The organism is Enterobacter cloacae complex sp. P42RS, from assembly GCF_014930595.1.
GTDB lineage: Bacteria > Pseudomonadota > Gammaproteobacteria > Enterobacterales > Enterobacteriaceae > Enterobacter > Enterobacter bugandensis.
The window spans coordinates 1-40998 of sequence record NZ_JADBRK010000025.1 but is presented as its reverse complement, the minus strand read 5'-3'; the positions used below and the strand labels follow the sequence as shown (position 1 = coordinate 40998).

39 protein-coding genes are annotated in these 40998 nt (G+C 54.1%); 14 read left to right on the top strand and 25 right to left on the bottom strand.

What is annotated here, in order from left to right; translation table 11 throughout:
• Window positions 1-202: 202 nt before the first annotated feature.
• Window positions 203-769, bottom strand: a complete 567-nt coding sequence (gene gmhB, locus IM314_RS20625) for a D-glycero-beta-D-manno-heptose 1,7-bisphosphate 7-phosphatase (RefSeq protein ID WP_028015601.1) — start codon at window positions 767-769, stop codon at window positions 203-205.
• A 188-nt stretch (window positions 770-957) separates the two neighbouring features.
• Here gmhB and metN point away from each other — a divergent pair, with 188 nt between their 5' ends.
• The 6 genes from metN to proS all read left to right on the top strand — a co-directional run bounded on the left by metN (window position 958) and on the right by proS (window position 6537).
• Window positions 958-1989, top strand: coding sequence for a methionine ABC transporter ATP-binding protein MetN (metN, locus tag IM314_RS20620; RefSeq protein ID WP_028015600.1), 1032 nt, complete (start codon window positions 958-960; stop codon window positions 1987-1989).
• Window positions 1982-2635 (top strand): methionine ABC transporter permease MetI, encoded by a 654-nt coding sequence (locus tag IM314_RS20615; protein ID WP_003856130.1) that lies wholly within the window; start codon window positions 1982-1984, stop codon window positions 2633-2635. Before metN ends, IM314_RS20615 begins: the two co-directional genes overlap by 8 nt.
• 40 nt (window positions 2636-2675) lie before the next feature.
• Window positions 2676-3491, top strand: coding sequence for a methionine ABC transporter substrate-binding lipoprotein MetQ (gene metQ, locus IM314_RS20610; protein ID WP_014168729.1), 816 nt, complete (start codon window positions 2676-2678; stop codon window positions 3489-3491).
• Between the two features lie 106 nt (window positions 3492-3597).
• Complete coding sequence (gene rcsF / locus IM314_RS20605) at window positions 3598-4002, top strand: Rcs stress response system protein RcsF (RefSeq protein WP_008501883.1); 405 nt, start codon at window positions 3598-3600, stop codon at window positions 4000-4002.
• Entirely contained in the window at window positions 3999-4706 is a 708-nt protein-coding gene (gene tsaA / locus IM314_RS20600; protein WP_041911179.1) for a tRNA (N6-threonylcarbamoyladenosine(37)-N6)-methyltransferase TrmO, read from the top strand. The genes rcsF and tsaA overlap by 4 nt, the downstream gene beginning before the upstream one ends.
• Before the next feature lie 112 nt (window positions 4707-4818).
• Entirely contained in the window at window positions 4819-6537 is a 1719-nt protein-coding gene (proS, locus tag IM314_RS20595; RefSeq protein WP_041911180.1) for a proline--tRNA ligase, read from the top strand.
• Between the two features lie 47 nt (window positions 6538-6584).
• On the opposite strand, the gene nlpE is transcribed toward proS, so the two are convergent.
• From nlpE to IM314_RS20580, 3 genes are read right to left on the bottom strand one after another with little or no spacing between them, the layout of a single operon-like run.
• A complete protein-coding gene (nlpE, locus tag IM314_RS20590) occupies window positions 6585-7283 on the bottom strand; it encodes an envelope stress response activation lipoprotein NlpE (protein WP_041911181.1) in 699 nt (232 codons plus the stop codon).
• Window positions 7284-7317: 34 nt separating this feature from the next.
• Complete coding sequence (gene arfB / locus IM314_RS20585) at window positions 7318-7740, bottom strand: alternative ribosome rescue aminoacyl-tRNA hydrolase ArfB (protein ID WP_028015595.1); 423 nt, start codon at window positions 7738-7740, stop codon at window positions 7318-7320.
• The gene (locus IM314_RS20580) at window positions 7737-8282 is read right to left on the bottom strand and encodes a YaeQ family protein (protein WP_045631177.1); all 546 of its coding nucleotides are present in this window, start codon (window positions 8280-8282) and stop codon (window positions 7737-7739) included. Before IM314_RS20580 ends, arfB begins: the two co-directional genes overlap by 4 nt.
• Before the next feature lie 196 nt (window positions 8283-8478).
• Here IM314_RS20580 and IM314_RS20575 point away from each other — a divergent pair, with 196 nt between their 5' ends.
• Window positions 8479-8679, top strand: a complete 201-nt coding sequence (locus IM314_RS20575) for a YaeP family protein (protein ID WP_008501889.1) — start codon at window positions 8479-8481, stop codon at window positions 8677-8679.
• A complete protein-coding gene (rof, locus tag IM314_RS20570) occupies window positions 8666-8926 on the top strand; it encodes a Rho-binding antiterminator (protein WP_028015593.1) in 261 nt (86 codons plus the stop codon). The genes IM314_RS20575 and rof overlap by 14 nt, the downstream gene beginning before the upstream one ends.
• A 28-nt stretch (window positions 8927-8954) precedes the next feature.
• Here the strand turns inward: rof and tilS are convergent, their stop codons facing one another.
• The 20 genes from tilS to rpsB all read right to left on the bottom strand — a co-directional run bounded on the left by tilS (window position 8955) and on the right by rpsB (window position 32438).
• The gene (gene tilS / locus IM314_RS20565) at window positions 8955-10244 is read right to left on the bottom strand and encodes a tRNA lysidine(34) synthetase TilS (protein WP_193359310.1); all 1290 of its coding nucleotides are present in this window, start codon (window positions 10242-10244) and stop codon (window positions 8955-8957) included.
• A 58-nt stretch (window positions 10245-10302) separates the two neighbouring features.
• Window positions 10303-10692, bottom strand: coding sequence for a VOC family protein (locus IM314_RS20560; RefSeq protein ID WP_028015591.1), 390 nt, complete (start codon window positions 10690-10692; stop codon window positions 10303-10305).
• Window positions 10693-10757: 65 nt separating this feature from the next.
• Window positions 10758-12890 carry a lysine decarboxylase LdcC gene (locus IM314_RS20555; RefSeq protein ID WP_047363657.1) on the bottom strand — a complete coding sequence of 711 codons (2133 nt, stop codon included), beginning with the start codon at window positions 12888-12890 and terminating at the stop codon, window positions 10758-10760.
• Between the two features lie 100 nt (window positions 12891-12990).
• Complete coding sequence (gene accA / locus IM314_RS20550) at window positions 12991-13950, bottom strand: acetyl-CoA carboxylase carboxyl transferase subunit alpha (protein WP_013095666.1); 960 nt, start codon at window positions 13948-13950, stop codon at window positions 12991-12993.
• 12 nt (window positions 13951-13962) lie between these two features.
• Window positions 13963-17445, bottom strand: coding sequence for a DNA polymerase III subunit alpha (gene dnaE / locus IM314_RS20545; protein ID WP_041911187.1), 3483 nt, complete (start codon window positions 17443-17445; stop codon window positions 13963-13965).
• Between the two features lie 38 nt (window positions 17446-17483).
• The gene (gene rnhB / locus IM314_RS20540; protein ID WP_193358084.1) at window positions 17484-18080 is read right to left on the bottom strand and encodes a ribonuclease HII; all 597 of its coding nucleotides are present in this window, start codon (window positions 18078-18080) and stop codon (window positions 17484-17486) included.
• Window positions 18077-19225 (bottom strand): lipid-A-disaccharide synthase, encoded by a 1149-nt coding sequence (gene lpxB / locus IM314_RS20535; RefSeq protein WP_193359311.1) that lies wholly within the window; start codon window positions 19223-19225, stop codon window positions 18077-18079. The genes rnhB and lpxB overlap by 4 nt, the downstream gene beginning before the upstream one ends.
• Window positions 19225-20013, bottom strand: a complete 789-nt coding sequence (gene lpxA, locus IM314_RS20530) for an acyl-ACP--UDP-N-acetylglucosamine O-acyltransferase (RefSeq protein WP_023310462.1) — start codon at window positions 20011-20013, stop codon at window positions 19225-19227. Before lpxA ends, lpxB begins: the two co-directional genes overlap by 1 nt.
• A gap of 3 nt (window positions 20014-20016) precedes the next feature.
• On the bottom strand, window positions 20017-20472 hold the full coding sequence (gene fabZ / locus IM314_RS20525) for a 3-hydroxyacyl-ACP dehydratase FabZ (RefSeq protein WP_010426706.1): 456 nt from the start codon (window positions 20470-20472) through the stop codon (window positions 20017-20019).
• A gap of 102 nt (window positions 20473-20574) precedes the next feature.
• Entirely contained in the window at window positions 20575-21600 is a 1026-nt protein-coding gene (gene lpxD / locus IM314_RS20520; RefSeq protein ID WP_045631179.1) for a UDP-3-O-(3-hydroxymyristoyl)glucosamine N-acyltransferase, read from the bottom strand.
• A 3-nt stretch (window positions 21601-21603) separates the two neighbouring features.
• Entirely contained in the window at window positions 21604-22098 is a 495-nt protein-coding gene (gene skp, locus IM314_RS20515; protein WP_014882635.1) for a molecular chaperone Skp, read from the bottom strand.
• 122 nt (window positions 22099-22220) lie between these two features.
• Window positions 22221-24638, bottom strand: a complete 2418-nt coding sequence (gene bamA, locus IM314_RS20510) for an outer membrane protein assembly factor BamA (protein WP_028015584.1) — start codon at window positions 24636-24638, stop codon at window positions 22221-22223.
• Window positions 24639-24669: 31 nt separating this feature from the next.
• Complete coding sequence (gene rseP, locus IM314_RS20505; RefSeq protein ID WP_041911192.1) at window positions 24670-26022, bottom strand: sigma E protease regulator RseP; 1353 nt, start codon at window positions 26020-26022, stop codon at window positions 24670-24672.
• An 11-nt stretch (window positions 26023-26033) separates the two neighbouring features.
• Window positions 26034-26891 (bottom strand): phosphatidate cytidylyltransferase, encoded by an 858-nt coding sequence (gene cdsA, locus IM314_RS20500; protein ID WP_045631181.1) that lies wholly within the window; start codon window positions 26889-26891, stop codon window positions 26034-26036.
• Window positions 26892-26903: 12 nt separating this feature from the next.
• Window positions 26904-27662 (bottom strand): (2E,6E)-farnesyl-diphosphate-specific ditrans,polycis-undecaprenyl-diphosphate synthase, encoded by a 759-nt coding sequence (ispU, locus tag IM314_RS20495; protein ID WP_028015581.1) that lies wholly within the window; start codon window positions 27660-27662, stop codon window positions 26904-26906.
• A gap of 185 nt (window positions 27663-27847) precedes the next feature.
• The gene (gene ispC, locus IM314_RS20490; protein ID WP_193359312.1) at window positions 27848-29047 is read right to left on the bottom strand and encodes a 1-deoxy-D-xylulose-5-phosphate reductoisomerase; all 1200 of its coding nucleotides are present in this window, start codon (window positions 29045-29047) and stop codon (window positions 27848-27850) included.
• Window positions 29048-29142: 95 nt separating this feature from the next.
• On the bottom strand, window positions 29143-29700 hold the full coding sequence (gene frr, locus IM314_RS20485) for a ribosome recycling factor (protein WP_003856180.1): 558 nt from the start codon (window positions 29698-29700) through the stop codon (window positions 29143-29145).
• A 167-nt stretch (window positions 29701-29867) separates the two neighbouring features.
• Window positions 29868-30593, bottom strand: coding sequence for a UMP kinase (gene pyrH, locus IM314_RS20480; RefSeq protein ID WP_008501910.1), 726 nt, complete (start codon window positions 30591-30593; stop codon window positions 29868-29870).
• A 150-nt stretch (window positions 30594-30743) separates the two neighbouring features.
• Entirely contained in the window at window positions 30744-31595 is an 852-nt protein-coding gene (gene tsf / locus IM314_RS20475; RefSeq protein WP_028015579.1) for a translation elongation factor Ts, read from the bottom strand.
• A 117-nt stretch (window positions 31596-31712) separates the two neighbouring features.
• Complete coding sequence (rpsB, locus tag IM314_RS20470) at window positions 31713-32438, bottom strand: 30S ribosomal protein S2 (protein WP_003856207.1); 726 nt, start codon at window positions 32436-32438, stop codon at window positions 31713-31715.
• A gap of 322 nt (window positions 32439-32760) precedes the next feature.
• Here rpsB and map point away from each other — a divergent pair, with 322 nt between their 5' ends.
• From map to dapD, 3 genes are all read left to right on the top strand, one after another.
• Complete coding sequence (map, locus tag IM314_RS20465; protein ID WP_028015578.1) at window positions 32761-33555, top strand: type I methionyl aminopeptidase; 795 nt, start codon at window positions 32761-32763, stop codon at window positions 33553-33555.
• 62 nt (window positions 33556-33617) lie between these two features.
• Entirely contained in the window at window positions 33618-36293 is a 2676-nt protein-coding gene (glnD, locus tag IM314_RS20460; RefSeq protein WP_008501914.1) for a bifunctional uridylyltransferase/uridylyl-removing protein GlnD, read from the top strand.
• Window positions 36294-36325: 32 nt separating this feature from the next.
• On the top strand, window positions 36326-37150 hold the full coding sequence (dapD, locus tag IM314_RS20455) for a 2,3,4,5-tetrahydropyridine-2,6-dicarboxylate N-succinyltransferase (RefSeq protein ID WP_008501915.1): 825 nt from the start codon (window positions 36326-36328) through the stop codon (window positions 37148-37150).
• Here the strand turns inward: dapD and IM314_RS20450 are convergent.
• Entirely contained in the window at window positions 37147-37779 is a 633-nt protein-coding gene (locus tag IM314_RS20450; protein ID WP_041911197.1) for a DNA-binding protein, read from the bottom strand. The two genes, dapD and IM314_RS20450, sit on opposite strands and share 4 nt — an antisense overlap.
• A 251-nt stretch (window positions 37780-38030) precedes the next feature.
• Between IM314_RS20450 and IM314_RS20445 the strand changes: the two genes are divergently transcribed.
• The 3 genes from IM314_RS20445 to IM314_RS20435 all read left to right on the top strand — a co-directional run bounded on the left by IM314_RS20445 (window position 38031) and on the right by IM314_RS20435 (window position 40859).
• Window positions 38031-38567 (top strand): hypothetical protein, encoded by a 537-nt coding sequence (locus tag IM314_RS20445; RefSeq protein WP_047363662.1) that lies wholly within the window; start codon window positions 38031-38033, stop codon window positions 38565-38567.
• Between the two features lie 9 nt (window positions 38568-38576).
• Window positions 38577-40259: a hypothetical protein gene (locus IM314_RS20440; protein WP_193359313.1), complete on the top strand. Its 1683-nt coding sequence runs from the start codon at window positions 38577-38579 to the stop codon at window positions 40257-40259.
• A 213-nt stretch (window positions 40260-40472) separates the two neighbouring features.
• Window positions 40473-40859, top strand: a complete 387-nt coding sequence (locus tag IM314_RS20435) for a DUF3461 family protein (protein ID WP_014168696.1) — start codon at window positions 40473-40475, stop codon at window positions 40857-40859.
• Window positions 40860-40998 lie beyond the last annotated feature (139 nt).

Genomic DNA, 40998 nt, shown 5'->3' with positions numbered 1-40998 from the left:
CGTTGCGAGGTGGCGTATATTACGCTTTCCTCTTTCAGAGTCAACCCGTTATTTCAGGATTTTTTCTCTTCAACCAACCGGGTTAACTGTGAAGTGATTCACATCCGCCGTGTCGATGGAGGCGCATTATAGGGAGCTGCCGAGGAATGACAAGCGGAAATATGCATTTTTATTTCGACCGCTCACCTTTTCGCCAAAAAGTCTATTTCTGATGCTTTTTTATCTCTTTTGGCAGCTCTGCCAGACTATTAATCACCCAATCCGCTGCACTTTCTGCTTCTGGTGTTACGGGCTTACCGGTACGCACTAATATTTTGGTACCCACTCCCGCCGCTGCGGCCGCCTGCATATCTTCCAGCTTATCGCCCACCATATAAGAAGCAGCCATATCAATGTGCAAGAACTCCTGCGCAGAGTTAAACATGCCCGGATGCGGTTTACGGCAGTCGCAGGTCTGACGATACTCTTCTACCGTTCCCTGCGGGTGGTGCGGGCAGTAGTAAATGCCATCAAGATCGACCCCGCGATCGGCCAGCGACCAGTCCATCCACTCCGTCAGCGTCTCAAACTGCGCTTCGGTGAACTTACCGCGCGCGATGCCGGACTGGTTCGTTACGACCACCAGCGCATAGCCCATCTCTTTTAGCTGGCGCATTGCCTCTATAACGCCGTCGATAAATTCGAATTCATCGATCTCATGCACATAACCGTGATCCACATTAATAGTGCCATCACGGTCGAGAAAAATTGCGGGTACTGATTTTGCCACCGGTTTGCTCCTGAAAAAGGCCTGTTGAGCTAGTATCTCATGAATCGCAGCGCAATAAAGTGCTCATCGTACAGAGTTGGATTGATTTAGACGTCTGGATGCCTTAACATCCGTTTTGTTTACGGTCATCACCCGTATCTGGCAGAAGAAAATGCCACGGCTAACTTACATACGATAAAAATAATCTAATGATTAAACTTTCCAATATCACCAAAGTGTTCCAGCAGGGGAACCGAACCATTCAGGCGCTGAACAACGTCAGCCTGCATGTTCCTGCTGGTCAAATTTATGGCGTCATTGGCGCATCGGGTGCGGGTAAAAGCACGCTGATCCGTTGTGTTAACCTGCTTGAGCGCCCAACCCAGGGCAGCGTAGAAGTTGGCGGTCAGGAACTTACCGCCCTTTCAGAAAAAGAACTCACCAAAGCGCGCCGTCAAATTGGCATGATCTTCCAGCACTTTAACCTGCTGGCTTCCCGCACGGTGTTCGGCAACGTCGCCTTACCGCTGGAGCTGGATAACACGCCGAAAGAAGAAGTGAAGCGTCGCGTTACCGAACTGCTCGACCTCGTGGGTCTGGGTGATAAGCATGATAGCTACCCGGCAAATCTGTCCGGTGGGCAGAAGCAGCGTGTTGCTATTGCCCGCGCGCTGGCCAGCAACCCAAAAGTACTGCTGTGCGACGAAGCTACCAGCGCACTGGATCCGGCCACCACACGTTCTATTCTGGAACTGCTGAAGGACATTAACCGTCGCCTGGGCCTGACGATCCTCCTTATTACGCACGAGATGGACGTGGTGAAACGCATCTGCGACTGCGTGGCGGTCATTAGCAACGGTGAACTGATCGAGCAGGACACGGTAAGCGAAGTATTTTCCCATCCGAAAACGCCGCTGGCGCAGCAGTTTATTCAGTCCACGCTGCATCTGGATATTCCAGAAGATTATCTGGAGCGTTTGAAAACCGAGGCAACGGCGGACAGCGTCCCGATGTTGCGTATGGAATTCACCGGTCAGTCCGTTGATGCCCCTCTGCTTTCCGAAACCGCGCGTCGCTTTAACGTGAACAACAACATTATTAGCGCGCAGATGGATTACGCCGGTGGCGTGAAGTTCGGCATCATGCTGACGGAAATGCACGGCACTCAAGAAGAAACCCAGGCCGCAATCGCCTGGCTGCAAGAACATCATGTAAAAGTAGAGGTACTGGGTTATGTCTGAGCCGATGATGTGGCTACTGGTTCGCGGCGTTTGGGAAACGCTGGCAATGACCTTTGTATCGGGTTTCTTTGGTTTTGTGATTGGCCTGCCGGTAGGCGTACTGCTGTACGTGACGCGTCCGGGTCAAATCATTGAGAACGCGAAGCTCTACCGCACGCTCTCCGCGCTGGTGAATATCTTCCGTTCCATCCCGTTTATTATTCTGCTGGTGTGGATGATTCCTTTTACCCGCGTGATCGTCGGCACATCGATTGGTCTGCAGGCGGCTATCGTTCCGCTGACCGTAGGCGCTGCGCCGTTTATCGCCCGTATGGTGGAGAACGCCCTGCTGGAGATCCCAACCGGTTTGATTGAAGCTTCTCGTGCAATGGGGGCAACACCTATGCAGATCGTCCGCAAGGTTCTGCTGCCTGAAGCACTGCCGGGCCTGGTGAACGCGGCAACGATTACGCTTATTACTCTGGTAGGGTATTCCGCGATGGGCGGTGCAGTTGGCGCTGGCGGTTTAGGACAGATTGGTTATCAGTACGGCTATATTGGATATAACGCTACCGTGATGAATACCGTTCTGGTATTGCTGGTTGTTCTGGTTTACTTAATCCAGTTCTCTGGCGATCGCATCGTCCGGGCTGTTACGCACAAATAACGTTACACACAACACAAACTCGATGAGTTAAGGATAAAACATGGCGTTTAAATTAAAGACCTTTGCAGCAGTAGGCGCGCTGATTGGATCTCTGGCACTGGTGGGTTGCGGTCAGGACGAAAAAGATCCAAACCATATTAAAGTGGGCGTTATCGTAGGTGCAGAACAGCAGGTTGCTGAAGTTGCTCAGAAAGTGGCGAAAGAAAAATACGGGCTGGACGTTGAGCTCGTAACCTTCAACGATTACGTTCTGCCGAACGAAGCGCTGAGCAAAGGCGATATCGACGCCAACGCCTTCCAGCATAAGCCATACCTGGATCAGCAGATCAAAGATCGCGGCTATAAGCTGGTTGGCGTGGGTAACACCTTCGTCTACCCGATTGCAGGCTACTCCAAGAAAATTAAATCGCTGGACGAACTGCAGCCGGGCTCTCAGGTAGCCGTGCCTAACGATCCAACCAACCTCGGACGCTCCCTGCTGCTGCTGCAGAAAGTGGGCCTGATCAAACTGAAAGACGGCGTTGGCCTGCTGCCAACCGTTCTGGATGTCACCGAGAACCCGAAAAATCTGAAAATTGTTGAACTGGAAGCACCGCAGCTGCCGCGTTCTCTGGACGATGCGCAGATTGCCCTGGCCGTTATCAACACCACTTACGCCAGCCAGATTGGCCTGACGCCAGCGAAAGACGGTATCTTCGTTGAAGATAAAGACTCTCCGTACGTTAACCTGATCGTGACTCGCGAAGATAACAAAGACGCGGAAAACGTGAAGAAGTTCGTTCAGGCCTATCAGTCAGACGAAGTTTACCAGGAAGCCAACAAAGTGTTTAACGGCGGCGCTGTTAAAGGCTGGTAATCTCACCTCAGTGTAATATCATCAGGACGGGCTTATGCCCGTCTTGTCATTTGTGCAGTCACCTGATTCAATATCTGACGTTTTGATTATCCATTGAGGAATTATTATGCGTGCTTTACCGATCTGTCTTTTAGCACTCATGCTGAGCGGCTGTTCTATGCTAAGCAGATCTCCTGTTGAACCCGTTCAAAGCACGGCAACCCCGCCAAAAACAGAGCCTGCAAAACCGAAAGTGGTTCGCCCTGCGCCGGTTCGAATTATCACCAAGGCTGACGAACTGGTCGGCAAACCGTTCCGTGAACTGGGTGAAGTGAGCGGTGAATCCTGTCAGGCAACCAATCAGGACTCTCCACCGAATATCCCGACTGCGCGTAAACGCATGCAGATTAACGCCGCAAAAATGAAAGCTAACGCGGTGCTGCTGCACAGCTGCGAAGTCACCAGCGGCACGCCGGGCTGCTACCGTCAGGCGGTTTGCATCGGTTCTGCGCTGAACATTACGGCGAAATGAGTGCATTTCAGTTTGAGCAAATAGGCGTTATCCACTCTCCGTATAAAGAGAAGTTCGCCGTGCCCCGCCAGCCCGGTCTGGTCACCAGCGGCAGCGGCGAGCTTCATCTTCAGGCACCTTATAACCAGGCCGATGCGGTACGCGGGCTCGAGTCTTTCAGTCACTTATGGGTGGTATTTGTTTTTCACCAGACAATGGAAGGCGGCTGGCGTCCCACCGTGCGTCCCCCGCGCCTGGGCGGAAATGCGAGAATGGGCGTGTTTGCGACTCGTTCGACCTTCCGCCCCAATCCGATCGGGATGTCGCTGGTTGAACTGAAAGGCATACGTTGCCAGAAGGATCAGGTCATCCTTGAGCTGGGCAGCCTGGACCTGGTTGACGGCACGCCGGTTATCGACATTAAACCCTATTTGCCTTTCGCCGAATCCCTCCCGAATGCGCGTGCAAGCTACGCTCAGGACGCACCGCAGGCGGATATGCCAGTCTCGTTTACGCCTGAGATAGCCTTACAGCTGAGTCAGCTGGAGAAACGCTATCCTCGCTTACGGCATTTCATCACTGAAGTTCTGGCACAGGACCCCCGTCCGGCCTACCGTAAAGAAGAGGAAGCAGGAAAGACGTACGCCGTCTGGCTGCTGGATTTTAACGTGCGCTGGCGCGTCACTGGGGCAGGTTTCGAAGTGTTTGCCCTTGAACCCAGGTAATTTTGTTCTCCTCTCTTTTGGCATCTTTGCCACACTGGTAAACTAAACCACTTTTTTTGTGTCAGGCTGGCGTTTCAGCCTGTTCCAATCGTCGAAATGGAACCGTAACAACATGCGTACTAGCCAATATCTGCTCTCCACTCTGAAGGAGACACCTGCCGACGCCGAAGTGATCAGCCATCAGCTGATGCTGCGCGCCGGGATGATCCGCAAGCTGGCCTCCGGGTTATACACCTGGCTTCCGACCGGCGTGCGCGTCCTGAAAAAAGTCGAAAACATCGTGCGTGAAGAGATGAACAACGCCGGTGCTATCGAGGTGTCCATGCCCGTGGTTCAGCCCGCTGACCTGTGGCAGGAGAGCGGTCGTTGGGAGCAATATGGCCCAGAACTGCTGCGCTTCGTCGATCGCGGCGAGCGTCCGTTCGTTCTCGGTCCAACGCATGAGGAAGTCATTACCGATCTGATTCGTAATGAACTGAGCTCTTACAAACAGCTGCCGCTGAACTTCTTCCAGATCCAGACCAAGTTCCGTGACGAAGTGCGCCCACGTTTCGGCGTGATGCGCTCTCGCGAATTCCTGATGAAAGATGCCTACTCTTTCCATACGTCACAGGAATCGCTGCAAGAGACCTACGACAAAATGTACGAGGCTTACAGCAAAATCTTCTCCCGCATGGGTCTGGATTTCCGCGCTGTGCAGGCTGATACCGGCTCCATCGGCGGTAGCGCGTCCCATGAGTTCCAGGTTCTGGCGCAGAGCGGTGAAGACGACGTGATCTTCTCTGACTCTTCAGACTACGCGGCGAACATCGAATTTGCAGAAGCGCTGGCACCAAAAGAACCTCGCGGTGCGGCAACGCAAGAGATGACGCTGGTTGATACGCCAAATGCGAAAACCATCGCCGAGCTGGTTGAGCAGTTCAGTCTGCCAGTCGAAAAAACCGTGAAAACGCTGCTGGTGAAATCCACCGAAGGCAGCGCTTACCCGCTGGTTGCCCTGCTGGTGCGTGGCGATCATGAACTGAACGAAGTGAAAGCCGAAAAGCTGCCGCAGGTCGCCAGCCCGCTGACGTTCGCCACGGAAGCGGAAATCCGCGCCGTCGTGAATGCCGGCCCAGGCTCTCTCGGTCCGGTGAATATGCCGGTTCCTGTCGTTATTGACCGCACGGTTGCTGCAATGAGCGACTTCTCCGCGGGTGCTAACATCGACGGTAAACATTACTTCGGCATCAACTGGGATCGCGACGTAGCGACGCCGGAAGTAGCTGACATCCGTAACGTGGTTGCAGGCGACCCAAGCCCGGACGGCCAGGGTACGCTGATGATCAAGCGCGGTATCGAAGTGGGCCACATCTTCCAGCTGGGTGATAAATACTCTCGTGCGCTGAACGCCGCCGTTCAGGGTGAAGATGGCCGTAACCAGATCCTGACCATGGGCTGCTACGGTATCGGGGTAACGCGCGTGGTGGCTGCGGCCATCGAGCAGAACTACGACGAGCGCGGCATCGTCTGGCCGGACAATATCGCGCCGTTCCAGGTGGCCATTCTGCCAATGAACATGCACAAGTCTTACCGCGTGCAGGAGCTGGCCGAGAAGCTGTATGCCGAGCTGCGCGCTCAGGGTATCGAAGTGCTGATGGATGACCGTAAAGAGCGTCCGGGCGTGATGTTTGCCGATATGGAACTGATCGGTATCCCGCACACCGTCGTCATCGGCGACCGTAACCTCGACAGCGATGAGATTGAATACAAATACCGTCGCAGCGGCGAAAAACAGATGATCAAGACCGGCGATATTCTTGATTACCTGGTGAAAGCCGTCAAAGGCTAAACAAAAAACCCCGCTCTGGCGGGGTTTTTTAATGGCTCAACGTCAAATTATTTACTGTTACAGTCTTTACCCGCGGCAAACTTCGCGTCTTTATCTGCCACCAGCGTTTTCACCATCTCCCCGCTATCCGGGTTTGGCTCCAGCGTAAAGTGGCCGTCAACCGTCAGCAATACCGGCTTGCTGTCATTGCCGCGCGCCACGGCGTAATCACGTTCAAGCTGCGCATTGTTTGCCACGCTGACTTTCTTACCGGTAGCGCAGTCAGTAAAGATCGCCGCATCCGCCATATAGAAATACATCCCCCGCATCGCCATTGGCGTGGCTGGCAGCGACGCTTTCACCGGCGTCAGCGTGTAGTTGAGCTGGGATTCAATCGGATTGCCTTCCCGGTCGAGCATTTCCATGTTCTCACCTTTAGGGCGGAACCAGGTTTTGTCACCGGTGGTATCTGTCAGGACCAGCTTCTCCGCCGTACGCGCCCATGTCCCGTAGGTGGCAAATGAAGAGGGTTCTTTCGCGCCCTGGTAGCGTTGGTTCATCACCCAGGTACCGTCTTTTTGCAGGAACAGTGACGTTTCAATGCCTTCGCAGTCCGCGCAAGGCAATACGCCGCGCCAGCTCTGCTGCATTGGCTTTAACTCTTCATTCTGCGCTGGCTGCAAAACCTGCGTTTCAGAACGGTTGTTACACCCGAAAAGCGCAAACAATGTACTCACTGCCAGCGCTGAAAATAATGCTTTTTTCACAATGAATTCCTTATGAAAATTGTGTTCCCTTTCGTCACTCCATCGGGCGACGAACTTTACCGCGCAATGCTTTCACTGTGGATTTTTGGGCTTTCGAGGACAGCCGACGCTCTTTCGATGCGCGGGTTGGCCGTGTTGCCCGGCGGCTTTTTTGTACTGCCGTTAACTCTTTGATGACCGCCACCAGCCTGGCTAGCGCCGCCTCCCGGTTTAATTCCTGGCTGCGATACTCCTGGGCTTTGATCACAATCACGCCATCGCTGGTGATCAGATGATGGCTGGCGGCAAGCAGGCTTTCTTTATAATACTCTGGCAGGCTTGATGCCCGAATGTCAAAACGCAAATGGATAGCCGTCGACGCCTTGTTGACGTGCTGTCCGCCCGCGCCCTGAGCACGGATGGCGGCGATCTCCAGCTCGCTATCAGGGATGCTGACGCTTCGGGACAAGACGATCATGACGCAGGCTGCCAGGCTGTCAGATGAATTTCCAGATTATTCTGAGAGTCAGAAAGCCAGATGGCTCCGTCCTGGATCGTTGCCTGCAGCGCCATCGTCCGGCTGGCGAACTCGCTCAGCTGCGCCAGCTGTTCATCATCCAGATACCAGACGACGAGATTTTTAAACTGCGCGCATTTATTCTTATTTTGCTGCCACCAAATCTCCGCCGCGCGCTGGTTATAGGCGAATAACGCCACTTCCGCAGACTGAGTACACGCCTTCTTAATCCTGCGCTCGTCCGGCAGACCGAGTTCAATCCATAAATCGATCCCCAGATGGTCGTTGCGCAGCCAGGCTTCAGGCTCGTCTTCCGCACTTAACCCACGGGTAAACTGCAGACGTTCATCAGCATACTTAATCCACGCCAGCAGGCGCAGCATCATACGCTCCTGTGTTTCGGAGGGGTGGCGTGCCAGCGTAAGCGACGCATCCAGAAACTGGTTGCGATCAAGATCGGCCACGTTGACCACTGCTTTATAAATTGTCGCTTTCAGCGCCATGAGAGAACTCCATTCGAATCAGCCGCACATTGTAGCGAAAACGGAGGCAAAAGGCTGTTACCGAGTAATAAATACACCGCTATCAAGGCGCTGATATTGCTTAAATGAGTATGGTATAGTCACCTTGCTAAACCGAGTTTATCTTCGTAGGCTTAATGATATCTCACAGTAAGTCAGTGCGCTGGCGGGAGGGGATGTGAATAATTATTGTGAGTTAATTCGCAAACGGTATGCGGAAATCGCCAGCGGAGATCTGGGGTATGTCCCGGACGCGTTGGGCTGTGTATTGAAAGTGCTTAATGAAGTGGCCTCTGATGAGAGCCTTTCAGAATCGGTCAGGGAAAAAGCAGCGTATGCTGCGGCGAATTTACTGGTGAGCGATTATGTCGATGAATGATACTTATCAACCCATCAATTGTGATGACTATGACAACCTCGAACTCGCCTGCCAGCATCATTTAATACTGACGCTGGAGCTAAAAGATGGCGAAGTGTTGAAGGCGAAGGCCAGCGATCTGCTTTCACGCAAGAATGTGGAATACCTGGTCGTGGAAGATGCCGGTGCGACGCGCGAGCTGCGTCTGGATAAAATAGCCAGCTTCAGCCACCCGCAAATCGGCACCGTCGTGGTGAGCGAATCCTGATGACACTAACGGGCAGCCGGGCTGCCCGTTACGCTTTCCGCCACTCGAAGCTGGCCCCCTCTTCTGTCCACCCCTCTTCCGTGATGAACACCCCTGCAGCAGCAATCAGCGTTTCACCGTAGAACAGCAGCGGCGTGGTGTCGCGTAGCCACGGCGGCACGTTGTACTCCTGCCATATCTTTTTCAGCTTCCGTCCCCCGTTGCGTCCGACGATATGCAGCAAGCCGCCAGCCTTAAAGCGCACGCTGACGGGTTCTCCGGGCTTTGGCAGACGCACATGCCCAGTCGGCATCAGAGAGACACTCCCCGCGTCACGGGGCAATATCAGCGGTGCCTCTGGTGAGGTCCAGTGAAGCACCACATCGGTCAGCGAGGGGGAGTATTTTACCCACCAGAGTTTGCCTTTATAGCGTCTGACCTCATATCCGCTGAGGTGTACGCAGGGGGAAGCATCTTCCCGCGCCTGCGCGACTTCGTCCCAGATACGGCTCAGCATTGCCCGCGACGGCATCGCAGCATGATGAGTGGCGAGCCAGCGACGTAACAGCGCGGCCCGACGCGCCGGGCTTATCGCCTCCAGAGGCGCAATTGCCAGCGCTCCGTCTTCTGAAATGAGGTCAGACAGCTCCTCGCTGAGTAACTCATCCAGCAGGCTTTCCTGTTCGGCACACAGCATGGCGCTTCTTGCCGTCGCGTCGGCGAAATGCGGCCAGCGCTCACTTAAAAGCGGGAGGACGCGCAGACGCAGGAAGTTACGATCGTAGCTGTCGTCCTGGTTGCTCTCATCTTCGATCCAGCTCAGCTGATGTTCCCGCGCCCAGGCTTCCAGCGACGCGCGTGTCTCGCCAAGCAACGGCCGTAATAATTGCGTTCCGGCAAAATCAGAACGTGCCGGCATGGCGGAAAGCCCCGCGGGTCCGCTGCCCCGCTTAAGCGCCAGCAAAAAGGTTTCGCACTGATCGTCCAGATGCTGCGCCGTGACCAGCGCTTCGCCGGGCAGCAATACGCCTGCAAAAGCGGTATAGCGGGCTTTACGCGCCTGCGCCTCAATACCCAATCCTTCATCAGCAAGCGTGACGCGCTCAACGATGAGCGGGATAGCCCACGCCTCACACAAGGCTTCACAGTGCGCCACCCACTCCTCTGCATGACGGCTTAGTCCGTGGTGGATATGTATAGCCCGAAGCTGGACGCCAGGGTCCCGGTCGCGCCAGAGCTTAAGGCGATGCAGCAACACGGTGGAATCCAGGCCACCGCTAAACCCCACCAGCAGCTGGCGGTACGGTGAAACGGCTTGTGCGATAGCGGGTAAGGTCATAGGAAATTACACATAAAAAATGCCCGAACTGAGCGGGCATTATCACACAGGACAAACATTACTGCTGGTAAAGCTCCAGCGGCAGGCCGTCCGGGTCGTTAAAAAAGGTAAACCGCTTGTCGGTAAACGGATCGACGCGGATCGCCTCGCACGTCACGCCGTGCGCTTCCAGGTGTTTTACTGCGCTATCAAGGTCATCAACGCTGAAAGCCAGATGACGCAGGCCGCAGGCTTCCGGGCGGGACGGACGCGAAGGCGGGAAAGGAAAAGAGAACAGCTCAATCACATACTGCCCGTTTAGCGCGAGATCGCCCTTCCAGGAGTCACGCTCCTCGCGGTAGGCCTCGCTCATGAGCGTAAAGCCAAGAATGTCGCAGTAGAAGGCCTTACTTTTCGCGTAATCGGTGGCGATGATCGCAATATGGTGAACCGCTTTTAAACCCAGCATAGCTTCTCCTTTTTATGATGCCTGAACGTTACAACCGAAAACCCACACCTGGCAAGCGGTCACCTTTATTTTAGGACTCGCACCCAGTACACGCCGTTTTCATCGCGCTTCGCGCCGTGGATATCCGTTTCAAAGCCTGGATAGTGACGTCCTACCGAACAGAGCATAAGCAGAAAATCGAGTACCGCCCGGCTCTCCTCGGTGATCATCTCACCCGGCATCAGCAGCGGCACGCCCGGCGGGTACGGCAGGATCATATTGGCCGATACGCGGCCAACCAGATTTTCCAGCTCAACGGTTTCGACTTCGCCTTTCACCTGCCGCTGCCAGGCCTTGTGCGGCGTCAGCTTCATATCAGGCAGGACGTCAAACGCCTGTAGCATCAGGCGCGGCAGATCGTGCTGACGGATCAGCCGGTGGATCCCCTGGGCCAGATCCTGAATGCGCATGTTGCGGTAAAAGTCAGGATCTTCCGCGTAGAGATCCGGCAGCATGTTCTTCACCCGCAGGTTGAGATCATAGGCGCGCTTGAACTCCATCAGCCCGCGGAGCAACCCCATCGCCCGTGTTTTATCGATCCCGATGCTGAACAGGAACAGCAGATTGTAAGGACCGGTTTTTTCCACCACCACACCGCGCTCGTCAAGGAACTTCGCTACCAGTGCAGCAGGGATCCCCTCCTCGCCCATCACGCCCTGTTCGTCCATGCCCGGCGTCAGGATCGTCACCTTAACCGGATCGAGGAACATATGGTCCGCATCAGCATCCCGGAAGCCGTGCCAGCTCTCTCCCGGCGCGACGGGCCAGCACTCCGCCTCGTCGATCTCTTCCGGCTGCCAGATATCGAAGAACCAGCCGTCGGCCTCATCCTTCAGCCGCTGGACCTCTTTACGGAAATGCAGCGCCCGTTCCACCGAGCGGTTAATCAGGCGTTTACCCGGATTGCCGCGCAGCATCGCCGCCGCCGTCTCGATAGAGGCCACTAGCGGATAGCTCGGTGAGGTGGTGGTGTGCATCATAAAGGCTTCGTTAAACGTATCCTCGTCGTACTCGCCTTTAATATGGATTAACGAAGCCTGCGAAAACGCGGCCAGCATTTTGTGCGTCGACTGCGTTTCGAAAAATACCTTGCCCGGCACGCGCTCGCCGCTCATCCCGCTTTTGCCCGAGTAAATCGGGTGGAAGTTGGTATAGGGCACCCACGCGGAATCGAAGTGGATCGACGGTACGTCCAGCGTCTGCTTGATCCAGTTCGTGTTATACAGCAGACCGTCATAGGTGGAGTTGGTGATTACCGCATGGACAGGCCAGCTTGCATCGGGGATCGCCGCAACCTTACTTTCGATGGCCTGGTGCGTGAACTCCCGGCGCGGAATGCCGCCGAGGATACCGAGCGCGTTACGCGTGGGTGACAGCCAGATCGGGACGACGTCGCTCATCATCAGCAGGTGCGCCAGCGATTTATGGCAGTTACGGTCAATCAGCAGGGTGCTGCCGGCAGGCGCGGCGTACATCCCGACGATTTTGTTCGAGGTCGAGGTGCCGTTGGTCACCATATAGCTCTGCTCGGCGCCAAAGGTGCGGGCGATATACTCTTCGGCTTCCAGATGCGGGCCGGTGTGATCCAGCAGAGAACCCAGTTCTGTCACTGAAATCGACACGTCTGCTTTCAGGGTGTTGCCGCCGAAGAAATCATAGAACAGACACCCCACCGGGCTTTTTTGATAGGCCGTTCCGGCCATGTGTCCCGGCGTACAGAAGGTGTATTTCCCCTCTTTCACATAGGTGAACAGCGCGCGCGTAAACGGTGGCGTGATGTTATCAAGGTATTCACCGGTGTACTGCTGAATGCGGGTCGCAATGTCCTCGGCCACGCCAAGCGCGTATTCGAAGAACCACAGCGCCATGCGCATATCGTGCGCGCTGACGTCCATAGTCGAGTGAGTGTTGATAAAGGCGTAGAGCGGAAGGTATTCATTCAGCCTGTTGATCTCGCTGCACAACTCCATGTCGTATTCGTCCCAGTCGAATATCACGCCACAGATGCGCGGATTATGTTCGATGAATTTCAGCAGATCGGCGCTGTTTTGCGGCCAGATTAGCTGATATCCGCGTGCTTTAAGGGCTTGCTCCAGCTCCTTGATGGGCTCGTCTTTATAAAAGACGCCGTGTGGCCCCATGATGGCGATGATGTTCATGGTTTACCTCCTTGAAAAACATCAGATAAGCATAGTTAAGGTAAACGGCAGGTATAAAAAAAGCCGCAACAATGTGCGGCTTTTCAGATAATTGTGAAGCTTACGCGTAACCGTAGGTCATCAGACGCTGGTAACGACGGTTGAGCAGGTCTTCTTTGCTCAGGACGTCCAGATCGGCCAGGTCGGCCAGCAGCTGTGCTTTCAGGGAAGCAGCCATCACTTCCGGCTTACGATGCGCGCCGCCCAGAGGCTCCGGGATAACGGTGTCGATCAGCTTCAGCTCTTTCAGACGCGGCGCAATGATGCCCATCGCTTCCGCGGCCAGCGGCGCTTTGTCGGCGCTTTTCCACAGAATGGACGCACAGCCTTCCGGGGAGATAACGGAATAGGTGCTGTACTGCAGCATATTCACTTTATCGCCCACGCCAATCGCCAGCGCACCGCCGGAACCACCCTCACCGATAACGGTACAGATGACCGGTACCTTCAGACGAGACATCTCGCGCAGGTTGCGTGCGATAGCTTCAGACTGGCCGCGCTCTTCCGCGCCTACGCCTGGGTATGCACCCGGCGTGTCGATGAAGGTGATGATTGGCATGTTGAAACGCTCGGCCATCTCCATCAGACGCAGGGCTTTACGGTAACCTTCTGGTGCAGGCATACCGAAGTTACGACGGATCTTCTCTTTGGTTTCACGGCCTTTCTGATGACCAATGATCATCACCGGACGTCCATCCAGACGCGCGATGCCGCCGACGATAGCTTTGTCGTCAGCGTAAGCGCGATCGCCTGCCAGTTCGTCAAATTCGTCAAACGCCAGGCGGACGTAATCCAGGGTGTACGGACGCTGTGGGTGACGCGCCAGCTGGGCGATCTGCCATGCGCCGAGATCGGCAAAGATTTTGCGCGTCAGTTCTACGCTTTTTTCGCGCAGACGATGCACTTCTTCGTCGATGTTAATATCCAGTTTTTCATCCTGACGGCTTACCGCTGTCAGAGAATCGATTTTCGCTTCCAGCTCAGCAATCGGCTGTTCGAAATCAAGGAAATTCAGACTCATAGTATTCCTGTATTAGTCAAACTCCAGTTCCACCTGCTCCGAACCAATGAGGCCACGGAGATCGTTCAGTAAACGATCGCTCGGAGAGACACGCCACGTTGCACCAAAGCGCAACCGCGCACGTGCATCCGCCCTCTGATAGTAGAGATGTACTGGAATGGTCCCCGAGCGGTGGGGTTCCAGAGACTGACGGAGTCGGTTTAAAAGCTGGTCATCAATTTGCCTGTCCGTCAGCGAGATAGCAAGCCCGCGAGCATATTTTTCCCGGGCTTCGTCAATGTCCATCACTTCGCGGGCGGTCATTTTAAGCCCCCCGCTGAAGTCATCAAAGCTGACCTGTCCGCTGACGATAAGTATGCGGTCTTTTTCCAGCAATTGCTGGTATTTATCCAGCGCGTCGGTGAACAGCATCACCTCCAGACGCCCGGAACGGTCATCTAACGTACAGATGCCGATACGATTGCCGCGCTTGGTGACCATTACCCTTGCAGCAATCACGAGCCCCGCAGCCGTGGTGATCTTACCACGTTCTGTCGGATGCATGTCTTTAAGCCTGTGGCCGCCGACATAGCGCTCAATTTCTTTAAGATACTGGTTGATCGGGTGCCCCGTCAGGTACAGACCTAACGTTTCCCGCTCTCCATCCAGCACCACCTGTTCTGGCCACGGCTGGCAGTTGGAATAGGACTGCTCGATCTGCTCTGGCTCTTCCGCCAGCACGCCGAACATATCCGCCTGGCCAATGGCTTCCGCTTTTGCATGCTGATCGGCCGCCTTCAACGCATCGCCGAGCGAGTTCATCAGCGCGGCACGGTGTGGCCCCAGCCTGTCAAACGCGCCGGACATGATCAGTTTTTCCAGCACGCGGCGGTTCAGTTTTTTGGTATCGGTACGGGCGCACAGATCGAACAGCTCACGGAAGTAGCCGCCGTTATTACGCGCTTCGATGATCGCCTCGATCGGCCCCTCACCCACGCCTTTGATCGCGCCGATCCCGTAGACGATCTCCCCGTCATCGTTAACGTGGAAATGGTACAGACCCGAGTTAATATCCGGCGGCAGGATCTTCAGCCCCATGCGCCAGCACTCGTCCACCAGGCCAACCACCTTCTCAGTGTTGTCCATATCGGCGGTCATTACCGCCGCCATAAACTCAGCGGGATAGTGGGCCTTGAGCCACAGCGTTTGATACGAAACCAAAGCATAGGCGGCGGAGTGAGATTTGTTAAATCCGTACCCGGCGAATTTCTCCACCAGGTCGAAGATTTTCATCGCCAGTTCGCCATCGACGCCGTTTTTCTTCGCCCCATCTTCAAAGATGGAGCGCTGCTTGGCCATCTCTTCCGGCTTTTTCTTACCCATCGCACGACGCAGCATGTCCGCGCCGCCAAGGGTATAGCCGGAAAGCACCTGGGCGATCTGCATGACCTGTTCCTGATACAGGATGATGCCGTAGGTCGGCTCCAGCACCGGTTTCAGGCTTTCATGCTGCCACTGTACGTCCGGGTAGGAAATCTCTTCGCGCCCGTGTTTACGGTCGATAAAGTTATCCACCATCCCTGACTGCAGCGGGCCCGGACGGAACAGGGCCACCAGTGCGATCATATCTTCGAAGCAGTCGGGCTGCAGGCGTTTAATCAGATCTTTCATGCCGCGGGATTCAAGCTGGAAGACGGCTGTTGTCTCCGAGCGCTGCAGCATGTCGAAACTTTTCTTGTCATCCAGCGGGATGGCCGCGATATCCAGCGGCGGCTCGCCGTTCTTCTCGCGGCGGGCGTTGATCATCTCCAGCGCCCAGTTGATGATAGTCAGCGTGCGCAGGCCGAGGAAGTCGAACTTCACCAGCCCGGCGTATTCCACGTCGTTTTTATCGAACTGGGTGACCGGGTGCTGGCCCGCTTCGTCGCAGTAGAGCGGCGCAAAGTCGGTGATTTTGGTCGGGGCGATAACCACGCCCCCCGCATGCTTACCGGCGTTACGCGTCACGCCTTCCAGCTTACGCGCCATGTCGATCAGCGCTTTTACCTCTTCATCAGCTTCGTAGATTTCCGGCAGCTGAGGTTCAGCTTCAAAGGCTTTTGCCAGCGTCATGCCCGGATCGGGCGGCACCAGCTTTGAAATACGATCGACAAAACCGTACGGATGACCCAGCACGCGGCCCACGTCGCGGATAACCGCTTTCGCCGCCATGGTACCGAAGGTAATGATCTGCGAAACCGCGTCACGACCGTACATATCGGCCACGTGCTCAATCACCTGGTCGCGTTTTTCCATGCAGAAGTCGACGTCGAAGTCGGGCATGGAGACACGTTCCGGGTTAAGGAAACGTTCGAACAGCAGGTCAAATTCCAGCGGATCGAGGTCGGTAATTTTCAGCGCATACGCCACCAGTGAGCCCGCACCCGAGCCACGGCCCGGACCTACCGGCACGCCGTTATCCTTCGACCACTGGATAAACTCCATTACAATGAGGAAGTAGCCCGGGAAGCCCATCTGGTTAATCACCTGGAGTTCAATATCCAGGCGTTCGTCATACTCCGGACGACGTTTTTTACGCTCTTCTTCATCCGGGAACAGGAATTCGAGACGCTCTTCCAGACCTTCTTTCGATTTCATGACCAGGAAATCTTCCGTGGTCATGTCCCCGGTCGGGAACTGCGGCAGGAAGTATTCGCCGAGGCGCACGGTCACGTTACAGCGCTTGGCAATCTCTACGCTGTTTTCCAGCGCTTCCGGAATGTCGGAGAAGAGCTCGCACATCTCCTCTTCGCTGCGCATATACTGCTGCGATGAGTAGTTCCGCGGACGCTTTGGATCGTCGAGGGTGAAGCCATCGTGGATAGCGACGCGAATTTCATGCGCATCAAAATCGCCGGACTCCAGGAAACGCACGTCATTCGTTGCCACCACGGGCAAGCCGCGCTCTTCTGCCAGCGCGACAGCAGCGTGCAGATAGTTCTCTTCATCCTGGCGGCCGGTGCGAATCAGCTCCAGATAGTAACGATTCGGGAAGTACTCTTCATAGAACGAGACGCACTGATCCACCAGCGCGCTGTTACCGCGCAGCAGGGATTTACCGACATCGCCCATGCGGCCGCCGGAGATCAGCAGCAGCCCTTCGTTCAGCTCAGCCAGCCATTCCCTGTCAATCCACGGACCCAGCGCCCCATAACCGCGCTGATAGGCTTTTGAGATAAGCAGAGTGAGGTTTTGGTAACCCGTATTGTTCATCGCCAACACGGAGATTTGCGTCAGTTCATCGCCGATGAGATCGCTCTGCACATGGAAATCCGCACCGACGATAGGCTTCATCCCCGCGCCATGCGCCGTCCCGTAGAACTTAACCAGGCCGCACAGGTTGGTAAAATCGGTGATCGCCAGCGCAGGCATGCCAAGCGAGGCCGCCTTTTTTACCAGCGGCCCGGTCTTTGCCAGCCCATCGATCATGGAGTAGTCGCTATGCACCCGCAGGTGTACGAAACGTGGTTCAGCCATCTTCAGATCCCGCGTTACTTAATTGCTTGCGTCTTGATTCAGGACACCAGTCCCAGCGCGCGCTTCACCGGGCCAAAGCTGCGCCGATGATGTTCAGTTGCGCCATGTTCAGCCAGCTTTTCCAGATGGAAAGCCGTTGGATATCCCTTATGCTGGGCGAAACCATACGCGGGATAGGTGAGGTCCAGCGCGGCCATTTCGGCGTCGCGCGTCACTTTGGCAATAATAGAAGCTGCACTGATCTCTGCGACGCGGCTGTCGCCTTTAACGACGGCCATCGAAGGCATCGGCAGCGCCGGGCAACGGTTACCGTCGATCAGCACATATTCAGGCACAACCTTCAGGCCAGCAACGGCTCGCTGCATTGCCAGCATCGTGGCGTGCAGAATATTCAGTTCGTCGATTTCATTCGGCTCTGCGCGCCCGACGCTCCACGCCAGCGCCTTCTCTTTAATTTCATCGAACAGCGCCAGGCGGCGTTTCTCACTGAGTTTTTTTGAGTCGTTCAGACCCATAATCGGGCGCGTTGGATCGAGGATCACCGCCGCGGTCACCACGGCACCGACCAACGGGCCGCGCCCGACTTCATCCACTCCGGCAACGAGGTGCGTGTGGGGATAAGTAAATTCCATCATTTTGCTAACTCCAGCACTGCATCAGCCGCCTGCTCATCAGCATTACAGCGGATCTGCTGATGCAGTTCACGGAAAGTATCGTGCATCTGGTGGCTGGTCTTGCCGTTGGCCAGCAGCGGCAGCAGGGCATCCGCAAGCGCCTGCGGCTGGCACTCATCCTGCAACAGCTCTTTAACCAGCTCGCGCCCGGCAAGCAGGTTTGGCAGGGAGACATAATCCGTTTTCACCAGACGTTTTGCCAGCCAGAAGGTAAACGGCTTCATGCGATAACCGACCACCATCGGGCATTTCGCCAGCATACACTCCAGCGCTGCCGTGCCGGAAGCCAGCAGTGCGGCATCGCTTGCATACATGGCTTCCCGCCCTTTCCCGTCGAGAAGACGAACGTGAAGATCCGGGGCAACGTCGGCTTTGATACGCTCGAACTGCTCGCGGCGTTTGGCATTCACCAGCGGCACAACCACTTCAAGATCGGGCCAGGTCTGGCGAAGAATTTGCGCGGTCTTCAGGAAATCAGCGCTCAGCATCTCGACCTCTGCGCCACGGCTGCCCGGCAGCAACGCCAGACAGTGCACATCATGCGGGATACCCAGCACGTCTCGCGCCGCGTTTTTATCCGGATCCAGCGGCATCGCATCCGCCATGGTATGACCGATAAAACGGCACGGAACATTAAATCTGTCGTAAAACGCTTTTTCGAAAGGCAGGAAAGCCAGCACCAGATTGGTGGACCGTCCGATTTTGAAAACGCGTTTCTGTCGCCACGCCCAGACGGACGGACTGACATAGTGAATGGTTTTGATGCCCTGCTTTTTCAGATTACCTTCGAGGGTAATGTTGAAATCAGGTGCATCGATACCGACAAACACATCGGGTTTGAGTTCGGTAAAGCGGCGGGTGAGATCGGCACGAATATGCAGCAGGCGTCGCAGGCGCCCCAGCACCTCGACGATGCCCATCACGGCCAGCTCTTCCATTTCATAACAGGCTTCACAGCCTTCGGCCTGCATCAGCGGGCCAGCCACGCCAACAAAGCGAGCATTGGGTACGCGCGCCTTAAGCGCCCGGATGAGACCTGCACCAAGAATATCGCCGGAGGTTTCTCCGGCGACCAGGGCTATCGTAAGCGGACGACTGTCGACCATTAACGAATCAGACCCCTCGTGGAACGGTCAAAGAACTCCATGAACGCGTTCACTTCAGGATGCTTATTCGCCAGCTCGGCAATTTCCGGCTTCGCCTCTTCCAGCGTTTTACCGCTACGGTACAGCAGTTTGTACGCGTTGCGGATAGCAGTAATCGCTTCGCGGCTAAAGCCACGACGCTTGAGGCCTTCGATGTTCACGCCAAACGGCGTGGCATGGTTGCCCTGCGCAATCACATACGGCGGGACGTCCTGCGCCACACCGGAGCATCCGCCGACCATCACGTGTGCACCAATGATGCAGAACTGATGGACTGCGGTCATGCCGCCAATAATTGCGAAGTCATCAACCGATACGTGTCCTGCCAGCGTTGCGTTGTTGGCAAGAATACAGCGATCGCCCACGGTACAGTCGTGCGCAATGTGCGCATTCACCATGAACAAGTTGTCGCTGCCCACCTTCGTCAACCCACCACCCTGCACTGTTCCACGATGAATGGTGACGCTTTCGCGAATACGGTTACGATCGCCAATTTCCAGACGGGTCGACTCACCAGCATATTTCAGATCCTGGTTAACTTCGCCGATGGAAGCGAACTGATAGATCTCGTTATTGCAGCCAATGGTCGTGTGACCATTCACGACAACGTGAGATTTCAGTACTGTACCCTCACCAATTTCGACATGGGGTCCAACAATACAGAACGGGCCAATGTGGACGTTTGCGCCAATAATGGCACCGGTTTCCACAATAGCGGTAGGATGAATAAAGGCGGATTTATCAATCACGTATCAGGACTCCCGGCTACGAGCACACATCATCGTCGCTTCGCAAACAACTTTGCCGTCAACCAGCGCTACGCCTTTGAAGCGAGTCAGGCCACGACGCGTTTTTTCAAAAGTGACTTCCATGATCATCTGATCACCAGGCACGACAGGACGCTTGAAGCGCGCTTCATCAATACCTGCGAAGTAATATAGTTCACCCGGCTCCAGCTTACCGACGCTTTTAAACGCCAGAATACCGGTAGCCTGAGCCATCGCTTCCAGAATCAACACACCCGGGAAGATAGGCTTACCCGGGAAGTGTCCCTGGAAGAACGGCTCGTTCACGGAAACATTTTTCACTGCGCGCAGAAAACGACCTTCTTCAAAATCCAGCACACGGTCTACCAGCAAAAACGGGTAGCGGTGCGGCAGAAGTTCTAAAATCTCTTCAATATGCAGAGTATGAGTGTCAGTAGTCAAAATACTCTTCCTGTCAAAATGTACTGATAACAATAATAACACGGCCTGCCGGTTTATTAGAAAGCCGACAGGCCGGGAAAGATAGCGTTAAACGGGTGACGTTTAGTCTTGTTGATCGATCTTACGCTCAAGAGACTTGAGTCGCTTGTTCATATCATCAATGTTCATCACCAGAGCTGCTGTTTTACGCCATACCTTGTTGGGTTGCAGCGGAATACCGGAGGAATAGACGCCAGGTTCAGTGATAGGACGCATTACCATGCCCATGCCCGTCACCGTCACCTTGTCGCATATTTCCATATGGCCATTAATCACGCTCGCGCCGCCAATCATGCAGTAACGACCAATTTTCAGGCTGCCCGCCATGATGACGCCCCCCGCAACCGCGGTATTGTCGCCAATCACAACGTTATGCGCAATCTGGCACTGGTTATCGATGATAACACCATTGCCAATGATAGTGTCGTCGAGTGCACCACGATCGATCGTGGTACAGGCTCCGATCTCCACGCGATCGCCAATAATAACGCGACCAAGCTGCGGGATCTTAACCCAGTTACCGCGATCGTTCGCGTAACCAAAGCCATCAGAACCAATCACGGTACTGGACTGGACGAGGCAATTTTCGCCGATTTCAACTTCATGATAAACGGACACATTGGCCCATAAACGGGTGCCAGCGCCGATTTTCGTATTTTTCCCAACGAAGCATCCAGGGCCAATGACGACGTTATCGCCCAGCTCAACGCCAGATTCAATAACCGCATTCGCGCCAACGGCCACGTTGTTACCCAGCTTAGCCGTCGGATCAATCGCTGCACTGGCAGCAATGTTCTGCGCCGGCTGCGGCGTGGTATCAAGAATTTGAGCCATGCGTGCATACGTCAGGTAGGGATTTTTCACTACCAGCGCGCTTCCAGTGGCAAAAGGAAGATCGTCCTGCGTCAGAACAACAGCTGACGCCTGGCATTGAGCCAGTTGTTCACGGTACTTAGGGCTTACCATGAAGGTAATCGTGCCAGCTTTAGCAGATTGCATGGACGCAACAGCGGTGATGACGATATCGCCATCACCGTGTAATTCTGCATCCAACTGCTGAGCTAAATCAGCCAGTCGAATTGAAGGCATTACTTATTTAACCTGTTTCAGAACATCAGCGGTGATGTCTTTAACATCGCTGCTATTGAAAGCAACGGCGTTCGCATCAACAACCAGATCGATGCTCTGATCGGCAGCAACTGCTTTAACAGCAGTCTGAATGCGAGTCACCAGCTTGCCACGCTCTTCGTTAGAACGACGCTGACGATCCTGCTCGAAAGCCTGCGCTTTCTGGGAGAAGGTCTGGCGCTGAGCCATAACGTCTTTTTCCAGTTTGCTGCGATCGCTTGCTTTCATGGTAGAACCATCACGCTGCAGACGCTGCATTTTGGACTGAAGATCGCCTTCCATACGCTGCAGTTCGCTCGCACGGCCTTTGAATTCGTTTTCCAGAGTCGCAGAAACACCTGTTTTCTGAGCGACCTGCTGGAACAAATTACCCATGTTGACGATTGCGATTTTGTCTGCTGCCTGAGCAGAAGTTGCCATCGCTAAACCGAGACCTGCAGCTAATAACCACTTTTTCACAATTAACTCCTTACCATCCCATTGGCACCAGAAGGTACCGTTCTTTGCGTGGCAAGGCGACCGTTTTACCGATCGCCGGTTGTCAGCGCTACACTGCCAACGCATTCCATTGCAGCGGATTATTACCAGGTTTTACCAATGTTAAACTGGAATTGCTCCGCTTTGTCTCCATCGTATTTCTTAAACGGCTGGGCGTAGGAGAAGACCAACGGCCCCAGCGGTGACATCCATTGTAATGCGATACCGGCAGACATGCGAATATTGCCCGGATCGCTATAGTCTGGAACGCCAGCCGCGCGCATCTGGGCAGTATTCTCCCAGTTGGTATCCCACACCGTACCCGCATCCCAGAAGAAGGACGTACGTACGGAGTTCGCGTATTTATCACTGATAAATGGCGTTGGGGTGATGAACTCCAGGCTGGCCACGGCCATGGCGTTACCGCCTACCGCATCATCAGAGCTACATACTTGTTTTGGATCACGGCTTGCGCAGTTATCTTCATCATTACCGCCGTAATAAACCGCTTTCGGACCAATGTTGTTAGACTGGAAGCCACGCACGGTGCTTGAACCACCCGCGTAGAAGTTCTCATAGAACGGCAACTCTTTACTGCCGATACCGTCACCATAGCCCCAACGGGTACGACCCAGCACCACCCACTTGTGATCGTCATCAATCGGGAAGTAGGACGCGGTATCCAGCGTCACCTTGTAGAACTCGTTATCGGAACCAGGAATGGTCACCTTACCGTTCAGGTTGACGCGAGAGCCTTCCGTTGGGAAGAAACCGCGATCAAGACGGTTGTAGGTCCAGCCATAGTTGAAGGTGAAGTCATCTGCAGCAAAACCGTTGTCATCGCTGGAGGTACTCGCCGACTGGCCGATGGAATCCAGATAACGCCACATCGCCACCTGCGGCTGCATGTTGGACAGGTCGTTATGCACGTAACCTAAGCCCGCTCGCAGGGTGTTGTATTCGTTAACCGGGAAGCCAAGCGTTCCGTCCACACCGTAACTTTTGTTGGTGTAGGAAGACAGATCTGCATCATCCGCTTTAAAGTCGTTATAGAAGATACGACCGCCCAGGCTCACACCGTCAACGGTGAAGTATGGGTTGGTAACGGAGAACTCAGAGTAGGTCTGGTAGTCGTTTTTGGTACCGTTAATACCAACAGAGTAACCCGTACCCAGCCAGTTATCCTGCTGGACGCCTACCTGGAAACTCACGCCGCTTTCCGTGCCGTAGCCCACGCCGAAGTTAAAGCTACCGGTGTTACGCTCTTTCACTTTATAAACGACATCAACCTGATCCGGGCTGCCCGGTACACGCTGAGTTTCAGTATCTACGGTTTCAAAATAGCCCAGACGGTTCAGACGCTCTTTACCCTGGTCGACCAGGTCGCTGCCCAGCCAAGCCCCTTCCATCTGACGCATTTCACGACGCAGAACGGAGTCTTTAGAGGTGTCATTACCGACGAAGCGGATCTTACGCACGTAGAAACGGTTACCCGCATCAACGTTAACGTGCAGCTTAACGGTTTTATCCGCATCGTTGATTTCCGGCTGAGTTTGTACGCGCGGATAGGCATAACCATAGCGGCCGAGCAGCTTCTTAATGCTGTCTTCCATTTTGGTGACTTTGGATCCGCTGTACAGATCGCCCGGCTGAATTTTGGTCAGCGATTCGATCTCAGCAGAATGCCCCGCCAGGTTACCACTCACTTCAACACCAGAAAGCTTGTACTGATCGCCTTCAGTAATGTTAACCGTAATGTAGATACCTTTCTTGTCCGGAGTCAGACTGACCTGAGTCGAGTCGATGTTGAAGCGGGCATAACCGCGATCCAGATAGTAGCTGCGCAGGGTTTCAAGGTCGCCCGCCAGCTTCTGTTTCTGGTATTTACGATCGCCAACCACGTTCCACCACGGCACTTCATCGCGCAGCTGGAAGGTCGAGATCAGTTCGTCGGTGCTGAACGCGTGGTTACCCACGATGTTGATCTGCTGGATCTTCGCAGAAACACCTTCCTGGAAGACCAGCTTCAGGTCAACACGGTTACGCGGGAGCGGAGTGACAACCGCTTTCACGCTGGCGCTGTATTTACCGACGCTGTAGTAGAAGTCTTCCAGACCTTTTTCAATGTCTGAAAGGGTTGTGCGGTCCAGAGATTCACCCACACGAACACCCGATGCTTCAAGGTTTTGCTTGAGCATGTCATCTTTCACCGACTTGTTGCCGGAGAAAGTGATACTGGCGATCGTTGGACGTTCTTTTACCTGTACCAGCAGCGTATCACCATCGCGCAGGACGCGGACGTCCTCGAAGTTGCCGGTGGCAAACAGAGCACGGATGGTGTTACTGATATCTTCATCATTAACCGTATCGCCGGGGCGCACAGGCATACTGAGGAGGGCCGCACCAACGGCGACACGCTGAAGGCCTTCGAAATGAATATCTTTCACTACGAACCCGTCAGCACCGTATACGGTGGCGCTGCTAAACAGCAGCGACGCTATGAGCAACTTTTTCATCGCCATCGTTATTATGCGTTCTTCCTAACTAACTCTCTTACAACCGAGAGAAATCATTGAAAAGTGCAAGCCCCATTAACAGCACCAGCAAAATCGAGCCAATGCGATAACTAAAGTCTTGAACTCGCTCGGATACCGGCCCGCCTTTTAGCTTTTCAATCGCTAAAAACAGCAGATGACCCCCGTCTAAAACGGGAAGCGGGAACAGGTTGATAATCCCAAGGTTCACGCTAATAAGCGCGAGGAACATGAGATAGTAAATCACCCCGAACTCCGCTGACATCCCAGCCCCCTGAGCAATCGAGATTGGCCCACTGAGGTTGTTCAGTTTCACATCACCGGTTATCAATTTCCCCAACATGTTGACCGTCAGCTTCATCAGTTGCCATGTTTTATCCGTGGCTTCAAGAATGGCGCTGAACGGCCCATACTGGCGTATTGTCTTGTACTCATCTGGCAGCGGGATCACTTTTGGCACAACGCCTGCAAACCCTTCTGCCTTTTTGCCGACCGACTTCGTATCCGGGATCAGCGTCAGCGAAAGCGGACTGCCTTGCCTTTCAACTTCCAGCGCGAGGGACGTCCCCGGATTATCGCGCACCAGAGTAACAAAGGTCATCCACTCTGTTAATGGTTGACCATCGACTTTAACGATCCTGTCGCCAGCTTGCAAACCCGCTTTGCTCGCCGCCGAATTTGCCTGTACTTCGGCTAATACCGGCTCAATCTGCGCGCCGCGGGGACGAATGCCCAGCGCAGCGACGGGATCCTCTTTGTCTGGCTCGAAACGCCAGTGGCGTAAATCCAGTACTTTGTCCTGACGCGCGTCTGACCCAAATGGCGAAACGCTGATAGTTGTCTGCGGATCGCCAATTTTGGCTACCAGCTGCAGTCGCACGGCATCCCAATCAGGGGTTTCGATGCCATCAATCGCTTTAAGTTCCATCCCGGAGGTAATTTGCGCACTCGCCGCGATGGAGTCAGGGGCAATATCCCCCACTACCGGACGGACGCCAGGGACGCCGATGATAAACACCAGCCAGTAAGCGAAAATCGCAAAGATGAAGTTGGCTACCGGTCCGGCAGCGATGATGGCGGCGCGTTGTCCAACGGTTTTGTTGTTAAACGCACTGTGTCGCAGTTCGGGAGCGACAGGCTCAACACGTTCGTCGAGCATTTTGACGTAGCCGCCAAGCGGGATAAGGGCGATGACAAATTCCGTGCCGTGACGGTCGGTGCGCGTCCAGAGTGATTTGCCAAAACCAATGGAGAATCGCTCTACCCGCACACCACAACGGCGAGCAACCCAGAAATGGCCAAATTCATGCACGGTAATCAGTACACCCAGTGCAACAATGAACGCCGCCAGATTCCAGAGAATGCTCAGCATAAAACCTTCCGTTAAATCGTCCCGAATACCAGTAAAAGCAGGCAAGCAAATACTGGAACAGCCGCTGTCAGGCTGTCAATGCGATCCAGTATACCGCCATGCCCTGGAATAAGATGTCCGCTGTCCTTAATCCCTGCTTCACGCTTAAACATACTTTCGGTTAAATCACCGAGCACTGAGGCAAGTGCAGCAAAAATCGAGCACACCAGCAGTATTGACGGTGCCACGGCCAGATCTGCCCAGACGCCATAGCCCCAGGAGATGATCGCTGCCGTAAACAAGCCGCCGATGAAGCCTTGCCAGGTTTTCCCCGGCGAAACTTTAGGTGCCAGCTTATGTTTGCCAAACAGTTTACCAAACATATAGGCCCCGGAGTCAGCCCCCCAGACGAGAATCATCACATAAAGCAGCCAGATCGCACCGCTGTAGTGGTTTTCGTCATAATGCCAGGCGCGCAGCGCGACCATGCCCCAGAAAAACGGAACAATGGTGAGCAAACCAAAAATCAGTCGCAGCACTTTTGAATGACGCCAGATTGCGGCCGAACCTGGATAAAAAAGCACCAGTAATAGCGCAACAACCCACCAGGCCAACGACATCCACAAGGAGCCGGCAACCAGCGGTTGATGAATATCATGGTGATATTCAGGCAACATAAACAGCATTATGGCCAGGATAAAGCCACAGAGTACCGCAAGCCATACTCGCTGGCTGCGCGAGGTAAAGCCGCTAAACTGTCCCCATTCCCACGCGGCAAGCATGCACACTACCAGCGTGACAATGGCGAATCCCACCGGGGGCAGCAAAAACAGCGCCGCAATGACAATGGGTATTAAAACAAAAGCGGAAATCAGGCGATACTTCAGCAAAAGCTACCCCCATCAGGCTTTGTCGCCACCTGGCTCGGTGCCGCCGAAACGACGCTCTCGATTGGCAAAGGCATGCAGCGCACCTTCAAAGTCTTGTTCATCAAAATCGGGCCAGAGAACATCTGTAAAGTAAAGTTCAGCATAGGCAATTTGCCATATCAGAAAGTTACTTATGCGATGTTCCCCCCCTGTCCTAATTACCAAATCCACAGGTGCCAGTTCATTCATGCAGATTTGCTTGCTCAGCGCCTCTTCATCAATCTGGTCGGGTCTCAACAGCCCTTCCTGAACCTGTTCGGCCAGATGCCGAACGCCCTGGATAATATCCCAGCGTCCACCGTAATTCGCCGCAACGTTGAGCGTCAGACCGGTATTATTTTCCGTCAGCGCTTCTGCTTTACGAATCCGCTCCTGCAAACGTGAGTTAAAACGACTGGTATCGCCAATGATGCGCAGGCGAACGTTGTGGCGGTGCAGGCTTTTTACTTCGCTGTCTAGCGCCCACACGAACAATTCCATCAACGCAGTCACTTCCTGCGGAGGTCGATTCCAGTTTTCACTGCTAAAAGCATAGAGCGTTAACGCATCAATGCCGTTATTGGCGGCAAAAGAGACGGCGCGGCGAACAGATTTCGCTCCCGCTTTATGCCCAAAGGCTCGTATTTTCCCTTGTCTTTTCGCCCAGCGCCCGTTGCCATCCATAATGATTGCTACATGACGGCAGCCATGAGCTGGCAAGTTTTCGCTTATTGGTTGATTCGCAGACAACATAACGCGTTTTTTGTCCCTGAAAGGATTTAACGGTACTCAGGAATACTTAAGCCTGTACATAAAAAAGCCGTGTCAAACCACGGCTTACCTGACCACATAAAGTCAAATTCCTGCGATCAGGTGGCGCAGACTATATCACTGAAGCCCAACGCTAACAAATAGCACGACCACTAGTGCTTGCTTTATCACCAGCTTGCGAGACGTGTCACCTGTTTACGCGCAATATCACGAGCAGCTGTATCCACCGCCAGTACCTCTTCCACGCTTTGTGGCTCGCGCAAATCCATCATTTCCAGTACCGATAAATTTAAGGACGCGATATCGGTAAAACGGATCTGCTGATTCAGAAATGCGTCAACGGTAATTTCATTGGCTGCATTCAGTGCCGTCGTCGCCGCCTGCCCCTGGCCAAAGGCGTTCATTGCAAGCTTCAGACAAGGATAACGATCGTAGTCTGGTTCACTGAACGTCAGAGAACTGAGCTTACAGAAATCAAGCGGCTTGACGCCGGATTTCACCCGGTTCGGCCATGCCATTGAATGGGCAATAGGCGTACGCATATCCGGCTCGCCGAGCTGTGCCAGCACGCTGCCATCCTGATAGCGCACCATTGAGTGAATCACCGACTGCGGGTGGATCAGCACTTCCATCTGTTTCGCCGACGCATTAAACAGCCAGCGCGCTTCAATGTATTCCAGACCTTTGTTCATCATGGTGGCAGAATCTACGGAGATTTTACGCCCCATTGACCAGTTCGGATGACGGCACGCCTGATCCGGCGTCAGTGCGCGCAGTTCAGAGAGTGGCGTTTCACGGAACGGGCCACCAGACCCGGTAAGCAGAATCGACACAACGCCATTCTGCTCCAGGTCAGCGTACCCCAGGTTCTGTTGAAAAGGTTGCGGTAAACTCTGAAAAATGGCGTTATGCTCGCTGTCGACCGGTAAAAGACGCGCCCCGCGCTGTTTTACCGCGTCCATGAACAGACGTCCACAGGTCACCAGCGACTCTTTATTGGCGAGCAAAACATCTTTACCGGCATCGATCGCAGCAAGTGTCGGCAGCAGCCCGGCTGCGCCGACAATGGCCGCCATAACCTGGTCAACCTCATCCAGCGCCGCCATCTCGCAGGCAGCCTGCTGGCCACTCAGCACCTCGGTTCGGCTGCCCTTCTCACGCAGTTGGGCTTTTAGCAGGCGCGCGCTCTCTTCGTCATCCATCACCGCATAGCGGGGCATAAACTCCAGGCACTGCTCGACCATACGCTGCACATTCTTACCGGCCACCAGCGCTGTCACGGTGTAAAGTTCAGGATTATGGCGGACGACGTCGAGAGTACTGCAACCGATGGAGCCGGTTGAGCCGAGGAGTGTTAAATGCTTCATGAGATGCCCGAAAAAAGTTAGACCAGATAAAAGCAAAACGCCGCCAGCAAGACCCGAAGTCCCTCTGAACGGCGTTTATCAGTGTACGACAGAAATCAGAACTGCATCAGTTCCGCTTCTTTTTCTGCCAGCGCCGCATCAATTTTCTTGATGGCAGCGTCGGTCATTTTCTGAATGTCGTCCTGAGAACGACGATCGTCATCTTCGCTGATCTCTTTTTCTTTCAGCAGTGCTTTCACTTTATCGTTCGCATCACGGCGCACGTTACGCACGGAAACACGACCCTGCTCAGCTTCACCGCGAACCACTTTGATCAGGTCTTTACGACGCTCTTCCGTCAGCGGAGGCAGCGGAACGCGGATGTCAGCGCCTGCAGAGCTTGGGTTCAGACCCAGGTCAGAGGCCATGATCGCTTTCTCAACGGCCGGGCTCATAGAGCGATCGAAGACGTTGATTTTCAGCGTACGGGTATCTTCAACCGTCACGCTCGCCAGCTGGCGCAGAGGCGTTGGCGTACCGTAGTATTCTACGATGATGCCATCCAGCAGGCTTGGGGAAGCACGGCCAGTACGGATTTTGCTGATTTGGTTTTTGAACGCTTCTACGCATTTGTCCATGCGTACTTCAGCATCTTTTCTGATGTCGTTAATCACGTTACGAATCCTTGAAAACTTGTCTCAGGCAGACTATCCGCCAGCACAGCGCTACAGGTGTGCTAAGTATAGTCGCGTTTAATTCATGACAACGCCAAAGGCGCGTCCAGGTAAGATACCACTACAAAGTAAAGCGGAATCTTACCTGTATTTATCGTCGACGGAAATTATTCCGTGATCAAAGTGCCTTCTTTTTCGCCCATGACCACGCGACGCAGTGCGCCAGGCTTGTTCATGTTGAAGACACGGATCGGCAGTTTGTGGTCGCGAGCCAGCGTGAAGGCGGCAAGATCCATCACTTTCAGCTCTTTATCCAGCACTTCGCTGTAGCTCAGCTGATCGTACATGGTCGCAGAAGGATCTTTTGCCGGGTCGGCAGTAAACACGCCGTCTACTTTGGTCGCTTTCAGCACCACGTCGGCTTCAATTTCGATACCGCGCAGGCAGGCAGCGGAATCGGTGGTAAAGAACGGGTTACCCGTACCGGCGGAGAGGATCACTACGCGGTTGTTGCGCAGCAGGCTGATGGCCTCTGCCCAGCTGTAATTATCGCATACGCCATTCAGGGGAATCGCGGACATCAGGCGGGCATTCACGTAGGCGCGATGGAGCGCATCACGCATTGCCAGGCCATTCATCACGGTTGCCAGCATACCCATGTGGTCGCCCACAACGCGGTTCATCCCCGCTTTCGCCAGACCAGCACCACGGAAAAGGTTGCCACCGCCAATGACCACGCCAACCTGGATACCCAGTTCGACCAGTTCTTTGATTTCCTGTGCCATGCGATCAAGGATGCTTGCGTCAATACCGAAGCCTTCCGATCCCTGCAGCGCTTCGCCACTCAGCTTAAGCAGAATGCGTTTGTACACGGGTTTTGCATTGGTAGCCATGTTTCTTTCCTGAGACTGTCAACGATTAAGATGGGAGTTAATTCTGGCGACATAATATGCCGCAAATCAGCACGGCGATACTGGAGCCTGTCTGATTTCCTGTGACGGGTGACAAAAAGAAGCCGCCCTCAGGCGGCTCCTTTTCAATCATTAAGACTGCTTGGACATTGCAGCAACTTCTGCTGCGAAGTCAGTCTCAACTTTCTCGATGCCTTCGCCCACTTCGAAGCGGATGAAGCCAGTTACGTCAGCGTTGTGCTCTTTCAGCAGCTGAGCAACAGACTTGCTTGGATCCATAACGAAAGGCTGGCCAGTCAGAGAAACTTCGCCGGTGAATTTCTTCATGCGGCCTTCAACCATTTTCTCTGCGATTTCTTTTGGCTTACCAGACTGCATCGCGATGTCCAGCTGAACCTGGTACTCTTTTTCTACCACTTCAGCAGACACGTCTTCTGGCTTAACGAATTCTGGTTTGCTTGCAGCGATGTGCATTGCCAGCTGTTTAACCAGCTCTTCGTCAGCGCCTTTAGCCGCAACCAGAACACCGATACGTGCGCCGTGCTGGTAAGAACCCAGTACTTCGCCTTCCAGGGAAGATACGCGACGGATGTTGATGTTCTCACCGATTTTAGCAACCAGCGCAACACGTTCTTCTTCGAACTGTGCTTTCAGAACTTCAACGTCAGTGATTTTGCCAGCAACAGCTGCGTCCAGAACTTTGTTCGCAAATGCCTGGAAACCGCCATCTTTAGCAACGAAGTCAGTCTGGCAGTTAACTTCCAGAATGATGCCGTAGGTGCCGTCGATTTTAGTGATGATCACGCCGTCAGCAGCAACGTTGCCTGCTTTCTTAGCTGCTTTGATCGCACCGGATTTACGCATGTTTTCGATTGCCAGCTCGATGTCGCCGTTCGCTTCAGTCAGCGCTTTTTTGCAATCCATCATGCCTGCGCCAGTACGCTCGCGCAGCTCTTTTACCAGGGATGCGGTAATTTCAGCCATTCTTAAATCCTCGGGAGATGTGAACTGCCCGGCCGGAGGCCAAACAGTGTAAATTGAAAAAAGGGGCCGATAATGGGCCCCTATTCATACACGGTACTAATAAGGGGTAAAACCTTATTATTCAGCTTCTACGAAGCTTTCTTCCGCCTGAGAAGCCAGATCCTGGGAACGGCCTTCACGAACGGTAGCAGCTACAGCGCTCAGGTACAGGCTAACAGCACGGATTGCGTCGTCGTTACCCGGGATAACGAAGTCAACACCGTCCGGATCGGAGTTGGTATCAACGATAGCGAATACCGGGATACCCAGGTTGTTAGCTTCTTTGATAGCGATGTGCTCGTGGTCTGCATCGATTACGAACAGCGCGTCTGGCAGGCCGCCCATATCTTTGATACCGCCCAGGCTGTTTTCCAGCTTGTCCAGTTCACGAGTGCGCATCAGCGCTTCTTTCTTAGTCAGCTTGTCGAAAGTACCGTCCTGAGACTGGGTTTCCAGATCTTTCAGGCGCTTGATGGACTGACGAACAGTTTTCCAGTTGGTCAGCATGCCGCCCAACCAGCGATGGTTCACGAAGAACTGGTCGCAGCTGTTAGCAGCATCTTTCACAGCTTCGCTTGCAGCGCGCTTAGTACCAACGAACAGAATCTTACCTTTACGGGAAGAGATCTTGTTCAGCTCAGCCAGGGCTTCGTTGAACATTGGTACAGTTTTCTCAAGGTTGATGATGTGAACTTTGTTACGCGCGCCGAAGATGAAAGGCTTCATTTTCGGGTTCCAGTAACGGGTCTGGTGACCAAAGTGAACACCAGCCTTGAGCATGTCGCGCATGGAAACAGTTGCCATGTTTTAAAACCTCTATATTGAAAGTTGGGGTTATGCCTCCACGTATCCCATATTACCGACCCCGAAGGGCACCCCGGAATATGTGCCGATACGTGTGTGTTGTTACACAAAGTGAGATTTGTCGCTTCCGTCCAGCCTGTGTATCTGAGATGGATCGGAAGTCCGGCGCGCTTTATACCACAAAACACGACCAGAAACCAACAGTTGTTGGCGGAGTGTGCTGTTAATGATTCTCAATTTGGCACGGGGCGTGCCTGACTGATACCATTGACGACACTTAGACTAGTATTGTCGAAAAAATCGACACCGATGGACAGATTACATGGCTATCTCTATTAAGACACCTGAAGAAATTGAAAAGATGCGCGTCGCCGGTCGTCTGGCCGCGGAAGTGCTGGAAATGATCGAGCCGTTCGTGAAGCCGGGCGTCAGCACCGGCGAACTGGATCGCATCTGTAATGACTATATCGTTAACGAGCAGCACGCGGTTTCCGCCTGTCTCGGCTACCACGGTTTCCCGAAATCCGTCTGCATCTCTATTAATGAAGTGGTTTGCCACGGTATTCCGGACGACGAAAAACTGCTGAAAGATGGCGATATCGTCAACATCGACGTGACCGTCATTAAAGACGAGTACCACGGTGACACATCGAAGATGTTCATCGTTGGTAAACCAACGATTCTGGGCGAGCGTCTGTGCAAAGTGACGCAAGAGAGCCTGTACCTGGCGCTGAAAATGGTTAAGCCGGGCATCCGCCTGCGCACTCTCGGTGCCGCAATTCAGAAATTCGTGGAAGCGGAAGGTTTCTCCGTGGTGCGCGAATACTGCGGTCACGGCATTGGCCGCGTCTTCCATGAAGAGCCGCAGGTTCTGCACTATGATGCCGATGACGGCGGCGTGGTGCTGCAAAAAGGGATGACCTTCACCATCGAACCGATGGTCAACGCCGGTGACTACCGCATTCGCACCATGAAAGACGGCTGGACGGTGAAAACCAAAGACAGAAGCTTGTCTGCCCAGTACGAGCATACTATTGTGGTAACGGACAACGGCTGCGAAATTATGACGTTGCGCAAGGATGACACCATCCCGGCGATACTGACGAACATTGAGTGATAAGAAGCCGGCAAATGCCGGCTTTTTTAATGGCGATAGCTTTTTCTTATGGGTGGCGCACGATGAGTAATCTATTACCCGAACAGTATGCTAACACAGCACTTCCCACCCTCCCCGACCAGCCCGATAACCCGGGCGTCTGGCCGCCGCACGAGCTGACCTGCGCGCACATAAAAGCCCATATGGATGTTTTCCACCGCTGGCTGGGCAGCGCGTTCGACGCGGGCGTCTCTGCCGAGCAGCTCATCGAAGCGCGCACCGAATTTATCGACCAGCTCCTGCAGCGTCTGTGGATCGACTACGGTTTCGGGCAGGTGAGCGACGTCGCGCTGGTTGCCGTCGGGGGCTATGGCCGCGGGGAGCTGCATCCGCTTTCCGATATCGACCTGCTGATCCTGAGCCGCAAAAAGCTGCCGGACGAACAGGCGCAGAAAATAGGCGAGCTGCTGACTCTGCTGTGGGACGTCAAGCTTGAAGTGGGCCACAGCGTGCGCACCCTGGAAGAGTGCCTGCTGGAGGGGTTATCTGACCTGACCGTCGCCACCAACCTGATTGAAACCCGCCTGCTGATTGGTGACGTCGCGCTGTTTCTGGAGCTGCAAAAGCATATTTTCAGCGACGGCTTCTGGCCATCTGAGAAATTCTTCGCCGCCAAGGTCGAGGAACAAAACCAGCGCCACCAGCGCTACCACGGCACCAGCTATAATCTTGAACCCGATATTAAAAGCAGCCCCGGCGGCCTGCGCGACATTCACACGTTACAGTGGGTCGCCCGTCGTCACTTTGGCGCCACCTCGATGGACGAGATGGTCGGCTTTGGCTTCCTGACCGAGGCCGAGCGTAACGAGCTGAACGAGTGTCTGCACCTGCTGTGGCGCATCCGTTTTGCCCTGCATCTGGAAGTTACCCGCTACGATAACCGCCTGCTGTTTGACCGTCAGCTCAGCGTAGCGCAGCGGCTGAACTATCAGGGCGAAGGCAACGAGCCGGTTGAGCAGATGATGAAGGATTTCTTCCGCGTCACCCGCCGGGTTACCGAGCTGAACCAGATGCTGTTGCAGCTGTTCGACGAGGCCATTCTGGCCCTGACTGCCGACGAAAAGCCGCGCCCGATTGACGATGAATTCCAGCTGCGCGGCACGCTTATCGATCTGCGCGACGAAACGCTGTTTATCCGCGAGCCGGAAGCGATCCTGCGGATGTTCTACACCATGGTGCGCAACAGCACCATCACCGGGATCTACTCCACCACCCTGCGCCATCTGCGCCACGCGCGCCGCCATCTGACGCAGCCTTTGTGTTACATCCCGGAAGCGCGCTCACTGTTCCTGAGCATGCTCCGCCATCCGGGTGCCGTCAGCCGCGGGCTGCTGCCGATGCACCGCCACAGCGTGCTGTGGGCCTATATGCCGCAGTGGTCGCACATCGTTGGGCAGATGCAGTTCGATCTGTTCCACGCCTACACGGTGGATGAACACACCATCCGCGTGATGCTCAAGCTGGAAAGCTTTGCCAAAGAAGAGACGCGCTCCCGCCACCCGCTGTGCGTGGAGCTGTGGCCGCGCCTGACCCATCCGGAACTGATCCTGATTGCCGCCCTGTTCCACGACATCGCCAAGGGCCGCGGCGGCGATCACTCGGTGCTGGGCGCGCAGGACGTGCTGAAATTTGCCGAACTGCACGGTCTCAACTCGCGCGAAACGCAGCTGGTCGCCTGGCTGGTGCGCCATCACCTGCTGATGTCGGTCACAGCCCAGCGTCGCGATATTCAGGACCCTGAGGTTATTAAGCAGTTCGCCGAAGAAGTTCAAACGGAAAACCGTCTGCGCTATCTGGTCTGCCTGACGGTGGCCGATATTTGCGCCACTAACGAGACCCTGTGGAACAGCTGGAAGCAGAGCCTGCTGCGCGAGCTGTATTTCGCCACCGAAAAACAGCTGCGACGCGGGATGCAAAACACCCCGGACATGCGCGAGCGCGTGCGTCATCACCAGCTGCAGGCGCTGGCGCTGCTGCGGATGGATAACATTGATGAAGAAGCGCTGCATCAGATTTGGGCCCGCTGCCGTGCCAACTATTTTGTGCGCCACAGCCCAAACCAGCTTGCCTGGCACGCGCGGCACCTGCTGAAGCACGATCTGTCTCAACCGATGATCCTGCTGAGCCCGCAGGCCACGCGCGGCGGAACGGAGATATTCATCTGGAGCCCGGACCGGCCTTATCTGTTTGCTGCCGTCTGCGCCGAGCTGGACAGGCGTAACCTGAGCGTTCACGACGCGCAGATTTTTACCACCCGCGACGGCATGGCGATGGATACCTTTATTGTGCTGGAGCCGGACGGCAGCCCGCTGTCCTCGGACAGGCATGAAGGGATACGCTTCGGTCTGGAGCAGGCGATCACGCAGCGCAGCTGGCAGCCACCGCAGCCGCGCCGTCAGCCGGCGAAACTGCGTCATTTTACTGTCGATACCGAGGTCAACTTCCTGCCGACCCACACCGACCGTAAATCGTTCCTGGAGCTGATCGCGCTCGACCAGCCAGGGCTGCTCGCCCGGGTCGGCCAGGTTTTTGCCGATCTGGGAATTTCGCTCCATGGGGCCCGAATTACAACCATTGGCGAGCGAGTAGAAGATTTATTTATAATCGCCACCGCCGACCGGCGTGCCCTTAATAATGACCTGCAGCTTGAAGTGCAACAACGGTTGACAGCAGCCCTCAATCCAAACGATAAAGGGTGACGTGTTTTTTAGTGAAATGGAAAGAGTAAACAATGCAGCAGTTACAGAACGTTATTGAGTCCGCTTTTGAGCGTCGCGCCGAGATCACCCCGGCAAATGTGGATACCGTGACCCGTGAAGCGGTAAACCAGGTTATTTCCCTGCTGGATTCCGGCGCCCTGCGCGTGGCAGAAAAAATCGACGGTCAGTGGGTCACTCATCAATGGCTGAAGAAGGCCGTGCTGCTCTCTTTCCGCATCAACGATAACCAGGTTATCGACGGAGCAGAAAGCCGCTACTTCGATAAAGTGCCAATGAAATTCGCGGATTACGACGAAGCGCGTTTCCAGAAAGAAGGCTTCCGCGTGGTACCACCAGCGGCAGTACGTCAGGGCGCATTCATCGCACGCAACACCGTGCTGATGCCATCCTATGTGAACATCGGTGCGTACGTTGACGAAGGCACCATGGTCGATACCTGGGCAACCGTCGGTTCCTGCGCGCAGATCGGTAAAAACGTTCACCTGTCCGGCGGCGTTGGCATCGGTGGCGTTCTGGAGCCACTGCAGGCTAACCCGACCATCATCGAAGACAACTGCTTCATCGGCGCGCGTTCAGAAGTGGTTGAAGGCGTGATCGTGGAAGAAGGCTCCGTGATCTCCATGGGCGTTTACATCGGCCAGAGCACCCGCATTTACGATCGCGAAACCGGCGAAGTGCACTACGGTCGCGTTCCGGCGGGCTCAGTGGTCGTTTCCGGTAACCTGCCGTCAAAAGACGGTAAATACAGCCTTTACTGTGCCGTTATCGTGAAGAAAGTGGATGCGAAAACCCGCGGTAAAGTGGGCATCAACGAACTGCTGCGCACCATCGACTAATCCCCGACGCGTTGATAAACCGGGACGCGCCTGTGCGTCCCGGTATAATCATCAAAAACGTCCGTTTCCGCAGTCGCGATTGCCATTCCCTTTTTTCTCAATCCTGCGATATCCGCCGCCATACGCTGGCTCCCCAGCCAGAAAAGCCCGTCGAGAGCCGTCACAGCCAGACCCGACTCCAGCGCCAGCTTCAGTCGCTCACGCGGCGCTTTTACCTCTTTGGCGATCTGCCGGAAGGGCTCTGCAGTAAGCCCGGTGGGATCGATCCGCCGAATGCGGGTGCTCATGCGGTACTGAAAAGCCTCAGGAATTGCATTGAGATCGGCTTTCAGGCTGTAGACGCAGCCAAAGCGCTTGCCGTTAAAGATGACGTTCTTCTGGCTTAGCTGAAACTCATCGCGCAGCCCGGCGATAAGCTGAGGGGCGCGGGTCAGCACCAGTCGGAACGGCAGTTCGAAGCTGGTGACATAATCCACGTTCAGTAAGGCAATACGTAAACGCTCTTCCGCACCCGCCTTTAGCTGGCGGCACTCTGCGGCCACTTCTGCCCACTGGTGCGTGAGCCTTGGGCTCTCATCTGCGGCGCCAAAGCTGTATTTTTCGATCTGATAATCAATGCGTCCTGACATGTCATTATCCCCGCGGGCTACGCTTTCGTGCGATAACTTTGCCTCATTTCCCCGCTTTTGAATACCCGCCTCGCTCGCCTTTTCTCACCTGAAGTAACAATGATGAATCTCTTTACAAGCAAGTTCACCTCGTTACTTAATGCAAATTTTTTCTTTTAAAACATAGGTTTGTTGAAAAACAGGATTAACGATATTATTCGTGAACAGCAAAAAATAATCTGGCCTTGCGGGCAATAAACGGGAATCGTGCAATGAGTCATTACGGCAAAATAATTGGTGCGGGGATCGCAGGTCTGGTCACTCTGGCCGGGACGTATTTATGGGGAAAAAATAACGGCAAAGACGAAGGGATTGCCGAAGGGCAGCAGATCGCAAAAGCTGAATACGCCGAAAAGATCAAAAAACTCCAGACTGAACTGGCGGACAAGATGCGCGATATCAGTAAACGGGATGACTTTATCCTCGCGGCATATGCGCTGGGGACATGCTGCATCAAGGCTAATGGCAAGACCCCAGCGGAAAATATTGCCCTGCTGGATGATGCAGTGTCTGGTCTTGTTCCGCGGGAAAAGTTACCTCAAGCCGTTCAGCAGAAGATCGTCGAGATGGTCGAAACACCGCCCAATCTGCCAACGGTTTGGTCACTTATAAATGAATATCAGCTTAACGATGCGAAAAGCCTGGAGAGGTTTAGCCTCATTGTTGGCATGATGGCAAGTCAGGATGAGCTAAGAACACAAAGCGAAAGTGATTTTATGGCCTCCTGGAACTTACTGGTTGCGGCCTGAGGACGACGGATGACAAATCTTAATGCACATCTCGCCAGAATGAAAAAGCTGCAACAGGTACGGAATGCCCCTGCGCTAAAATCCGTGGCGACGGCGTCCGCCATCGAAGCTCATCTGACCGGAGAAGTCGATGCTGCATTTATAAAAGGGTGCGATACCGGCAGCATTTACCGCGAAGCGATCATGGGGGCCAACCTGACGGTCAGCAACGACGACGTTATGGCCCGCCTGGAGGTAATCTCAACGGGCAGCGCCATCGACAATATCCTCGAACCCGTGTTTCTCAGCCTGCTCGACGGCACAATGCGCGCCTGCAATATCGGCACCCGACAAGGTGTTACCCCGTCCCGCCTGTACCAGGAGTGCCGGGCGTTCAGTTACGAAGCGCCCGAAAGAAATGCCTTTATGCTGGATAGCTACAGCGAGCACTTGAACGAGCGTCAAAACATTGACCGTTTTTCTGAACAATCGTCGTTTAACGGCGGCGAAATGACGCGCAACAACGACTCTCTGAACATGCGCGATGGTGCAAAAATGAAGGCCCGTAAAGAGAACCATTTCTCCGGTAATCTGCGCGCTGAGGATGAATATGGTAACGGCACGATCTACCAGTACAAAAAACATGCGAAAAGCGAGGGAGAGCAGAAGCAGGCTGCCGAAGTCGATCATGTCGTCTCCTGCGCCGAAGTATGCAACAACCTCAAAAGCAACAAGGCTCTGAAGCTTGATGACATCAAAAATATTCTCAATATTGACGAAAATTATGCTGTTACCAGCATGCAAAACAACCGTGGCGAGAAAACCGGTAAGTTCGCTAAAACCCGCGAAGAACTCCAGCAGGAGATCGATCAGGGCTTTGTAGTTGTCAAAAAAGGGAAAAAAGATGTCGCGCATCCGCTGACAGAAGAGGAAATCAAAACGCGGCAGGTGATGGTCGAGAAAATGGACATCGCGCAGCAAACGATGGATACCAAAACCAATGAAACCGTATTTGATAATATCCGCAAGGATCGCGACGTCCAAAAAGTTCTGGCGAAAGATGCGGCCCAGGCATCAGGTCATCAGTCGCTGGGCGATCTCATTCTCTTCATTATCAAGCCTCTTTACTATGAGCTGCGCAGCTGTTTAACGCACGGTATTGAAGCTGGCGTAGGTGCGAGCGATTTTTCGCAGGCTCTGTCGATTCGTCTTGGTCGCATGAAAGATCACATTCTCAAAAACGCTGTCGTTTTATTAAAAGATGTTGCCGTCGGCTTTATTAAAAATTTCGTGTCGATGCTGCTGGAAGGGATTGTTAACTGCTTCGTTGGCGTGTTCAAAAACATCATGCGGATGGTAAAAGAAGGCTTTAAGGTCCTGATGCAGACGGTACCGATCCTCAGGGATAAACACAGCAGTATGGCCCAAAAAGGCGATGCCATTCTTAAGCTTGTAGCAGGTTCTCTTTCCGTCTTTGCGGCTATTGGCCTTGAGTCATGGCTCAGCGGCCTTGGTCTACCAGGACCGCTCCCCATCTTACTCTCATCGGTCCTGACCGCCGTGATTACGGCGCTGGTGATGTTCCTGCTGGATAAGCTCGATCTGTTCGGCGTCAATCAGGCAATCAAAAAACAGCGGATCGACGAACTGTTGGAACAGGAAATTAACACCACGGAAAGCGAAATGCTGGCCTCCATCGCCTTACTGCGCTAGCGCTCAGATCGTCAGGTTTTGGTATTAAATTGATTTCCACTTGACGTAGTCGTTAAAAACAACAATAAACGAGTTGGGGCAATGCACCTTCCCTGCCCGGTAATTTCAGTGAAATGTAATCAGGATCGACCCCGCTTTTTTTGTATATGAGGGTGGCAAAAAGGAATTTTTTCATTAATTATTCAAAGGTTATGTTGAGATAAGGGTACCGCTATGTACGATAATCTGAAAAGTCTGGGCATTACCAATCCTGATGAAATCGATCGTTACAGCCTTCGCCAGGAAGCCAACAACGACATTTTAAAAATCTATTTTCACAAGGATAAAGGAGAGTTTTTCGCCAAGAGCGTGAAGTTTAAATATCCACGCCAGCGTAAGACCGTCGTCGCTGACGGCGTAGGACAAGGGTACAAAGAGGTGCAGGAAATCAGCCCTAACCTGCGCTATGTGATCGATGAACTCGATCAGATTTGCCAGCGCGATCGCACTGAAGTCGATCTCAAACGTAAGATCCTCGACGATCTGCGTCACCTTGAAAGCGTAGTCACCAACAAGATCAGCGAGATTGAAGCGGATCTTGAGAAATTAACGCGGAAATAAAAGAAAAACGGCAATCCCTGATTGCCGTTTTTAGTGTTTGCGCCCTCTCCCCGTGGGAGAGGGATGGGGTGAGCAGCTGTGTTTAAAGTCAACATCTGACGACTAAGCTGCCGCCCATTTTTTATTGTCCCGCACCATC

What these genes read in the sequence shown, in the direction of transcription:
- metN (WP_028015600.1), top strand. Translation starts at nt 958, where the DNA reads ATGATTAAACTTTCCAATATCACCAAAGTGTTCCAGCAGGGGAACCGA.
- IM314_RS20615 (WP_003856130.1), top strand. Translation starts at nt 1,982, where the DNA reads ATGTCTGAGCCGATGATGTGGCTACTGGTTCGCGGCGTTTGGGAAACG.
- metQ (WP_014168729.1), top strand. Translation starts at nt 2,676, where the DNA reads ATGGCGTTTAAATTAAAGACCTTTGCAGCAGTAGGCGCGCTGATTGGA.
- rcsF (WP_008501883.1), top strand. Translation starts at nt 3,598, where the DNA reads ATGCGTGCTTTACCGATCTGTCTTTTAGCACTCATGCTGAGCGGCTGT.
- tsaA (WP_041911179.1), top strand. Translation starts at nt 3,999, where the DNA reads ATGAGTGCATTTCAGTTTGAGCAAATAGGCGTTATCCACTCTCCGTAT.
- proS (WP_041911180.1), top strand. Translation starts at nt 4,819, where the DNA reads ATGCGTACTAGCCAATATCTGCTCTCCACTCTGAAGGAGACACCTGCC.
- arfB (WP_028015595.1), bottom strand. Translation starts at nt 7,740, where the DNA reads ATGATCGTCTTGTCCCGAAGCGTCAGCATCCCTGATAGCGAGCTGGAG.
- IM314_RS20580 (WP_045631177.1), bottom strand. Translation starts at nt 8,282, where the DNA reads ATGGCGCTGAAAGCGACAATTTATAAAGCAGTGGTCAACGTGGCCGAT.
- rof (WP_028015593.1), top strand. Translation starts at nt 8,666, where the DNA reads ATGTCGATGAATGATACTTATCAACCCATCAATTGTGATGACTATGAC.
- tilS (WP_193359310.1), bottom strand. Translation starts at nt 10,244, where the DNA reads ATGACCTTACCCGCTATCGCACAAGCCGTTTCACCGTACCGCCAGCTG.
- IM314_RS20560 (WP_028015591.1), bottom strand. Translation starts at nt 10,692, where the DNA reads ATGCTGGGTTTAAAAGCGGTTCACCATATTGCGATCATCGCCACCGAT.
- IM314_RS20555 (WP_047363657.1), bottom strand. Translation starts at nt 12,890, where the DNA reads ATGAACATCATCGCCATCATGGGGCCACACGGCGTCTTTTATAAAGAC.
- accA (WP_013095666.1), bottom strand. Translation starts at nt 13,950, where the DNA reads ATGAGTCTGAATTTCCTTGATTTCGAACAGCCGATTGCTGAGCTGGAA.
- dnaE (WP_041911187.1), bottom strand. Translation starts at nt 17,445, where the DNA reads ATGGCTGAACCACGTTTCGTACACCTGCGGGTGCATAGCGACTACTCC.
- rnhB (WP_193358084.1), bottom strand. Translation starts at nt 18,080, where the DNA reads ATGATGGAATTTACTTATCCCCACACGCACCTCGTTGCCGGAGTGGAT.
- lpxB (WP_193359311.1), bottom strand. Translation starts at nt 19,225, where the DNA reads ATGGTCGACAGTCGTCCGCTTACGATAGCCCTGGTCGCCGGAGAAACC.
- lpxD (WP_045631179.1), bottom strand. Translation starts at nt 21,600, where the DNA reads ATGCCTTCAATTCGACTGGCTGATTTAGCTCAGCAGTTGGATGCAGAA.
- bamA (WP_028015584.1), bottom strand. Translation starts at nt 24,638, where the DNA reads ATGGCGATGAAAAAGTTGCTCATAGCGTCGCTGCTGTTTAGCAGCGCC.
- rseP (WP_041911192.1), bottom strand. Translation starts at nt 26,022, where the DNA reads ATGCTGAGCATTCTCTGGAATCTGGCGGCGTTCATTGTTGCACTGGGT.
- ispU (WP_028015581.1), bottom strand. Translation starts at nt 27,662, where the DNA reads ATGTTGTCTGCGAATCAACCAATAAGCGAAAACTTGCCAGCTCATGGC.
- ispC (WP_193359312.1), bottom strand. Translation starts at nt 29,047, where the DNA reads ATGAAGCATTTAACACTCCTCGGCTCAACCGGCTCCATCGGTTGCAGT.
- pyrH (WP_008501910.1), bottom strand. Translation starts at nt 30,593, where the DNA reads ATGGCTACCAATGCAAAACCCGTGTACAAACGCATTCTGCTTAAGCTG.
- tsf (WP_028015579.1), bottom strand. Translation starts at nt 31,595, where the DNA reads ATGGCTGAAATTACCGCATCCCTGGTAAAAGAGCTGCGCGAGCGTACT.
- rpsB (WP_003856207.1), bottom strand. Translation starts at nt 32,438, where the DNA reads ATGGCAACTGTTTCCATGCGCGACATGCTCAAGGCTGGTGTTCACTTT.
- map (WP_028015578.1), top strand. Translation starts at nt 32,761, where the DNA reads ATGGCTATCTCTATTAAGACACCTGAAGAAATTGAAAAGATGCGCGTC.
- glnD (WP_008501914.1), top strand. Translation starts at nt 33,618, where the DNA reads ATGAGTAATCTATTACCCGAACAGTATGCTAACACAGCACTTCCCACC.
- dapD (WP_008501915.1), top strand. Translation starts at nt 36,326, where the DNA reads ATGCAGCAGTTACAGAACGTTATTGAGTCCGCTTTTGAGCGTCGCGCC.
- IM314_RS20450 (WP_041911197.1), bottom strand. Translation starts at nt 37,779, where the DNA reads ATGTCAGGACGCATTGATTATCAGATCGAAAAATACAGCTTTGGCGCC.
- IM314_RS20445 (WP_047363662.1), top strand. Translation starts at nt 38,031, where the DNA reads ATGAGTCATTACGGCAAAATAATTGGTGCGGGGATCGCAGGTCTGGTC.
- IM314_RS20440 (WP_193359313.1), top strand. Translation starts at nt 38,577, where the DNA reads ATGACAAATCTTAATGCACATCTCGCCAGAATGAAAAAGCTGCAACAG.
- IM314_RS20435 (WP_014168696.1), top strand. Translation starts at nt 40,473, where the DNA reads ATGTACGATAATCTGAAAAGTCTGGGCATTACCAATCCTGATGAAATC.